The sequence below is a fragment of the Actinomadura sp. GC306 genome (assembly GCF_004348665.1).
GTDB lineage: Bacteria > Actinomycetota > Actinomycetes > Streptosporangiales > Streptosporangiaceae > Spirillospora.
This window is the reverse complement of record NZ_SMKM01000001.1, coordinates 1-57,671: the sequence shown is the minus strand read 5'-3', so window position 1 is coordinate 57,671 and position 57,671 is coordinate 1. Positions and strand designations below refer to the sequence as shown.

The 57,671-nt window shown below is 73.9% G+C and carries 49 protein-coding genes; 21 read left to right on the top strand and 28 right to left on the bottom strand.

The features are described 5' to 3' along the window. Positions 1-30 precede the first annotated feature (30 nt). Together E1200_RS00245 and E1200_RS00240 are read right to left on the bottom strand one after the other, a co-directional pair. Positions 31-474 (bottom strand): DUF1801 domain-containing protein, encoded by a 444-nt coding sequence (locus E1200_RS00245; protein WP_131949682.1) that lies wholly within the window; start codon positions 472-474, stop codon positions 31-33. A 164-nt stretch (positions 475-638) separates the two neighbouring features. After that, positions 639-932: a hypothetical protein gene (locus E1200_RS00240; protein ID WP_131949681.1), complete on the bottom strand. Its 294-nt coding sequence runs from the start codon at positions 930-932 to the stop codon at positions 639-641. A 225-nt stretch (positions 933-1,157) separates the two neighbouring features. Here E1200_RS00240 and E1200_RS00235 point away from each other — a divergent pair, with 225 nt between their 5' ends. The 4 genes from E1200_RS00235 to E1200_RS00220 all read left to right on the top strand — a co-directional run bounded on the left by E1200_RS00235 (position 1,158) and on the right by E1200_RS00220 (position 5,560). Beyond that, a complete protein-coding gene (locus E1200_RS00235; protein ID WP_165950141.1) occupies positions 1,158-2,525 on the top strand; it encodes an NAD(P)/FAD-dependent oxidoreductase in 1,368 nt (455 codons plus the stop codon). Positions 2,526-2,595: 70 nt separating this feature from the next. Next, entirely contained in the window at positions 2,596-3,876 is a 1,281-nt protein-coding gene (locus E1200_RS00230; RefSeq protein ID WP_207932958.1) for a cation:proton antiporter, read from the top strand. A gap of 72 nt (positions 3,877-3,948) precedes the next feature. Then, on the top strand, positions 3,949-4,722 hold the full coding sequence (locus E1200_RS00225; RefSeq protein WP_131949678.1) for an enoyl-CoA hydratase/isomerase family protein: 774 nt from the start codon (positions 3,949-3,951) through the stop codon (positions 4,720-4,722). 79 nt (positions 4,723-4,801) lie between these two features. Further along, positions 4,802-5,560 (top strand): SDR family NAD(P)-dependent oxidoreductase, encoded by a 759-nt coding sequence (locus tag E1200_RS00220; protein WP_131949677.1) that lies wholly within the window; start codon positions 4,802-4,804, stop codon positions 5,558-5,560. Positions 5,561-5,626: 66 nt separating this feature from the next. Here E1200_RS00220 and E1200_RS00215 read toward each other — a convergent pair whose 3' ends face one another. From E1200_RS00215 to E1200_RS00145, 15 genes are read right to left on the bottom strand one after another with little or no spacing between them, the layout of a single operon-like run. Then, a complete protein-coding gene (locus tag E1200_RS00215; RefSeq protein WP_131949676.1) occupies positions 5,627-7,174 on the bottom strand; it encodes an AMP-binding protein in 1,548 nt (515 codons plus the stop codon). Beyond that, entirely contained in the window at positions 7,171-8,187 is a 1,017-nt protein-coding gene (locus tag E1200_RS00210) for a TIGR03617 family F420-dependent LLM class oxidoreductase (RefSeq protein ID WP_131949675.1), read from the bottom strand. The genes E1200_RS00215 and E1200_RS00210 overlap by 4 nt, the downstream gene beginning before the upstream one ends. Positions 8,188-8,223: 36 nt before the next feature. Then, positions 8,224-9,039 carry an enoyl-CoA hydratase-related protein gene (locus tag E1200_RS00205; protein WP_207932956.1) on the bottom strand — a complete coding sequence of 272 codons (816 nt, stop codon included), beginning with the start codon at positions 9,037-9,039 and terminating at the stop codon, positions 8,224-8,226. Between the two features lie 6 nt (positions 9,040-9,045). Continuing rightward, positions 9,046-10,227, bottom strand: coding sequence for an acyl-CoA dehydrogenase family protein (locus E1200_RS00200; protein ID WP_131949674.1), 1,182 nt, complete (start codon positions 10,225-10,227; stop codon positions 9,046-9,048). After that, the gene (locus tag E1200_RS00195) at positions 10,217-11,338 is read right to left on the bottom strand and encodes an acyl-CoA dehydrogenase family protein (protein WP_131949673.1); all 1,122 of its coding nucleotides are present in this window, start codon (positions 11,336-11,338) and stop codon (positions 10,217-10,219) included. Before E1200_RS00195 ends, E1200_RS00200 begins: the two co-directional genes overlap by 11 nt. 44 nt (positions 11,339-11,382) lie before the next feature. Next, positions 11,383-12,201, bottom strand: a complete 819-nt coding sequence (locus E1200_RS00190; protein WP_131949672.1) for an enoyl-CoA hydratase-related protein — start codon at positions 12,199-12,201, stop codon at positions 11,383-11,385. Further along, the gene (locus E1200_RS00185) at positions 12,198-13,484 is read right to left on the bottom strand and encodes a MaoC family dehydratase N-terminal domain-containing protein (RefSeq protein ID WP_131949671.1); all 1,287 of its coding nucleotides are present in this window, start codon (positions 13,482-13,484) and stop codon (positions 12,198-12,200) included. Before E1200_RS00185 ends, E1200_RS00190 begins: the two co-directional genes overlap by 4 nt. After that, positions 13,481-15,010 (bottom strand): AMP-binding protein, encoded by a 1,530-nt coding sequence (locus tag E1200_RS00180; protein WP_131949670.1) that lies wholly within the window; start codon positions 15,008-15,010, stop codon positions 13,481-13,483. Before E1200_RS00180 ends, E1200_RS00185 begins: the two co-directional genes overlap by 4 nt. After that, on the bottom strand, positions 15,007-15,474 hold the full coding sequence (locus E1200_RS00175; protein WP_131949669.1) for an HAD family hydrolase: 468 nt from the start codon (positions 15,472-15,474) through the stop codon (positions 15,007-15,009). Before E1200_RS00175 ends, E1200_RS00180 begins: the two co-directional genes overlap by 4 nt. A gap of 42 nt (positions 15,475-15,516) precedes the next feature. Beyond that, on the bottom strand, positions 15,517-17,109 hold the full coding sequence (locus E1200_RS00170) for an ABC transporter substrate-binding protein (protein WP_131949668.1): 1,593 nt from the start codon (positions 17,107-17,109) through the stop codon (positions 15,517-15,519). Then, positions 17,106-18,176, bottom strand: coding sequence for an oligopeptide/dipeptide ABC transporter ATP-binding protein (locus E1200_RS00165; protein WP_131949667.1), 1,071 nt, complete (start codon positions 18,174-18,176; stop codon positions 17,106-17,108). Before E1200_RS00165 ends, E1200_RS00170 begins: the two co-directional genes overlap by 4 nt. Further along, positions 18,173-20,137, bottom strand: a complete 1,965-nt coding sequence (locus tag E1200_RS00160; RefSeq protein WP_165950140.1) for a dipeptide/oligopeptide/nickel ABC transporter permease/ATP-binding protein — start codon at positions 20,135-20,137, stop codon at positions 18,173-18,175. The genes E1200_RS00165 and E1200_RS00160 overlap by 4 nt, the downstream gene beginning before the upstream one ends. Further along, positions 20,134-21,078, bottom strand: coding sequence for an ABC transporter permease (locus E1200_RS00155; protein WP_131949665.1), 945 nt, complete (start codon positions 21,076-21,078; stop codon positions 20,134-20,136). Before E1200_RS00155 ends, E1200_RS00160 begins: the two co-directional genes overlap by 4 nt. Beyond that, positions 21,072-23,189, bottom strand: coding sequence for an acetate--CoA ligase family protein (locus E1200_RS00150; protein WP_165950139.1), 2,118 nt, complete (start codon positions 23,187-23,189; stop codon positions 21,072-21,074). The genes E1200_RS00155 and E1200_RS00150 overlap by 7 nt, the downstream gene beginning before the upstream one ends. A 14-nt stretch (positions 23,190-23,203) precedes the next feature. After that, a complete protein-coding gene (locus tag E1200_RS00145; protein ID WP_279483222.1) occupies positions 23,204-24,037 on the bottom strand; it encodes an enoyl-CoA hydratase-related protein in 834 nt (277 codons plus the stop codon). Between the two features lie 240 nt (positions 24,038-24,277). Between E1200_RS00145 and E1200_RS00140 the strand changes: the two genes are divergently transcribed. Next, entirely contained in the window at positions 24,278-25,702 is a 1,425-nt protein-coding gene (locus E1200_RS00140) for an FCD domain-containing protein (RefSeq protein ID WP_131949663.1), read from the top strand. 24 nt (positions 25,703-25,726) lie between these two features. On the opposite strand, the gene E1200_RS00135 is transcribed toward E1200_RS00140, so the two are convergent. The 4 genes from E1200_RS00135 to E1200_RS00120 all read right to left on the bottom strand — a co-directional run bounded on the left by E1200_RS00135 (position 25,727) and on the right by E1200_RS00120 (position 30,385). Continuing rightward, a complete protein-coding gene (locus E1200_RS00135; RefSeq protein WP_131949662.1) occupies positions 25,727-27,226 on the bottom strand; it encodes a fatty acid--CoA ligase family protein in 1,500 nt (499 codons plus the stop codon). A 77-nt stretch (positions 27,227-27,303) separates the two neighbouring features. Next, positions 27,304-27,615: a hypothetical protein gene (locus tag E1200_RS00130; protein ID WP_131949661.1), complete on the bottom strand. Its 312-nt coding sequence runs from the start codon at positions 27,613-27,615 to the stop codon at positions 27,304-27,306. A 32-nt stretch (positions 27,616-27,647) separates the two neighbouring features. Next, the gene (locus E1200_RS00125; protein ID WP_131949660.1) at positions 27,648-29,156 is read right to left on the bottom strand and encodes an acyl-CoA synthetase; all 1,509 of its coding nucleotides are present in this window, start codon (positions 29,154-29,156) and stop codon (positions 27,648-27,650) included. 38 nt (positions 29,157-29,194) lie between these two features. Then, a complete protein-coding gene (locus E1200_RS00120) occupies positions 29,195-30,385 on the bottom strand; it encodes an acyl-CoA dehydrogenase family protein (RefSeq protein ID WP_131949659.1) in 1,191 nt (396 codons plus the stop codon). Positions 30,386-30,492: 107 nt separating this feature from the next. Between E1200_RS00120 and E1200_RS00115 the strand changes: the two genes are divergently transcribed. Beyond that, entirely contained in the window at positions 30,493-31,284 is a 792-nt protein-coding gene (locus E1200_RS00115; protein WP_131949658.1) for an FCD domain-containing protein, read from the top strand. A gap of 60 nt (positions 31,285-31,344) precedes the next feature. Here E1200_RS00115 and E1200_RS00110 read toward each other — a convergent pair whose 3' ends face one another. From E1200_RS00110 to E1200_RS00100, 3 genes are read right to left on the bottom strand one after another with little or no spacing between them, the layout of a single operon-like run. Continuing rightward, positions 31,345-32,436: an acyl-CoA dehydrogenase family protein gene (locus E1200_RS00110; RefSeq protein ID WP_131949657.1), complete on the bottom strand. Its 1,092-nt coding sequence runs from the start codon at positions 32,434-32,436 to the stop codon at positions 31,345-31,347. Continuing rightward, positions 32,424-33,935 (bottom strand): AMP-binding protein, encoded by a 1,512-nt coding sequence (locus tag E1200_RS00105; protein ID WP_131949656.1) that lies wholly within the window; start codon positions 33,933-33,935, stop codon positions 32,424-32,426. Before E1200_RS00105 ends, E1200_RS00110 begins: the two co-directional genes overlap by 13 nt. 33 nt (positions 33,936-33,968) lie before the next feature. Beyond that, complete coding sequence (locus tag E1200_RS00100; protein WP_165950138.1) at positions 33,969-35,198, bottom strand: CoA transferase; 1,230 nt, start codon at positions 35,196-35,198, stop codon at positions 33,969-33,971. A gap of 290 nt (positions 35,199-35,488) precedes the next feature. Here E1200_RS00100 and E1200_RS00095 point away from each other — a divergent pair, with 290 nt between their 5' ends. From E1200_RS00095 to E1200_RS00075, 5 genes are read left to right on the top strand one after another with little or no spacing between them, the layout of a single operon-like run. Beyond that, complete coding sequence (locus tag E1200_RS00095; protein WP_131949655.1) at positions 35,489-36,679, top strand: cytochrome P450; 1,191 nt, start codon at positions 35,489-35,491, stop codon at positions 36,677-36,679. Positions 36,680-36,708: 29 nt separating this feature from the next. Next, positions 36,709-38,187 (top strand): aldehyde dehydrogenase family protein, encoded by a 1,479-nt coding sequence (locus E1200_RS00090; RefSeq protein WP_131949654.1) that lies wholly within the window; start codon positions 36,709-36,711, stop codon positions 38,185-38,187. Positions 38,188-38,221: 34 nt separating this feature from the next. Continuing rightward, complete coding sequence (locus E1200_RS00085) at positions 38,222-39,082, top strand: mycofactocin-coupled SDR family oxidoreductase (protein WP_131949653.1); 861 nt, start codon at positions 38,222-38,224, stop codon at positions 39,080-39,082. Positions 39,083-39,105: 23 nt separating this feature from the next. After that, positions 39,106-40,251, top strand: a complete 1,146-nt coding sequence (locus E1200_RS00080; RefSeq protein WP_131949652.1) for an amidohydrolase family protein — start codon at positions 39,106-39,108, stop codon at positions 40,249-40,251. Further along, positions 40,248-40,493, top strand: a complete 246-nt coding sequence (locus tag E1200_RS00075; RefSeq protein ID WP_131949651.1) for a hypothetical protein — start codon at positions 40,248-40,250, stop codon at positions 40,491-40,493. The genes E1200_RS00080 and E1200_RS00075 overlap by 4 nt, the downstream gene beginning before the upstream one ends. A gap of 61 nt (positions 40,494-40,554) precedes the next feature. Here E1200_RS00075 and E1200_RS00070 read toward each other — a convergent pair whose 3' ends face one another. Then, positions 40,555-41,799 carry an ABC transporter substrate-binding protein gene (locus tag E1200_RS00070; RefSeq protein ID WP_131949650.1) on the bottom strand — a complete coding sequence of 415 codons (1,245 nt, stop codon included), beginning with the start codon at positions 41,797-41,799 and terminating at the stop codon, positions 40,555-40,557. Positions 41,800-42,127: 328 nt separating this feature from the next. On the opposite strand from E1200_RS00070, the gene E1200_RS00065 reads away from it, so the two are divergent. From E1200_RS00065 to E1200_RS00030, 8 genes are all read left to right on the top strand, one after another. Then, on the top strand, positions 42,128-44,155 hold the full coding sequence (locus E1200_RS00065; protein WP_207932955.1) for an ABC transporter permease: 2,028 nt from the start codon (positions 42,128-42,130) through the stop codon (positions 44,153-44,155). Further along, complete coding sequence (locus E1200_RS00060; protein WP_131949649.1) at positions 44,152-45,015, top strand: ABC transporter ATP-binding protein; 864 nt, start codon at positions 44,152-44,154, stop codon at positions 45,013-45,015. Before E1200_RS00065 ends, E1200_RS00060 begins: the two co-directional genes overlap by 4 nt. Further along, positions 45,012-45,734: an ABC transporter ATP-binding protein gene (locus E1200_RS00055; protein WP_131949648.1), complete on the top strand. Its 723-nt coding sequence runs from the start codon at positions 45,012-45,014 to the stop codon at positions 45,732-45,734. The genes E1200_RS00060 and E1200_RS00055 overlap by 4 nt, the downstream gene beginning before the upstream one ends. An 83-nt stretch (positions 45,735-45,817) precedes the next feature. Beyond that, positions 45,818-47,299, top strand: coding sequence for an FCD domain-containing protein (locus E1200_RS00050; protein ID WP_131949647.1), 1,482 nt, complete (start codon positions 45,818-45,820; stop codon positions 47,297-47,299). Between the two features lie 58 nt (positions 47,300-47,357). Continuing rightward, complete coding sequence (locus E1200_RS00045; protein ID WP_207932953.1) at positions 47,358-48,908, top strand: FCD domain-containing protein; 1,551 nt, start codon at positions 47,358-47,360, stop codon at positions 48,906-48,908. 97 nt (positions 48,909-49,005) lie between these two features. Next, on the top strand, positions 49,006-50,661 hold the full coding sequence (locus E1200_RS00040; RefSeq protein ID WP_131949646.1) for an OB-fold domain-containing protein: 1,656 nt from the start codon (positions 49,006-49,008) through the stop codon (positions 50,659-50,661). Positions 50,662-50,705: 44 nt separating this feature from the next. Then, complete coding sequence (locus E1200_RS00035) at positions 50,706-51,644, top strand: hypothetical protein (RefSeq protein ID WP_131949645.1); 939 nt, start codon at positions 50,706-50,708, stop codon at positions 51,642-51,644. A 5-nt stretch (positions 51,645-51,649) separates the two neighbouring features. Next, positions 51,650-53,008, top strand: a complete 1,359-nt coding sequence (locus E1200_RS00030; RefSeq protein ID WP_131949644.1) for a phosphotransferase family protein — start codon at positions 51,650-51,652, stop codon at positions 53,006-53,008. Positions 53,009-53,028: 20 nt separating this feature from the next. Here the strand turns inward: E1200_RS00030 and E1200_RS00025 are convergent, their stop codons facing one another. Continuing rightward, positions 53,029-54,198 (bottom strand): M20 family metallopeptidase, encoded by a 1,170-nt coding sequence (locus E1200_RS00025; protein ID WP_131949643.1) that lies wholly within the window; start codon positions 54,196-54,198, stop codon positions 53,029-53,031. Positions 54,199-54,261: 63 nt separating this feature from the next. Next, positions 54,262-55,347, bottom strand: coding sequence for a S1 family peptidase (locus tag E1200_RS00020; RefSeq protein WP_207932951.1), 1,086 nt, complete (start codon positions 55,345-55,347; stop codon positions 54,262-54,264). A 127-nt stretch (positions 55,348-55,474) separates the two neighbouring features. Here E1200_RS00020 and E1200_RS00015 point away from each other — a divergent pair, with 127 nt between their 5' ends. Both E1200_RS00015 and E1200_RS00010 read left to right on the top strand, forming a co-directional pair. Further along, on the top strand, positions 55,475-56,326 hold the full coding sequence (locus tag E1200_RS00015; protein ID WP_131949641.1) for a DUF72 domain-containing protein: 852 nt from the start codon (positions 55,475-55,477) through the stop codon (positions 56,324-56,326). Between the two features lie 119 nt (positions 56,327-56,445). Continuing rightward, positions 56,446-57,042 (top strand): CBS domain-containing protein, encoded by a 597-nt coding sequence (locus E1200_RS00010; RefSeq protein ID WP_131949640.1) that lies wholly within the window; start codon positions 56,446-56,448, stop codon positions 57,040-57,042. Between the two features lie 15 nt (positions 57,043-57,057). Here the strand turns inward: E1200_RS00010 and E1200_RS00005 are convergent, their stop codons facing one another. Next, positions 57,058-57,600, bottom strand: a complete 543-nt coding sequence (locus tag E1200_RS00005; protein ID WP_165950137.1) for an HU family DNA-binding protein — start codon at positions 57,598-57,600, stop codon at positions 57,058-57,060. Between the last annotated feature and the right edge of the window lie 71 nt (positions 57,601-57,671).

The window sequence follows — 57,671 nt, the reverse complement described above, 5'->3', positions numbered from 1 at the left end:
TGATTCGCGGGCCGGGGTCGAAGCCCGTGGCTAGAGCGTCGCGCCGGGCTGCTTGCTCGCCTGCTCGATCCAGGAGACGAGCCGCTTCTCGTCCAGCTCGTCGTCCTCGTGGACGTCGAGGTACCGCATGCCCGGGTGCTTGGACTCCTTGGGCGGCACGGGGTCGAGCGAGGTGCCGTTGAGGAACTGGAGCTGGACGTACTGCGTGTAGCACCGGAACGAGAGGAACCACCCGTCGCCTTCGTTGCCGTAGAACGGCTGGTTCCACTTCACGGCCTTGTGCACGTCGGGGACGGTGCGCGAGACCAGGCGGTCGATCCGCTCGCCCACCTGGCTCTTCCAGCCGGGCATGGCCTTGATGTAGTCCTGCACCGGCTTGTCACCCTCCCCCTTGGGGATCTGCGGGTTCCCGCCGGAGAGCAGCTTCGGCCCGGAGCCGGAGCCCTCGTCGGTCTTCTTCTTGCTCGTCGGCATGGCTACTCCGTCGTTCGTGCTCGTCAACGGCCGAGGCGTCGCGCGAAGGCGTGCTGCCGTGGCTCGCGGCCCTGCCTCATACCGAACGCGGCCACTTGGTGAAGTTGACCGATCTGGCCGATCGAAACATGGGCGCGCCCACCCCGGCGGGCCGAAAGCGCGCCCTACCGCCGCCCGCTTCCCTGCGGGTTCGTGATCCGGAAGACCACGTCGTCCTCGGCTATCTCCGCGTTCAGCGCACGGCCGCCGAGCATGGCGGCGGCGGTGTCCTGCAGGAACACCCGCACCCCGCCGGTCTCGATGACCTCGTCCCCGGCGTCCGGGCCGGGCGCGATCGACAGTTCGAGGCCGCCGGCGGAGTCGTGGTGGACGATGCGAAGCCCGGAATCCCGCGGGACGTCCGGCTTGTCGGTCAGGATGCGGATGGCCTCGACTGCGGTGTCGGTCAACGTGAGCACGATCGAACTCCTCGGGCATGGTGATGAGCCGGCCTGTGCGGGCGGAAAAGGCCACGGTAGAACACGCCGAATGCGTTCAACTGAGAAAGCGGCGCAGTCGAACGCCAATTGGCCGCGTTGACTTTCCGCAAGGCCGTCCGGATGCTGGTTTTGCCACGGACATGGCCCCGGAAATGGCGCGGCGTGCCGTGGCCATTCCTGACGCGCTCTGAAAAGGAGAATGCCGTGTCCGAGGCTCGCAGCAGCGATTACGACGCGATTGTGATCGGCGGGGGGCCCAGCGGGTCCTCGTACGCGATGACGCTCGCCCGCAAAGGCCACTCGGTGCTCCTGCTGGAGCGGGAGGAGATGCCGCGCTTCCACATCGGCGAGTCGCTGCTGACCTACACCACGGACGTGCTGGAGCAGATGGGCCTGCTGGACCGGGTGGCCGGCGGCGGCTTCGTGGTCAAGCGGGGCATCGAGCTGACCGGGACCGAGGGCACGTTCCGGCGGCTCGACCTCGGCAAGGTCGGCGAGGGCCGGCGCGGCTGGACCTTCCACGTGGAGCGGGCCCACTTCGACAAGATCCTGCTGGACGCGGCGGCGGAGACGCCGGGCGTGACCATGCTCCAGAAGGCCAAGGTCCGCAAGCTGCTCTTCGCCGGCGAGCGCATCTCCGGCGTCCGGTACACCCGGGACGGCGAGGAGCACGACGTCACGGCGCGCTTCGTCGTCGACGCGAGCGGCCGGACGGGCGTGATCGCCCGCGGGATGGGCCTGCGCAAGACCGACGACGAGCTGAAGATGGCGGCGATCTTCCGGCACTACGAGGGCCTGGACGAGCGCAACAACCCGGCCACCGAGGGCGACATCCAGCTCGGGCTGTACGAGGACGGCTGGTTCTGGGCCATCCCGATCCGCCCCGGCGTCATCAGCGTCGGCTGCCTGGTCCCGGCGGAGATCCTGCGCACGTCCGTGCCCGAGGACGTGTTCGCGCGCAACCTCAAGCGGATCCCGCGGATCTCCCAGCGCATCGAGGGCACGACGGTCGCCCGCGACCTCACCGGCGAGAACAACTTCGAGTACCACTGCGACACCCTCGCCGGGCCGGGCTTCTTCATCGTCGGCGACGCCGGCTGCTTCACCGACCCGGTGTTCTCCGGCGGCGTGCTGCTCGCCCTCACGACCGGCCGGCGGGCGGCCGAGGAGAGCGCCCGGGTGCTGGCCGGAGAAGCCGGCGAAGGCGAGGTGGCGCTGCGCTACCAGAACTTCTTCAAGACCGGCTACGAGACGTACTACCGGCTCATCCGCGCCGTGTACGACAACCGGTACGTGTCGGAGGGCCGGGAACTGCGGGTGACCCCGCGGCACGGCGGCCAGCGGCTCGCCGGGGCCGGGTGGTGGGGCATCCAGGAGCGGCTCCAGGCCACGTCCGGCGGGCCGTTCGACACCAGCGAGTCCATCGAGCACTTCTGGCTCGTGCGCGCGCTGAACGGAGACTTCTGGTCCGGCGACAACCGGTTCTTCCAGCGGCTGCGCGAGGAGAAGGCGTGGCGGCTGTTCGACGACTTCGAGCCGAGCTACGAGTGCCCGGTCCACCCCGCCGCCTGAGCGCCCGGGTGGGGAGCGGAGCGGGTGCGCGGAGGCTCGGATGCTCCTAGCGGCACCTCCGATCGCCCCGATGAGCGCGGACCAGACCCTGGCCCTGCTGCTGCAGCTCGGCCTGCTGCTGGGCTGCGCGGTCGGGCTGGGGCGGCTGGCGCGGCGGCTGGGCATGCCGGCCATCGTCGGGGAGCTGTCGGCCGGGATCCTGCTCGGGCCGTCCGTGCTCGCCCACGCGGCCCCCGGCCTGTACCGGTGGCTGCTGCCCGACACGCCCGGCGGGATGCACCTCCTCGACTCGGTGGGCCAGTTCGGCGTGCTCCTGCTGGTGGGCGTCACCGGCATGAGCGTCGACATGGGGCTGGTGCGGCGCAAGGGCGCCGCGGCGGCCCAGGTGAGCGCCGGCGGGGCGCTCGTCCCGCTGGCGCTCGGGGTGGCCGCCGGCTTCCTGCTGCCCGCCTCGCTGCTCGCGGAGGGCGCCGACCGCGCGGTCTTCGCCTGGTTCGTCGGCGTGGCGATGTGCGTCAGCGCGGTCCCGGTCATCGCCAAGACGCTGCTCGACATGCGGCTGCTGCACCGGGACATCGGCCAGATGATCATCGCGGCGGCGGCGGTGGACGACGTCGTCGGATGGCTGCTGCTGTCGGTGGTGTCGGCGATGGCCACCACCGGGATCAGGGCCGGCGAGGTGACGCTGGCGGTCGGCTGCCTCGCCGGGATCCTGCTGTTCGCCCGGTTCGTCGGCCGTCCCGTCGTGGGGGCGCTGCTGCGGCTGGCCGCCCGGTCGGCCGAACCGGGCGCCGGCGTCGCGGTGGCGGTCCTGATCGTGCTGCTGGCCGCGGCGGGGACCCAGGCGGCGGGCATGGAGGGGGTGCTCGGCGCGTTCTACGCCGGCATCCTCATCGGCTCCTCGAAGTGGGTGGACCGCGAGCGGCTCGCACCGCTGCGGACGTTCACGCTGTCGGTGCTGGCCCCGCTCTTCTTCGCGACGGCCGGGCTGCGGATGGACCTCACCGCGCTGGCCGACCCGGTGGTGCTGGGCGCGGCGGGCCTGCTGCTGGCGGTCGCCGTCGTGGGCAAGCTGGCGGGCGGGTACGCCGGGGCGCGCGCCGCCCGATGCGACCACTGGGACGCGCTCGCCCTCGGCGCCGGGCTGAACGCCCGCGGCGTCATCCAGATGATCATCGCGATGGTGGGGCTGCGGCTCGGCGTGCTGGGCATGGAGATGTACACGGTCATCGTCCTGGTCGCGGTCGGGACGTCGCTCATGGCGCCGCCGATGCTGCGGTACGCGGTGCGCCGCGGGACGGCGGTGAGCGAGGAGGAGGCGCGGCGCGAGAAGACCCTGGCCGTCGACTGAGCCCCCGCCCTTCCGCCCGCACCGCCCGGCACGCTTGAATCGGCCTACTGTGGATCTTCGCCGGGAGGACCGATGACCTACACCACGGTGACCTACGAGGTCGCCGACCACGTCGCCACGATCACGCTGAACCGGCCCGAGGCCATGAACAGCTTCAACGAGGCGATGCTCAACGAGTTCGCCGGGATCTGGACGCGGGTGCGGGAGGACGACGACGTGCACGCCGTCCTGCTGCGCGCCGCGGGCGACCGGGCCTTCAGCTCCGGCGCGGACGTCAAGCAGGGGTTCGAGCGGCCCGACAACGTCTGGACGGAGGAGGACCCGGGCGCCCGGCTGTCGCCCAAGCTCAACCGGGTCTGGAAGCCCGTCGTGTGCTGCGTGCACGGCATCGCGGCGGGCGGGGCGTTCTACTGGATCAACGAGTCCGACATCGTCATCGCCTCCGACGACGCGACGTTCTTCGACCCGCACGTCAGCTACGGGCTCACCGCGGCGCTGGAGCCGATCGGGCTGGCCCGCAAGATCCCGGTCGGCGAGGTGATGCGGATCGCGCTGCTCGGCCTGGACGAGCGGATGTCCGCGCGGCGGGCGCACGAGATCGGGCTGGTCAGCGAGGTGCTGCCGCGCGAGGAGCTGTGGGCCCGGGGCGCGGAGCTCGCGCGGATCATCGCCGCCAAGCCGCCCGCCGCCGTGCAGGGCACCGTCCGGGCCGTGTGGGAGTCGCTGGACTCCGGCAGGACGGAGGCGCTGCGGACGGGGATGCTGTACACGCACATCGGCAACCCGCTCGGAATCGCGCAGGTCGACCGGTCCGCCGTCCCGACCCGGACGTGGAAGCTCCGGTGACCCCGGGTCGTCCGTGACGCATCATCGACCACTAGATTAACCTGGTTAACTTGGTCGGGGGCAGGTGGAGGGAGAGAGCGTGGAGATCAGCGGCAAGAAGGCGATCGTGGTGGGCGGCGCGTCCGGCATGGGCCGGGCCACCGCGGAGCTGATGGCGGCGCGCGGCGCGTCCGTCGCGATCCTGGACCGGGCCGGCTCGGACGGCGAGGAGGTCGCGAAGGCGCTGGGCGGGACGTTCCACGCGGTGGACGTCACCGACTTCGACGGCACCGGGCAGGCCATCGACGCGGCCGTCGCCGGCCTCGGCGCGCTGCACGTCGTCGTCACCACGGCGGGCGGCGGCATCGCGCAGCGCACCCTGGGCAAGCAGGGCCCGCACGACCTGGACGAGTTCCGCCGCGTCCTCGACCTGAACGCCGTCGCCTCGTTCAACATCTCCCGGCTCGCCGCCCAGCACATGAGCCGCAACGAGCCGGAGGACGAGGAGCGCGGGGTCATCATCAACACCTCGTCCATCGCCGCGTTCGAGGGGCAGATCGGCCAGGTCGCCTACAGCGCGGCCAAGGCCGCGATCGCCGGGATGTGCCTGACCATGGCCCGCGACCTCGGTTCGCTGGGCATCCGCGTCCTGGCGATCGCGCCGAGCCTCTTCGCGACCGGCATCACCCAGGGCATCCCCGACGACTTCGCCAAGGCGCTCACGAAGGACGCCGCGTTCCCCAGGCGCATGGGGCGGCCCGAGGAGTACGCGAAGCTCGCCCTGGCCATCGTCGACAACCCCATGCTGAACGGCCAGTGCCTGCGCCTCGACGCGGGCCAGCGGTTCGCCCCGCGCTGACGCGCGGCGCCCGGTGTCCAGTGCCCGGCGCCCGGTACCCGCCGCGGGTGCCGGGCGCCGGGGCGGTCAGCCCGCTTGCGTGCCGCGCAGCTCGTCGCGGAGCACGCGCTTGAGGAGCTTGCCGGTCTCGGTGCGCGGCAGCGCCGCGCGGAACTCGACCACGCGCGGGCACTTGTGGCCGGCCAGCCGCTCCCGGCAGTACCCGATCAGCTCCGCGGCGAGCTCGTCGGACGGGGCGTGGCCGGGCGCGAGCTGCACGAGCGCCCGGACCTGCTCGCCCCACTCGGGGTCCGGCACGCCGACCACCGCGATGTCGAGGACGGCCGGATGGCCGGCGAGGGCGGCCTCGACCTCGGCCGGGTACACGTTCACCCCGCCCGTGATGATCATGTCCTTGATGCGGTCGACGATGAACAGGAAGCCGTCCTCGTCGAGGTGGCCCGCGTCGCCGAGGGTGAACGCCGTCCCGCGGTAGACCTCGGCGGTCTGGCCGGGGTCCCGGTGGTAGCGGAAGCCGCGCCCGCCGCCGTCCAGGTAGACCGCGCCGACCCGGCCGGGCGGCAGCTCGTTGCCGTCGTCGTCAAGGATCTTGACCGTCATGCCCCGGACGGGGCGGCCCACCGTGCCGGGTTTGGCCAGCCAGTGGTGCGGCTTGGCGATGGTCGCGGCGCCCTCGGTGCCGCCGTAGGTCTCCCAGATCACCGGGCCCCACCAGTCCAGCATCCGCTTCTTCAGCTCCGCCGGGCAGGGCGCCGCCGAGTGGACGATGGACTCCAGGGACGACACGTCGTGGCGGGCCCGCACGTCCTCCGGCAGCTTCAGCAGCCGCGCGAACTGCGTCGGCACCATGTAGCCGGTGGTGATCCGGTGCTCCTCGATCAGCCGCAGCGTCTCGGCGGCGTCGAACGCGCCCATGATGACCAGCGGCTGGCCCACGTGCAGCGCCGCCAGGTAGAAGACCTGGCAGCCGCCGTGGAACATGCCGGCCGACACCAGGTGCGCGCCCTCCAGCGGGCGGAACCGGAACGCGTGCGCGAACGACTTCATCGCGTCGGCCATCGCGTCCGGGGCGATGTCCGGCATGTCCCGCCAGATTCCCTTGGGCCGGCCGGTGGTGCCGGAGGTGTACACGAGCGGTGCCCCGGCGCGGCGGTCCGGCGGCGCGGTGTCCGGGTGCCCGCGCAGCAACTCCTCCTGCGGGACGTATCCGTCGATGCGGCCGCCGACGGACACGCGGACCGGCACGCCGGTCACCGCGCCCGCGCGCCCCGCGTACCCGGCGTGGACGACCAGCGCCTTCATGCCGGCGTGCTCGGCGATCGACGCCACCTCGGCGGCGGGCGAGCCGGTGTTCAGCGTGACGTAGCGCCAGCCCGCCTCCGCGGCGGCCAGCTGCCACACGAGGATGTCCACGTCGTTGGGCAGGGCCATGCCGACCACGTCGCCGTGGCCGACGCCGCGTGCGCGCAGCGCGTGGACCCGCCGGTGCGCCCGCGCCGCCAGCTCCGCGTACGTGAGCGTCTCACCGGCCGGGCAGCGGGCGACCGCCGTAAGGCCGGGGTGGTGCTCGGCGAGGTACCAGACGCCCAGCGGGCGGTCCCACGGGTGGTTCATCGGACGCCGCCGCGGCCGTCGAGGGACTTGGCGAACGACGCGGGGTCCACGCGGTAGGGGGTGTAGAGGGTGACGCGGTCGTAGACGTCGCCCACCCTCGCCTGGAGCGCCGGGGCGATCTCGTCCGGCGCGCCGGTCACCGCGAACTCGCCCAGCACGTCATCGGTGATCATGTCGGTCATCTCCCGCCAGCGGCCCTGCTTGGACAGGGCGGTCAGCTCGGGCTGCAGGTCGCCGAGCCCGTGCAGGTCGAGCACCGGCCGGTAGGCCGGGGTGGACGCGTAGAAGGCGATCTGCCGCTTGATGCCCCGCGTGGCCTTGGCGATCTCCTCCTCGGTGTCCCCGGTGACCACCATCTGCGAGCCGGCCACGGTGAACCCGTCCAGCCCGTCCCGGCCGGCCTTCTCCCGCCCGCGCCGCAGCGCGGGCAGCGTGACCTCGCGGAGGTACCGCCCGGTGGTGAACGGGTGGACGAAGAACCCGTCGCCGACCTCACCGGCGACCCGGGTCATCAGCTCCCCCACCCCGGCGAGGTAGACCGGCGGCGGCCCGTGCGGGTGCGGCTGCTGCGCGAAGAACGGCGTCATCAGGGTGTGGGTGTAGAAGTCGCCTTGGAAGTCGAGCTTCGCGCCGTCCTGCCAGGACGCCCAGATCGCGCGCATCGCCAGCACCAGCTCGCGCATCCGCGCCGCCGGGCGCGACCACGGCATCGAGTACCGCCGCTCGATGTGCGCCTTGACCTGCGATCCGAGGCCGAGCACGAACCGCCCGCCCGAGGCCCGCGCGAGGTCGTTGCCCACCGTCGCCAGCGTCATCGGATTGCGGGCGAACGCGATCGCCACCGAGGTCCCGACGGTCACCGACCCGGTGGCCGTGATCGCCTGCAGGCTCGCCAGGAAGGGGTCGCTCCCCGCCTCGGCGACCCAGACGCCGGCGTACCCGCCCTTCTCCAGCTCCGCGGCCGCGGCCGAGGCCCCGGCCAGGTCGGCGCCCAGGTTGGCATCGATCTTCATCCGCTTCCCTTCCTTCGATGGCGGCGGTCCGCCGGGTCAGCGGCCGCGCTCGGCGAGCCAGCGCCGGACGGCCGCACGGTGCTCCTCGGAACGGCCCGAGCGGACCATCCGCTCGCTCTCGCGCGGCAGCGCCTCGCGCAGGCCGAGCGTCTGCGCGTCCCGCACGTTCTCCTTGATCAGCGCATGCGCGGTGCGCGGACCGGCGGCGATCTCGCGGGCCCAGGCCAGTGCCGCGCCGGGGAGCTCCGCGTCCGGCACGACCCGGTTGACCAGGCCGAGCCGCTCCGCCGCCGCGGCGTCGATGGGGGCGTCGCCGATCAGGAACTCCAGGGCCCGCGCGGGCCCGAGGATCCGGGTCAGCGCCCACGGGCCGCCGAAGTCACCGCTGAACGCCAGCCGCGACCAGCCGTTCACGAAGGTCGCGGAGGACGCGGCGATGCGCAGGTCCGCGGCCAGCGCCAGCCCGATCCCGGCGCCGACCGCCGGGCCGGGCAGCGCGGCCACGGAAATCTTCGGGCTTTCCCGCAGCATGACCGCCATGCGAGCGAGGTGGGTGAGCGTCTCCGCCTCGCCGGCGCCCTCCGGGGCCGGGCCCGCCCCCGCGCGCACGTCCCCGCCCGCGCAGAACACCGTGCCCGCCGCGGTCACCAGCACGCAGCCGACCTCGTCGTCGCCGTCGTAGCGCTCGATGAGCCGGGGGATCGCGTCGTACATCTCGGGGTGCAGGGCGTTGCGGCGCTCGGGCCGGTTCAGCTCGATCACCCCGGCCCCGCCGGTGACCCGGCCGAGGACGGTCGGCGTCCCCGAATCGACCTGCCGGACGGCACCGTCCATGGTCTCCCTCTCCGTCATGGCGGCCTACCTCGGTGGCATCGCCGGGTCGCGGGGCAGGCCCAGCACCTGCTCGGCGATGGTGTTGCGGTGGATCTCGGCGGTGCCGGCGCCGATGGTGGACGCGCGGGTCGCCAGCCAGCCGGTCGTCCACCGGCCGCGCTGGACCGCGTCCGGGTCGCCGCGCCCGAGCAGCCCGAACGGGCCGAGCAGGTCGACCGCGAACTCGTGCAGCTCCTGCTCGAAGACGCTGTTGTAGAGGCGCGACACCGACGACGTGGGCCCGGGCTCGCCGGTCGCGACGATGGACGCGATCGTGCGGGCGGCGTGCACGTTCATCACCCGGACCCGCACGTCGAAGTCCGCCAGCCGCCGCCGGACCCCCGGGTCGGCGACGGCGCCGCGCTCGCGGGCCAGCGCGATCAGCTCGTCCACGATCCGCCGGTAGAACGCGGCCTGGGTGAGGGCGCCCGCCGAGCGCTCGTGGCCGAGCGTGGTGCGCGCGATGCGCCACCCGTCGTTCTCCTCCCCCACCCGGTCGGCCACCGGGACGCGGACCTCGTCGAAGAAGATCTCGCAGAAGTGCTCGCGGCCGGTCATGTCGCGGATGGGCCGCACGGTGACGCCGGGGGCGCGGGCGTCGACCAGCAGGTAGCTGATGCCCTTCTGCCGCGACTCCCGCGTGCCGGTGCGGACGAGGACGAAGAACATGTCGGCCTTGTCGGCGTTGGTGTTCCACACCTTCTGCCCGGTCACCACGTAGTGGTCGCCGTCGCGGCGGGCCGTGGTGCGCAGGCCGGGCAGGTCCGACCCGGCGTCGGGCTCTGAGAATCCCTGGGCCCAGACGATGTCGGCGCGCAGCGTCGGCCGCAGGTAAGCGTCCCGCTGCTCGGGCGTGCCGTACTTGATGATCGTGGGCCCGACCATGTCCCACCCGGTCCCGGGGTGTCCGGGGACCCGCACCCGGGCCATCTCCTGGTTGTAGACGACCTGCCGCGGGAACGGCAGGTCCATGCCGCCGTACTCGCGGGGCCAGGACGGACCCGCGAAGCCGTGGTCGAACTTGGTGGCCGCCCACGCCTTGGCGAAGGCCAGCCGCTCGGCCGCGCCCTTCGGCGGCCTCCCCGGCGCGTGCTCCTGCAGGAACGCGCGCACGGACGCGCGGAACCCGTCGTCGGTGTCAGCGGCGGTGCCGGTGTCAGCGGCCATCGATGCCCTCCTCCGTGATCCCGCTCAGCCGGGCGAGGCGGTCGCGGTGCCGGTCCGGCGTGCCGAACAGCAGCTCGTCGGTCTTGGCGCGCTTGTAGTAGAGGTGCACGTCGTGCTCCCAGGTGAAGCCGATGCCGCCGTGGATCTGGATGGCGCCGGCGGCGGCCTCGGTGTAGGCGCGCGAGCAGCAGATCTGCGCGCTCGCCGCGGCCACCGCGAGGCCGGCCGGGTCCGGGTGCGGGGTCAGCGCGGCGGCGTACGCCGCCGACCGCGCCGCCTCCACGGCGACCATCATGTCGGCGCAGCGATGCTTGATCGCCTGGAAGCCGCCGATGGGCCGGTCGAACTGGTGCCGCGTCTTCGCGTAGCCGACGGCGGCGTCCAGGCACCACTGCGCTCCCCCGGCCTGCTCGGCGGCGAGGGCGATGCGCGCGTGGTCGAGGGCCGCCGCGGTGACGGACGGGTCGCGCGACACGAGCCGCGCCGGGACGGACGCGAAGTCCAGCCGGGCCATCCCCCGGGTCGGGTCGACCGCCTCGTGCGCGCGGCGGGTGAGGCCCGGCGCGGTGCCGGAGACCGCGAACAGCGCCGTCCCCCCGCCGGTGCCGGCGGTGACCAGGACCAGGTCCGCGATGGCCCCGTCCAGGACGAAGTACTTGGAGCCGTCGATGACGAACCCGTCGCCGCCCTCCTTCGCCGTGGTCCGCGACGCCTCCTCGTCCCAGGAGCCGCCGGCCTCCACCAGCGCCAGGGTCGCGATGACGGAGCCGTCCGCGATTCCCGGGAGGTGCTCCGCCCTCAGTTCCTCGTCGCCGCAGGCCAGCAGCGCCGGGACGGCGAGCCCGGCGGTGGCCAGCAGCGCCCCCGCCGCGAGCGTCCGGCCCAGCTCCTCGAACACCACGCACATCTCGGCGGCGCCGAACCCGGCCCCGCCGTACTCCTCGGGGACGGCGAGGCCCTGCACCCCGAGTTCGGCGGCCATCCTGCGCCACAGCTCCGCGTCGTGCGGGGACCCTGAGCCGAGCGTGCGGCGCGGGTCGGCGTGCTCGGCCAGGAAGCCGCGCAGGACCGCGCGCAGCTCCTCCTGCTCGGGGGTGAATGCGATCTCCACGGCGTCCTTCCTCGTCGGTGCGGTGGGGTCGGCGTCCGGTGAAGTCAGCGTCCGGTGAAGGCGGGTGCGCGGCGCCCGAGGAACGCCCGGATGCCCTCCTTGAAGTCCTCGCCGCGCAGGCTGAGCTCGACCGTGCGCGCCTCGGCGTCCAGCGCACGCGGCAGGTCGGCGCTGAGGTGCTCGGAGATCAGCGCCTTGGTGAGGCCGTGCACGAGGGTCGGCCCGGCGGCCAGTTCGGCGGCGAGGTCCCGGGCGGTGCCGGCCAGCTCGTCCGCCGGCACCACCTCGCCGATGAGGCCCCACTCCAGGGCCCGCGCCGCCGGGACGACCGCGCCCCGGATGAGCATCTGCTTGGCCCGCGCGATCCCGACGAGCCGCGGCAGCAGGAACGTGCCGCCGCTGTCGGCGGTGAACCCGCGCCGGGCGAACGGCTCGCTGAACGCGGCCGTGTCGGCGGCCACGACGAAGTCGCAGGCCAGCGCCAGGTGCAGGCCGAGCCCGGCCGCCCGCCCCTGCACGGCGGCCACCGTCGGCACCGGCAGCTCCCACAGCGTCCGGACGAGCCGGTGCGCCGTCGCGGACAGGTTCCGGATCATCGCGCCCAGCGGCGGGCGCTCCCCGCCACCCGGGGCGTTCGCGGCGACCAGGTCGGCGCCACCGCAGAAGTTCCGGCCCTCGCCGCGCAGCAGCACGGCCCGGACGGCGCCGCCCGCGGCGGCGTCCTCCAGCGCGCGCAGCAGGACGCCCATGTCCCCGCCCCGCAGCGCATTGGCCCTGTCCGGGCGGGCGAGGGTCACGTGCAGCACGCCGCCCGCGACCTCGCACCGCACGCCGTCCGCCGGACCGGCCTCCGGAGCGGTCACGGCCGCCCCTCGCGCAGCAGCTCCCCGTGCCGGGACATCATCTCGACCGCCTTGCGCTGCAGCTCGGCCGGGACCCCGGGCAGCAGCGCGGGCCCGTGCTCGCGGCTCGGCAGCGCGACGGCCGCGGTGCCCTTGACGGTGTCCTCACCGCGCTGGTTGGTGCCCCGGAACGCGATGTCGACCAGGCACCGGCCGTCCTCGGCGACCGACTTGCCGGTGACCTCGCCTGACAGGAAGTGCGTGTCGCCCTGGTAGTTGAACTTGCGGATCTCGTCGTGCTGGGAGACGACCCATCCGTCGTCGCCGGCCCAGTCGGTCAGGTAGTGGTGCGCCCAGCACTCGCGCAGCACGCCGTAGTCGTAGGCGCGGGGGGTGCCGATGGCCTGCGCCCAGGCGGAGTCCCAGTGGACGCGCTGCGCCACGTCCGGGACCCCGTACTCGTTCTTGATGTAGAAGGGGGCGATCCGCTGCCGGTTGCGGTGGGCGAGGCGGCCCGTCTTCAGCCCGTACGGGACGAACCCGTACCCGCCCGCGTGGAAGACGATCATGTCGGTGGTGGTCAGCGGGCCCTTCGCCATCGGCGGGAGCTCCTCGCCGGCCTGCACGTCCTCGAAGTAGCGGACCTCGCTCCCGCGCGGCTGCTCCGCCGCGTAGATCTCCTCGATCTTCGCGAGGTCCTCGTCGGTGTAGCTCGGGTCCGCGATGTCCTTGTACTTGCCGCGCTCGCGGGCCTTCTTGCGCTCGGTGTAGATGACCAGCGTGCGGTAGACGCCGACGACCTCGGCGTTCTGGTTCATCTTGACCTGGCGGTTCACCTTCACGACCGAGCGGCCGGCGAACTCCGAGCGCTTCAGCTCGACCGACTCCAGCCCGCCGAAGCTGTAGATGGTGTCGCCGGGGCGGATCGGCCGGTACCAGTCCCAGGTGCCGCCGGACACGAAGGCGTGGATGCCCCGGTAGCTGCCGCCGCGCTCCTGCTTGGACGGGCGCTCGCCGCGCAGCGGGGCGTTCAGGATCGCCGCCATGATCGGCGGCGCGATCTGCCCGCCCCACCGGGTGCCCCGCCCGTAGTCGGGGTCGGTGAACAGCGGGTTGTCGTCCCCGTAGCCGGTGGCGAAGTTGCGGATCGCCTCCGGGGTGGCGGTGCTGAGGAACTCCTGCGAGCGGCTCGCCCAGTCCCGGCCGACGACCGCGCGGTCCTTATCGATGTCGGCCTCGTCCAGCTCGGCGGAGGTCGCCTTCTCGAACTCCTCCTGGGTCGGGGCATCGGTCGTCTCGCTCATGAGGCGGTCCTTTCGGGGACGTCGAAGAGCGCCCGGACGCCCGGGCGGCTGATCTTCATGGACGGGGTGCGCGGCAGCTCGTCCACGACCTTGATCTCGGCCGGCAGGTGGTAGCGGGCCAGCCGGTCGCGCAGCCACGCGGCGAGCTCGGCGGAACCGGCCGGGGAGCGCAGGGTGACCGCGGCGACCGGCACCTCGCCGAGCCGCGGGTCGGGCAGCCCGACGGCGGCGGCGTCGAAGACGGCCGGGTGCTCCTTCAGCGCGTCCTCGATCACGCTCGGAACGATCTTGAAGCCGCCGCGGTTGATGGCGTCGTCGGCGCGGCCGTGGATGTAGAGGAAGCCGTCCTCGTCGAGGGAGGCCAGGTCGGTGGTCCGGGTCCAGGCGCCGCCGCCGGCGGGGAGCTGGTCGCCGCGCGCCTCCAGGATGCCGGTCTCGCCCGGCCCCAGCGGCGCGCCGGTGTCCCGGTCGACGATGCGCAGCTCGATGCCGGGGTGGGCCCGGCCGACGCTGCCCCGCTTCGACTCGCCCCACTCCCGGCGCAGCTTCAGGTGCCAGCCGGCGATGGCCCCGGCGAACTCGGTCGCGCCGTAGTTGGTGAGGATGGGAATGCCGTAGCGGGCCTCGAAGCGCTCGGCGTCGGCGGGGTCGAGCGGCGCGGTGCCCGACAGGACGGCGCGCACGCCGTCGAACACGTCCGCGGGCACCTCGGCGTCCATGACCATGCGCATCGCGGTCGGCGGCAGGCCCACGACCTTCGGCCGGTGCGCGCGGACGAGCGCGGCCCACGCGTCCACCTCGAACCGTTCGAGAAGCGCGGTGGCGCGCCCCTCCAGGACGGTGCTCACCACGAAGTACAGGCCGGCGATGTGCACCAGCGAGGTCCAGAGGATCACGCTGCCGGGGCGGAGCCGGGGCTCGCCGTCCAGCGCCGCCGCCGTCCCGGCGGCGTTGTAGGCGGCGGTGAGCCGCGAGTAGGTCAGCTCCACCCGCTTGGGCTTGCCGGTGGTGCCGCTGGTCAGCATCAGGACGGCGACGTCGGAGGGCTCCGCGGGGCGCGGCGCGGGCGTCCAGTCCACCTCGCGGCGGGCCAGCGCCCGCTCCTGCCCGGTCTGGACGGCCACGGCCCCGGCGGCGCGGGCGGCGTCGGTGACACCGCTCCGGGCCCAGTCCTCCGGGTCGGCGATGACGGCCTGCGGCGCGAGCGCCGCGATGTCCTCGGCCAGCCCGACGTCGCCGTGGAACGGGCTCAGCGTGACGACCTCGCGACCGGTGGCCAGCACGGCGATCACCGCCGACAGCAGCGCGGGCCGGTTGCGCAGCACGATGCCGATCCGGCGGGCCCCGGTCCCCGCCAGGAGGGACTCCAGGTCGTCGATGGTCTCGGCGTGGTAGGCCCAGGGGTAGCTCCGGTCGCCGAAGGTGAGCGCGGTCGCCGCGGGGTCGAGCGCGATCACCCGGCGCAGCCGCGCGGGCAGCGGCCGGTCGGCGGGGCTCGCTCCCGGCTCGGGACGGGCGTGGTTCATCGGGTCCTTCCGGTGTTCAGCGGGTCTTCGTCGTTCGAGTGGGTCTCGTCGCGGGGCCCGGCGCGGGCGGGAAGCCGGCGGAGCAGCGCGGCGAGGGCGGTGTCGTGCGGGTTCGGCCCGACGTAGGGCGGGACGCCGACCACCTCCCCCACGGGCGGCACCTCGTGGGGAAGGTCGTCGACCAGGACGGCGGGGGCGTGCTCGGGCGGCAGGGCGGGCAGGACCCAGTGGCCCCGCCCGTCCCGCTCGGCCTTGACGTGGACGGCCGTGACCAGGTCGGCGATGCCCGCGCTCTCGGCGCGGCGGCGCGCGTAGTCCGCCCCGCCCGCGCTCCACAGCAGCACGGGCACGTCCAGCTCCCGCAGCCCGGCGAGCAGCTCGCGGGCCAGGGGACGCAGCGACGTCCCGGTCACCGAGTCCAGCAGGGTGCCGTCGACGTCGAAGAGCCACGCCCTCGCGGTCATGTCCTCACCTTACGCCGACGTAGCTGACTTCGCGAACATAGTTCACTTAGTCCAGAGGTAGTGCGGCCGGGGGGCGATGTCCTCCGGCGCGAAGACGGGCTGCTGTGTGGCCCGTACCGACGCGGCCAGCGCCGCGGCCCGCGGGTTCTGGCTCAGCGGGAACGCCACGCCGCGCTCGATGGTCTCCCGCTGCAGCCGGTCCATCAGCGGCTTGCGCGCGCCGTCGTCGGACATCTCCAGGGCCTGCTCGTAGGTCTTCTCCAGGTCGTCGAGGTCGTCCAGCTTGAACGGGTTGTAGATGCCCTTGGTGGAGACGGTGCGGCTCCACCACTGGTAGATGTCGATCGAGGTGGGCACGAAGTAGCCGGCCGGGAAGCGGCCCTTGCGCACGTCCGCGGTGTACTGGCCGTTGGCGACGTCCACGATCTTCATCGTGATGCCGCCCTCCTTCAGCAGCTGCGCGATGGTCTCGTTGATCTGCCTGATGACGGGCGCGTTGCCGACCTCGAACGTGAAGCCGTCGGGGTAGCCCGCCTGGGCGAGCAGTTCCTTGGCCTTCGCGGCGTCGGCCTTGTTGACCCCCTCCAGCGACGCGTCGTACCAGGGGGACCCCGGCGCGGCGAACCCGCCGCCCTTCGCGTCGCCCTTGCCCGACAGCAGCGCCTTGTTGTAGGCGTCCCGGTCCAGGAGCAGTCCGATCGCCTGCCGGACCTCCGGCTTGGCGAAGGCGGGCACCTTCTTGCCCTCCCGGTCCATGATCAGGAACGTGCCGGTGGAGGTGAGGTCGGTGAGCACCCGCAGGCCCGCGCTCTGCGCCGCGTCCATCTGGTCCGGCTGCAGCGTGGACATCACCTCGACCTGGCCGCTCTGCGCGGCGTTCAGCCGGGCGTTGCTCTCCTGCATGATCTTGACGTTGATCGTCTCGGCCCGGACGGCGTCCTTGTTCCAGTAGTCCGGGTTGGCCTTGTAGACGTGCTCGGCGCCCTCCCGGTGGGCGTCCTTCTGCCAGATCCAGCCGCCGCTGCCGGCGGCGGTGCGGGTCAGGTCGGTCTCCTCCTTGATCGCCTTCGGGCTGATCATCGCCCCGGCGACGGTGGACATGCTGTAGGGGAAGTTCGGCTGCGGCGTCGAGAACGACACCCTGACCGTGCCCGGGTCGACGGCCTCGACCTTGGAGATCGGTGCGTAGATGTTGGTGTAGGGGCCGCCGGTGACCTTCTTGGCCCGGTCCAGGTTCAGCTTGACGGTCTCGGCGTCGAACTTCGATCCGTCGTGGAAGGCGACGTCGTCGCGGAGCTTGAACTCCCACGTCCCGGGGTCGGGCTGGGTCCACGAGGTCGCCAGCCACGGCTGCGGCTTGAACTCGGCGTCGACGACCGTCAGCGTGTCGTACTCGGGGAAGATCAGCATGCCGTTCTGGGTGGTCGTGCGGACCGGGTCCATGGACGGCGTCTCCTGCCAGGCCGCCATGCGCAGCGTCCCGGCCGGGGCCGAGGGGGCGCCGGCCTTGTCGACGAGCGAGCCGCCGGCGTCGTCGCCGGACGTGCCGCCTCCGCCGCATGCCGTCAGGGCCAGGCCGGTCGCCAGCGCGACCGTCGCGGCGAGCAGCCGCCGTGGTGCCGGGTTACGGGTCATCGAGCGTCCTCCGGGGTGGTGAGGGGGGCGTCGTACAGGTGGCAGGCCACGCGGCCGCCACCGGGCACGGACGTCCGGTCGGGAAACATGTCGGTGCACACCGGCATCCGGTGAGGGCACCGGGGGGCGAACGGGCAGCCGGCGGCCGCCGCGGCGGGCGCGGCGGCGGCGGTCCCGGGCGAGACCGCCAGCTCGCGGCGGCGCCGCCGCTGGAGCCGCTGCCGCGCCGGGTCGGGGTCGGGGACGGCCGCGAGCAGCGCCTCGGTGTAGGGATGGGCGGGCCGCTCGCAGATCCGGTCCGCCGGGCCCTCCTCCACCACGCGGCCGCGGTACATGACCGCGATCCGGTCGCAGGCGTGCCGGACGACGGCCAGGTCGTGGGCGACGAACAGGTACCCGACGCCGGTGCGGTCGCGGACGTCCTCCAGCAGGTTGACGACCTGGCTCTGCACGGACACGTCCAGCGCGCTGACCGGCTCGTCCAGGATGATCAGGCGGGGTTCGGGGGCCAGCGCACGCGCGATCGACACCCGCTGGCGCTGCCCGCCCGACAGCTCGTAGGGGTAGCGGCGGGCGTGGTGGGCGGCGAGGCCGACCCGGTCGAGCAGCTCCGCGACCCGCCCGTCCCGCTCCGGCCCGCGCAGGCCGAAGTGGACGGCGAGCGGCTCGGCCACGATGTCGCCGATCACCTTGGTGGGGTTCAGGGAGCCGAGCGGGTCCTGGAAGACGGCCTGCACCGCGCGGCGGTAGCCGTCCGGGACCCGGCGGCCGAACGCGTCGACGCGGAAGCCCGCCGCCTCGATCGTGCCGCGGTCGGGGCGCAGCAGCCGCAGCACGGCCCGCGCGGTGGTGGACTTGCCGGAGCCCGACTCCCCCACCAGCCCGAGCGTCTCGCCCTGCGCGATGTCGAGGTCCGCGCCGTTGACGGCGACGGTTGTCGCGGGGCGCCGCCAGGGGGCCGGGCGGCGGCCGGCGAAGGTGACGGTCAGGTCCCGCACCCGCAGCAGCGGCCCGGTCCCGCCGGTGCCCTGCCCCGCGCTCCCCGCGTCGGTTGTCGTCGAGGTCATGGCTTCTTCGCAATCTGCACCGCGCCGGTGCCGCCGACCCCGGTCAGGGCCAGCTCGCCCGCGCGGACGCATCGGGTGGCACGGCCGCCGCCCGCGACGGCGGCCAGGTCGATCGGCCCCGCGGTGCACTCGGGCCGGGCGTGCGGGCAGCGGTCCGCGAAATGGCAGCCCGCGGGCCAGGCGTCCGGCGCCGGGACGACGCCGGGGATCGAGGGCAGCCGGCCCGTCCGCCGCACGTTGCGCGGCAGGGACGCGAGCAGCCCCTCGGTGTAGGGGTGGGCCGGTTTCCGGAAGACCTCCTCGGTGGGCCCGCACTCCACCAGCTGCCCGGCGTACATCACCGCGACCCGGTCGGCCACGTCCGCGACGACGCCGAGGTCGTGGGTGATCAGCAGGATGGACATCCCGGTCTGCTCGCGCAGCTCCAGCAGCAGGTCGAGCACCTGCCCCTGGACGGTGACGTCCAGGGCGGTGGTGGGTTCGTCGGCGACGAGCAGCCGGGGCCCGCAGGCCAGCGCCATCGCGATCATCACGCGCTGCGCCATGCCGCCGGAGAACTGGTGCGGGTAGTCGCCGAGCCGGTCGGCGGGGTTCGGGATGTGCACCTGCTCGAACAGCTCGATCACCCGACCGCGCGCCCGCTCCCGGGGCAGCCCGGCGTGCTCGCGCAGGACCTCCGCGACCTGGTCGCCGACCGTGTAGGCCGGGTTCAGGCTGGCGATCGGCTCCTGGAACACCACGCCGATCTCCCGGCCGCGCACCTTGCGGAGCTCGTCGAACGGCAGCCCGGTCAGCTCCCGGCCGTCCAGCCGGACGCTGGCGGCGGCGACCCGCCCGGGGTCGGGGACGAGGCCGAGCAGCGACATCGCGGTGACGCTCTTGCCGCTCCCGGACTCGCCGACCAGCCCGAGGATCTCGCCCTTGCCCACGTCCAGGGACACGCCCTGCACGACGGTCACCCGGCCGCCGGCCGGCTGCGGGAACGACACGGTGAGGTCGCGGACGCTCAGCAGCGGGTCCGGAACCGCCGTCCCGGCGGGCGGCTCCGCCGCGGTCGCGGCCGGGGCGTCGCCCTTCCCGCCGCGGTGCACCGGGTTGACGCCCAGCGTCCCGGCCTTGGCCTCGCGGGCGAAGAGGTCCCGCACCCCGTCGCCGACCTGGTTGAACGCCAGGACGGTGACCAGGATGGCGATGCCGGGCGGCAGCGTGAGGAAGAAGCTCTGCCGGATGCTCTCCTGCGCGTCCGCCAGCATCGAGCCCCAGCTCGCGTGGCCGGCCTGCGCGCCGAGCCCGAGGAACGACAGCGTCGCCTCCGCGATGATCGCACCGGCGATCATGAGCGTGACCTGGACGATCAGCGGCGGCGTGATGTTCGGCAGGATGTGCCGGAACAGGATCCGCGGCGCGCCGGCGCCGACGACCCGTGCCCCGTCGACGTACAGCTCCTCCCGGGCGGCGAGCGTCTCGCCCCGGGTGAGGCGCATCAGCGTCATCGCGAACACCACGCCGACGACGGCCATGGACTTCCACAGCCCCGGGCCCAGCACCGAGATCAGCGCGATGGCCAGCACCAGGAACGGCACCGACATGACGCCCTCGACGATCCGCATCAGGATCCGGTCGGTCCAGCCGCCGGCGTAGCCGGACAGCAGCCCGAGCGGGATGCCGATGGCCGCCGCGATCCCGACGGCCTCGGCGCCCGCGAGGAGCGCGACCTGCGCGCCGTACACGATCCGCGAGAAGACGTCGCGGCCGAGCTTGTCGGTGCCGAGCCAGTGGTCGCCGGACGGGCCGAGCAGCCCCTCCCTGACGTCGCCGTCGAGCGGGTCGTACGGCGCGATGACGGGGGCGAGGACGGCGCAGAGCACGACGGCCCCGACGATCCCGGCCCAGAACAGCGTCGTCCTGGAGCGCAGCAGCCGGGCGGTGAACCGGGCGCCCGCGGCCTGCGCGGCGCTCACAGCGCACGCACCTTCGGGTTGAGCCACGCGTACGAGAGGTCGAGCAGCACGTTGACCAGCACGACGATGATCACCGTGAGCACGACGATGCCCTGGATGACGTCCGGGTCGCGGCGCAGCACCGCGTCGATGGCCAGCTGCCCGAAGCCCGGCATGGCGAACAGCCGCTCGATCACGATCGATCCGCCGAGCAGCGAGGTGACCTGGAACGACACCACCGTCACGATGGGCACCGCGGCGTTCTTCAGCGCGTGCTTGACCACCACGCGCCGCTTGGACAGGCCCTTGCTGAGCGCCGTGCGCACGTACTCCTGCTGCAGGACGCCGATCATGCTGGAGCGGGTCTGCCGCGAGATCGCGGCCGCGGCGACCAGCCCGAGCGAGACCGAGGGCAGCACCAGGCTGCGCAGCCAGCCGGTGAGGCTCTGGTCGATCGCGACGTAGCCGACCGAGGGGAACCAGGGCAGCTGGATCGCGAACGCGAAGATCAGCAGCAGGCCCAGCCAGAAGCCCGGCACGGCCTGGCCGACGGTGGCGAACAGGCTGATCGCCCGGTCCCCCGCGCGGCCCGCCCGCAGCGCGCTCCAGATCCCGGACGGCACCCCGAGCAGCAGCCCGACCAGCAGCCCGCCGAAGGTGAGCGACAGGGTCACCGGCAGCGCCTGCAGCAGCGAGGCCGACACGTCCGCCCTGGTGTAGACCGACTCGCCGAGGTCGCCGCGCACGGCGCCGGACAGCCAGTCGGAGTACTGCTCCATGGCGGGGCGGTCCAGCCCGAGGTCGCGCCGGACGGCGGCGACCTGCTCCTCGGTCGCCTCCGGCCCGACGATGTTCTCCGCGGGGTCGATGTCGGAGAGCTGGCCGAGGAAGAACACCGCGGTCGAGACGAGGAAGACCAGCGGGAGCAGCGCGGCCAGCCGGATGACCACGGTCCTCAGCACGGTCCGTCCCCCGCCACCACGGCCAGGGCGTCGACGGCGACGGCGCCGGACGGCCCGACGATCAGCGGGTTCAGCTCCAGCTCGCGGAGCTCGGGGTGCCGCCGGGCGGCCTCGCCGAGCCCTGCCAGGACGCCGGCGACGGACGCGGCCTGCTCCTCGGTGAGCCCGCGGGCGGCGCCGACGAGGCGTCCGCCGGCCAGTCCCCGGACGAGCCGCCCGGCCTCGGCCGGTCCGGCCGGGGCGAGTGCGAGCCGCCGGTCCCGCACGATCTCGACGAGCGTCCCGCCGAGCCCGACCGTGACGACGGGCCCGAACGTGGGGTCGGTGAACAGCCCGCAGACGAGTTCCAGGCCCGGCTCGGCCATCCGCTGCATGAGGATCTCCGCGGCGGGGGCACCCTCCGGGCGCAGCCGCTCGCCGAGCGCGGCCAGCTCGGCGAGGGCGCTCTCGATCTCGGCGCGCCCGGTGAGCCCGACCCGGACGGCGCCGTGCTCGCTCTTGTGGGAGAGCCAGTCCGCGCTGAGCTTCAGCACGACCGTGCCGCCGAGTTCCGCGGCGGCGGCCGCTGCCCCGGTCGTGCCGGTGACGATGCGCTCGTCCGGCACCGGGATGCCGGCTTCGACCACGTAGCGGCGGGAGACGTGCTCGGCGAGCGGCCGCGGCGGCGCCGCGGCGGCCGGGACGGCGTCGGGCCGCGGGTGGTACGGCTCGCCGAGCAGCCGCTCCCGGTTCTCCCGGTAGCCGGCCATCGCGCCCATCGCGCCGATCAGCAGGTTCGCGTCGTGGCAGGTGGTGACGCCCCGCGCGGTCAGGTCGCGGGCGACGTCCGGCTGCCCGGCCCACACCGCGAACGGCTTGTCGGTGGACTCGGCCCCGGCCTGGAGCGTCTCGCGCAGCGCCGCGCCGAGGCCGCGCGCAGCGCCCGCGACGGCCACCATGTCGTAGTCGGGCGCCGCGGTGACCTTGGTGAGCAGCTCGCGGAGCATCGACTGGTCGTTGACGATCTGCGCGGTCGGGTCGATCGGGTTGGCGGTCGATCCGAAGGACGGCACCAGCCCGCCGAGCTCCTCCGCCAGCGTCCCGGCCGGCGACGGCATCTCCAGCCCCGCGGACTCGGCGATGTCGGCCATGAGCACGCCCGCCCCGCCGCTGGAGGTGACGACGGCGAGCCTGCGCCCGGCCGGCCGCCGCCCGGCCGCGAACATCCGCGCGTACTCCACCAGCTCGGCCGGCCCGTCGACGCGGACGATCCCCGCGCCCTCGAACGCCGCCGACACGACGTCGTCGGCCGACGAGAGCGCGCCGGTGTGGCTGGCGGCGGCGCGGGCCCCCACCTGTGAGCGGCCGGTCCGCACGGCCACGATCGGCTTGCCCAGCTCCAGGGCGCGGCGGGCGGCGGCCAGCAGCGTGCCCGGCTTGCGCACCCCCTCCATGAACAGCGCGATGACCTCCACGTCCGGCTGCTCGACCAGGTGCCCGACCATCTCGCCGCAGGTCACGTCGGCCTCGTTGCCGGTGGCCAGCACGTAGGAGACACCGAGCCCGGACTGCTGGGCGGTCTCGAACATGCCCATGCCGAAGCCGCCGCTCTGGCTGACGATGCCGACGTTGCCCGGCTCCTGCGGGACGTCGGTGAGGGTGGAGAACACCCCGCGCAGCCCGATGGTCAGGTTCATGATCCCGATGCAGTTCGGCCCGCAGATCCGCATCCCGGACGCGGCGCCGATGGCGGCCAGCTCGTCCTGCGCGCGCCGGCCCTCCTCGCCGGCCTCGCCGAAGCCCGCCGACAGGACCAGCAGCGCGCCGACGCCGCGGGCGGCGGCGTCCCGCGCGATCTGCGGGACGGCCGGGCCGGGCGCCGCGACGATCGCCAGGTCGACGGCTTCGGGCAGGGCGGACACGTCGGGGTGGGCGGGCAGGTCCTGGACGGTGGCGCGGGAGCTGTTCACCGGGAAGATGCCGCCCCGGTAGGTCTCCTTGAGCCGGGCGAGGATGCGCCCGCCGATCCGGGCGGGGTGGTCGGACGCGCCGACCACCGCGATGGAACGCGGGGAGACGAGGGGGGTGAGCGTCGCCAGGCCCGCGGCCGGCTCGGTCGCCGTCTCGGTCACGGTGGACAACTCCTTCATGCGCTGCTGGGACGGGACGGGGCGGTGCCGGACCCGGCGGCCCGCACGGCGGAGCGGCGGGCGGCGAGCTCGGCGAACTCGGGGCGGTCGAGGCTCTCGTAGACGAGGTCCTGGGAGTACGCGTAGGCGGTGCGCCAGTCCTGCTCCCAGGCGGCGTGCACCTGCTCGCGCATCCGGGTCAGCGAATGGGCGGAGTTCGCGGCGAGGCCGGCGGCGTAGGCGCGGGCGCGGTCGACGAGCTCGTCCGCTGGAACGATCCACTGGACGAGGCCGATGCGCTCGGCCTCCGCGGCCCCGACCGGGCGGGAGGAGTACAGCAGGTCGAGCGCGCGGGCCGTCCCGACGAGCCGGGACAGCAGCCAGGCGGTGCCGCCCTCGGCGGTCAGCCCGAGCCTGGCGAACGCGGTGGTGAAGGTCGCCTCCGGGGCGGCGAAGCGGACGTCGGCCATGAGCGCGTGCGCCACGCCGATGCCGGCGACGGGCCCGTTCACCGCGGCGATCAGCGGTTTCCGGAGCCGCATGGCGCGGTCGAAGGGGTGCCTCTGCGCGGCCGAGCGCGCCCGCATCGTCTCGGCGTCGAGCCCTTCCAGGGCCTTGAAGTCGGCGCCGGCGCTGAACGCCCGCCCGGCCCCCGTCACCACGATCGCCCGGACCTCCGGGTCGCGGTCGGCCCGGTCGAGCGCCGCCAGGTACAGCTCGCGCATCTCGGCCGTGAATGCGTTGAGGCGCTCGGGCCGGTTCAGGGTGATCAGAGCTATTTCGTTGGATGTTTCGCTGCGAATCGGGCCGTCAGGACGCGATGTCGCCGCGTCGTCCGCCGCAGGGACCACCTGATCTACCTCTTCCTGCCGGACAGCAATCACTCGCCGCAAGCCGAGACGCTGCACCGTCTCCGGAACTCCGCCGGGGGCGGAGTGACCCGGGCGCCTTGGCCCGGGCCATCGGCCCGGACCTGCGACTCGCGCTTCCGTGGGGAAATTAGTAGCATATTTAGGTGTGGCCGCCAAGATGCTCGCTAGGATTCATCCGGTTCGCCCGACCGAGGTACCCGACCCGACCGGAGTGCGCCGTTGACCGCGCCGTCGCAGCCGTCCCCCGCCGCGCCCCGGCGCAAGCTCGCCGAGCACGTGGCCCGGCGCATCGAGGACGAGATCGTCGAGCGCGGCTGGCCGGTCGGTGCGGCGATCGGCTCCGAGGCGCGGCTGATCGAGCGCTACGGTGTCTCCCGCGCCGTGGTGCGCGAGGCGATCAGCATCCTGGAGTACAAGCAGGTCGCGGCGATGCGCCGCGGCCGCGGCGGCGGCCTCGTGGTGCGGGCCCCGGCCGGCGCGGTCGTCGCCGAGGCGGTGGCCGCGTTCTTCCACTTCGCGGACGTGTCGGTCGGCGAGCTGTACGAGGCCCGCAGCACCCTGGAGGTGCTCGCCGCGCGGCTGGCCGCGCGGCGGATCGGCGAGGAGGACATCGCCCACCTGCGCGCGGTCGCCGCCGACGACCGCGTCGACCGCCCGCTGAGCGTCGCGATCGCCCAGGCGACGCACAACCCGGTGCTCTCGATCTTCATCCCGACGCTCACCCGGGTGACCGGCGCCCTCGCCGGCGTCCCCGCCGACGGGTACCGGCTGGGCGAGAAGGCGGCCGGCGCCCGCCGGCGGGCGCTCCCGGCCATCGCGGAGGCGATCGTCTCGGGCGACGAGGTCAAGGCCGAGCGGCGCGTGCGCAGCCAGCTAGACGGCGAGCGCGCCTGGCTGGACCGGGTGCGCGAGGCGCAGGCCGCGGAGCGCGCGCGGCCGCCCGGCGAGCCCGCCGAGTCACTCGCCGAGCAGCTCGCGGGGCCGGTCATCGGGGCCATCGGGGGCAAGCTCCCGGAGAAGGTGGCGCTGCTGGTCCGCCAGGAGATCCGGCGGCGCGGCTGGCCCACCGGCGAGGTGCTCGGCAACGAGGCGAGCCTGTGCGAGGAGCTGGAGGTCAGCCGGGCCGTGTTCCGGGAGGCCGTGCGGATCCTGGAGCACAACGGCGTCGCCCGCATGCGGCAGGGCCCCGGCGGCGGGCTCGTCGTCCAGGCCCCCGACCCGGCCCGGGTCGTCGACGCGCTCGCCCTGTACCTGCGCTACCTGCAGGTCGAGCCCGGTGACGTGTTCGAGGTGCGGACGGCCGTCGAGCTCAAGGCGGTCGAGCTGGCCGCCGCCCTCGCCCCGCACGGCGACACCGCCGACCTCAAGGCCGCCCTCGGCCGCGAGCTCGACCCCGCGGCCCCGCCCGCGGCCGCGGCCGTGGAGGTGCACGCGGCGCTGGCGCGGCTGAGCCGCAACCGGCTGCTGGCGCTGTTCACCGCCGTGCTGGCGGAGCTCAGCCTGATCCGCGTCCCCGGCGAGGCCGGGGCGGAGTCGGCGGCGGAGGCGGCGGTCCACGAGAAGATCGCCGACGCGGTGCTGGCGGGCGACGTGAGTCTGGCCCGGCATCGGATGAGCCGGCACCTCCGGGCGCTGGAGCCCTGACCCCGGACGGCCGGGCGGGACGGGTCAGGGCTGTGCCGCGGTCAGCGCGGTGACGATGTCGCGCTTGACGAGCTTGCCGGTCGGGGTGCGGGGAAGCTCCGGCCAGCAGGCGATGCGGTCGGGCGTCTTGGAGCCGCGCAGCCGCGCCCTGATGTGGCCGCGCAGCTCCTCCGGGTCGAGGACGGCCCCGGCCACGGGCACGACCACCGCCTCGATGCGCTGCCCCCACTCGTCGTCGGGTACGCCGACGACGGCCGCGTCCGCCACGTCGGGGCGGCGGAGCAGGACGTCCTCGATCTCGGCGGGCGCGATGTTCTCCCCGCCCCGGATGATGGTGTCGTCGGCGCGGCCCTCGACGAACAGGTAGCCGCCGTCGAGGCGGCCGTGGTCCCGGGTGTCGAAGAAGCCGCGCTCGTCGACCGAGGGGCCCTGCCCCGCGTACTCGCCGGAGACCTGCTCGCCGCGCACCCAGATCCGGCCGCTCGCCCCGTCCGGCAGCACCCGGCCGTCATCATCGCGGATCTCCAGCTCGACGGACGGGACGGGCCGCCCGGCCGATCCGAGCCTGGCCCGCACGTCCGGGTCGTCCGAGGTGAGGGCGGCGCGGTGGTCGTCGGGGCCGAGGACCGCGATGGTCGAACTGGTCTCGGTCAGGCCGTAGGCGTTGACGAAGTCGACGTGCGGCCATTCGCGCAGCGCCCGCTCGATGACGCGCGGCGGCATCTTCGCGCCGCCGTAGGCGAGGGCGTGCAGGCTCGGGACCGACCGGTCCAGCCCGGGGGCGTCCATGATGCGGGCGAGCATCGTCGGGACCACCATCGCGTTGGTCACGCCCTCGGCCCGCACGAGGGCGAGCCACCCGTCCGGGGTGAACGAGGGCAGCGTGAGGCAGCGCCGCCCCGCGTAGAGGTTGGTGAGCACGTTGGACACCGCGGCGATGTGGTACGGCGGGACGCTCATCAGGGCCGCATCGTCCTCGCCCGCCGCCGCGAACTCCACCGTCCCCAGCACGTACGAGGTCAGGTGGTGGTGGCGCAGCACCACGCCCTTGGGCTCGGACGTGGTTCCGCTGGTGTAGATCAGCACCGCGGTGGCGTCGGGATCGGCCTGTGCCTCCGGGGCATCGGCCCCCGCTGCGGCCTCGCCGGCTTCGTGCAGGAAGTCGGCCGGGGTGCGGACCGGCAGGCCCGCGCCGCGGAGGGCCTCGTGCCGGTCCTCGCCGGCGATGCCGTACGCCTTGGGGTGCCGGGCGAGCAGGCGGCCCAGCTGGTCCTCGCCGAGCCGGTAGTTCACCGGGACCAGCGGGACGCCCGCGTAGGCCGCCGCGAAGAAGGCCACCGGGAACGCGGGGCCGTTCTCGGCGAGGTGGACGACCGCCTCCGCACCGGATTCGCGCACACGTCCGGCGGCGGCTGCGGCGAGCGCCCGCAGCCGGGACGCGGTCAGGCCGCCGCCGCGGGGACCGAGCACGACCCGGTCGCCGAAGCCGTCCGCCGCCATCTCCAGCAGCATCGTCACGTTCATCCGTGCTCCAGTCGGCCGGTCCGCCCGGCGGAGGCCGCCGGGCGGAGTCGTCGGGGGCGAGTCGTCGGGGCGGGCGGTCAGTCGGAGGCGGGCAGCGGCTTGGCGTCCTTGACGGGCAGCGCGGCGCCGTTCACCTCGACGGTTCCCTCACCCGCCTTGGTGCACAGCAGCTCGATCCCGAGGGCCTCGTCGGCGTAGCGCTTGCCGAGCAGGGTCCCGGCCCGCCGCGCCGGGTCGGCGGAGCCGGGGGCCGGGGCCGCCGCCTGCGCGGCGTCGGCCATGGGCGCGCCGCCGCAGGTCACCTCGACCTCTTCGGCCGGTGCGCGGACCACGACCATCCTGGTTCCGTCAACGGCGCTGGCCAGTTGCAGGCCGGGACGCAGCTTCATATCGTCCTCCCAAACAAGGGTGACCGAGTCACCTACAGCAGCCGGCGCAGCAGCTTGCCGGTCGGCGTCCGGGGCAGTTCCCCGGTGAACTCGATGGTGCGCGGGCACTTGTAGCCGGCCAGGCGGTCCCGGCAGTGGGCGATCAGCTCGGCGGCCAGTCGCGGGCCGGCGGCGGCCGGGTCCGCGGGCTGGACGACGGCGCGCACCCGCTGCCCCATCTCCGGGTCCGGCGCCCCGACCACGGCGACGTCGGCGACCGCCGGGTGGACGGTGAGGACGTCCTCGATCTCCCGCGGGTAGACGTTGACGCCGCCGCTGAGGATCAGGTCGGCCCGGCGGTCCACCAGGTAGAGGTAGCCCTCGCCGTCCACGTGGCCGAGGTCGCCGAGCGTGCTCCAGCCCCGGTCGTTGTACGCCCCGGCCGTCTTCTCCGGGTCGTTGTGGTACCGGAAGGCCGGCGCGCCCTCGAACCAGACGGTGCCGACCTCGCCGGCGGGCAGCTCCCGCCCATCGTCGTCGAGGACGTGCACCGCGCCGAACGTGGGACGGCCGACCGAGCCGGGATGGGCGAGCCAGTCGGCGGAGTCGATGAGGAAGAAGCAGTTTCCCTCGCTGCCGGAGTAGTACTCGTACACGACCGGCCCGAACCACTCGATGATCCGGCGCTTCACCTCGACCGGGCAGGGCGCGGCGGCGTGCACGACCGTCCGGAGGCTCGACAGGTCGTACCGGGCGCGGACCTCGTCCGGGAGCTTGAGCATCCGGACGAGCATCGTCGGGACGAACTGGACGTGCGTCACCCGGTGCCGCTCGATGAGCTCCAGCGTCCGCTCGGCGTCGAAGCGGTCCATGAGGACGACCGTGCCGCCGTTGCGCATCGTGCCGAGCGTCCAGCCCGTGGGGGCGGCGTGGTAGAGCGGCGCGGGGCACAGGTAGACGGTGTCGGGCCCGAACCCGAACAGCGCGGGCAGCACCTGGTCGAGCCTGCGCCCGGTGCCGAACGGCTCCCCGGCCGACTCGGGGAGGATGCCCTTGGGCCGCCCGGTCGTGCCGGACGAGTAGAACATGTAGTAGCCCTCGCGCTCGTCCGCCGGCTCCTCGGCGGGGTAGGGCGCGGTGGCCGCGCGCAGGTCCTCGAAGCCTTCGGGCGGGTCGCCGTCCCCGTCGATCAGCCGCACCGCGAGGTCCGGGCAGGCGTCGGCGACCTCCCGCGCGGCGCCGCCCAGCGCGCCGGACGCGATCAGGGCGCGGGCGCCGCAGTCGCGGACGATGTAGGCGGCCTCGCCGGCGGTGAGGTGGTGGTTGACCGGCGTCCAGTACAGCCCGGACCGCTGGCAGGCCCAGGCGGCGGTGAAGTAGCCCGCGCCGTTGTCCATGAGCAGCGCGGCGTGGTCGCCCGGTCCGAACCCGCGCTCGGCGAGCAGCCGGGCGAGGCGCAGGGACGCCTCGTCCAGTTCGCGGTAAGTGGTGACCGCGCCGGTCGCCGCCTCGATCACGGCGGGCTTGGCGGGATGCCGCTCGGCGAGCCTGGACAGGTGCACGGCGTCCTCCTTGGGGGGCGGGACGAGGGACGGGCCGGTCAGCGGGGTTCGCGGGGCAGGCCGAGGGCGCGCTCGGCGATGATGTTGCGCATGATCTCCGAGCTGCCGCCGGCGATCGTGTACGCGCGGGCGTACAGGTAGGCGTCCTGCCAGCGGCCCCCGGCGACGGCGTCCGGATCGTCCTCGGTGAGGACGCCGGCCGCGCCGGGCAGGGACACGGCGTACTCGGCCATGCGCAGGTTCAGCTCGCTGAACGCCAGCTTGGTCGCCGGGGCGTCGATCATCCGCTCCCGGCCCGCCCGCCACCGCGCCATCGACGTGTGGGCGAGCAGCGCGCAGGCGTCCACCTCGGCGCGGAACCTGGCGAGCCGCTGGCGCACGTCGTCGAGTTCCAGGGCCGGGCGGCCGTCCACGACGATCTCGCGGGCGAGGGCGACGAGGTCCTTCCAGGCCATCTGGAGCTGCACGACAGAGACGCCCACGCCGTTGCGCTCCTCGGCGAGGGACGCGTTGGCGATCAGCCAGCCCTGCCCGGGCTCGCCGATGAGGGCGCCGGCGGGCAGCCGGACGTCGTCGAAGAACACCTCGTTGAAGTCGGAGGTGCCGGTCAGCTCCCGCAGCGGGCGGACCTGCACCCCCGGCAGGCTCATGTCGAGGACGAACGCGCTGATGCCCTTGTGCTTGGGCGCGCCTGGGTCGGTGCGCGCCAGCAGGTAGCCGTACCGCGACCAGTGCCCGTTGGTCGTCCAGACCTTCTGCCCGGAGACGACCCAGTCGTCGCCGTCCCGCACCGCCGTGGTCCGCAGCGACGCGAGGTCGCTGCCGGCCTCGGGCTCGCTGAACAGCTGGCACCACACGTCCTCGCCGGACCGGATCCGCGGCAGGTACCGCCGCTTCTGCTCCTGCGTGCCGAACCGGATCAGCGCGTGCGCGGCGAGCGAGCCGCCGCTCGCGGGCATCGGCGCGCGGGCCCGCGCGATCTCCTCCCCCACCACGAACTGCCGCAGCGGGTCGTGGCCGGGCGTCCCGCCGTACTCCGCGGGCCAGTCGGCGCCGATGTAGCCGGCGGCGTACAGCTCGGCCGTCCAGCGCTGCAGCTCCTTCAGCTCGGCGGCGTCCTCCGGGCTGCGCACCCCCGACCTGACCCGGAAACCGGGGGCGTGGGCCGCGACGAACGCGCGGACCTGCGCGCGGAACTCCTCCAGCGGCGTACCGGCACCGAACTCCACGGTGGCATCCTTCTTCCCGACGGAAATTACATGGTTGACTAGGTTATCTACTAATCTTGAACGGCTGGTCAGTCATGATTCACCAACCGCACGGGGAGCGATCGTCGATGGCACTGCCGGACTCGGGGACACGGCACGGCCTGCCCGCGGGCGGCCGGGGCGGCGGGGTCCGCGCCCCCAAGACCGGCGAGCTGGTGGCGCGCCGGCTGCGGCGCCGCATCGTGGAGGGCTCCCTCACCGAGGGCGACTTCCTGCCCAACGAGGCCACGCTCATGGAGCACTTCGGGGTCTCCCGCCCCACGCTCCGCGAGGCGTTCCGGGTGCTGGAGTCCGAGGGGCTGATCGAGCTGCGCCGCGGCTCCCGCACCGGCGCCCGGGTGACCCTGCCCGGCCCGGAGGCGGTCGCCCGGCCCGCCTCGCTCCTGCTCCAGCTCGGCAAGGCCACGCTCGGCGACGTGTACCAGGCGCGCAGCGCGATCGAGCCGCCCGCGGCCCGGCTGCTCGCCCTCAGCGGTGACGACGAGCGGTACGCGGCCCTGGAGGAGGAGCTGGACAACGCGCGCGCCTCGGTCACCGACTACGAGCGGTTCGCGGTCGACAGCGCGCGCTTCCACCTGCGGCTCGTCGAGCTGTCCGGCAACCGGACGCTCGCGCTGATGGCGGGGATGGTGCACGAGATCATCCTGCGGCAGACCCAGGCGTCGGTCCGCGCCCACGAGGCGACCGGTGCGCACGGCGACTACCCCCGCGCCCTCCGCGCCTACGCGAAGCTCGTCACGCTCGTCCGGGCCGGCGACGGGCCCGCCGCCGAACGTTTCTGGCACCGGCACCTCCAGGTGGCCGACGAACTGGTCCTCCGCGGGCGGGAGGCCACCTCCGTGATCGACATCCTCGACTGAGCGGGGGCCGTACGGCCGGGGCCGGCCGGGTCTCGTGGCGCATCGGGACGGGTTCATGGCTCAGGCGACGAGTTCCATCAGGCGGCCGTAGTGGTACCGCGGCGTGCCGCCGAGCAGCTCGCCGGTCTTGACGCGCCGCAGGAACAGGTGCAGGTCGTGCTCCCAGGTGAAGCCCATGCCGCCGTGCAACTGCAGGGCGGTGCCGGCGACCCGCGAGGACGCCTCCCCGGCGACGGCCGCCGCCTCGGCGATCCGCAGCCGCCGGGTCCCGGGGTCCGCGTCGTCGAGCGCGCGGGCGGCGGCGCGGACGGTGACGCGTCCCCGCTCGACGTCCACGGCCATGTCGGCGCAGTGGTGCTTGACCGCCTGGAAACCGCCGATCACCCGCCCGAACTGCTTCCGCTCCTGGACGTACCGGAGCGTCATGGACAGCAGGCGCTGGGCGGCACCGAGCGCGTCGGCGGCGTGGTGCAGCGCCGAGGCGCCGGCCAGGCGCTCGGCGGTCTCGGGCGCGGCATCGGTCCAGGATCCGGCCGCGACGCGGACACCGTCCAACTGCACGGACGCGAAGTCCCGGGTGATGTCCAGCGTCGTGCGGGCCGTGCGGACGACCCCTGGCGCATCGGCCTCGACGAGCGCGAGCACCGGCGCTTCCGCCGGACCGGCGGCGACGAGGAAGCCGTCGGCGTTCGGCGCGCCCGCCGCGATGGCCACCCGGCCGTCCAGGACCAGCGCGCCCTCCGGGCCGGACGACGTCCGGGCGGGCTCCTCCCCCGGTTCGGGCAGTACGGGAACCCACAGCGCGGAGCCCGCCGCGATCCGGTCGCCGGTGTCACCGGCGATTCCCGCCCGGCCGTCCCCGCGCACGTCGTCGAGCGCGCGGCACACCAGCGCGGCCTGCCCCAGCGGCAGCGGGGACCCCGCGCGGCCCAGCTCCTCGACGATCAGCGCGAGGTCGGCGTGGGTGCCGCCTTCGCCGTCGCGCAGCAGTCCCACCAGGCCCAGCTCGGCCGCCTCCCGGAAGTCGCGAGGACGCGCCAGCGGCTCGCCGCCGCGGTCGGCGTGCGCCGCGGCCAGGTCGGTGCAGCCGGCGAGCCACTCGCGCACCGTCTCGGCCAGCGCCTCCTGCTCGTCGCTGGTCAGGAGGTCCATTCGCGTATTTCCTTCCTCAGAACGTGCTTGCGGACCTTGCCGGCGGCCGTCCGCGGCAGCGTGTCCACGACGACCAGCCGCTCGGGCGTCTTCTGCCTGGCCGCCCCGAGGGACGCGAAATGCTCCCGCACCTCGTCTAGGTCGAGTTCCGCCCCGTCCCGCAGTACGGCGAACGCGCAGACCCGCTCGCCGTAGCGCCCGTCCGGCTCGGCGACGGCGACCGCCTCGGCCACGGCCGGGTGCGCGGCCAGCAGGTCCTCGACCTCCTTGGAGGAGATCTTCTCCCCGCCGCGCACGATGATGTCCTTGAGCCGGTCGGTGACGGTCAGGTGGCCGTCGCCGTCCAGCCGCCCCACGTCCCCGGTGCGCAGCCACCCGTCGGGTGTGAACGCCTCCGCGTTCAGCGCCGGGTCGCGGTAGCCGGCGAAGACCTCGGGGCCGCGCGACCAGATCTCGCCCTCCTTCCCGGCCGGCACGTCGCGGCCGTCCAGGTCGACGATGCGCACCCGGGTGCCGGGCTTGAGGCGGCCGTCGGTGGCGGCGCGCTTGCCGGGCGGGTCGTCGGCGCCGCCGGAGCTGATCGTGGGGTGCTCGCTGGACCCGTACGCCCGGTAGGCGGCGATCCCGGCCCGCCCGGCCCGCTCGACCAGTACGGGCGGGACGCTCGCGGCGCCCACCAGGTACTCGCGCAGGGGGCCCGCGCCGCGCCCGTCGCCGTCGGCGGCGTCCAGCAGGGCCGCCAGGTGGAACGGGACGCCCGCCGAGGCGGTCACCCCGTGCTCGTGGACCAGGTCCAGGGCCGTCCGCGCGTCCCACTTCTCCATGAAGACGGTCGCCACCCCGTTCACGAGGGCCCGCAGCAGCACGCAGAGGCCGGCGACATGACCGGGCGGGAACGCGTCGAGGTAGACGTAGCCGTCGCCGTGGTCCGGCATCGTCGCGAGTTCCGCGAGGAGCGACCGGTGGGTGTGCTGGACGCCCTTCGGATCGGCGGTGGTGCCCGAGGTGTAGACGAGCAGGCAGATGTCGTCCGGATCGGAGGGGGCGTGCGCGGCGAGAGGCGGGTGCTCCTCCAGCGCCTTCCAGGTCTCGTCCCCGACGGCGACGACCCGCCGCAGCGCCGGGAGACCGGCGCCCATGCCCCGCACCTCGGCGGCCCGCTCGTCCCAGGTGATCAGGACCGTGGCCGCCGACTCGCCCAGCACGAATCCGAGTTCCCGCAGCCCGTAGATCGGGACGATCGGGAGCACGGTCGCGCCGCGCAGCAGCACCGCGGCGTGGGCCACCGCGCTCTCCACCCGTCCGGTCAGCTGGAGGGCCACCACGTCACCGGGCGCGACGCCCAGGCCGGCGAGCCCGGCGGCGACGCGCAGCGCACGCTCGTGCAAAGCGTCAAGGCGCGTGGTCGTCACGCCGCGGGGGCCGTGGAAGACCAGGGGCGTGGCGCCGTACCGTTCCACCGCGGCGCGCATGCCGGCGCCGAGGTCCGTTCCCTTCATCCCACCTCCAGTGCAGGTGACGGTGCGGGTCCCTCAGGTCACGGCTCCGTCGATCTTGAGCTGGATCAGCTCCTCCTCGCTCCAGCCCAGCTCGCGCAGCACCTCGTCGGTGTGCTCCGCGAACTGCGGGGCGCGGCGGATCTCCACCGGGGTCTCGTCGAACTGGACCGGGCTGGCGACCAGCTCGCGCTGTACGCCGTCGGCGTCCTCCAGCGGGGCGATGAGGCCGTTGGCCCGCAGCGACGGGTCCTGCGCCACGTCCCACGGCTCCTGCACGAGGGCCCACTGGCCGCTGGTCCCCTTGAGGAGCTCGACCCATTCGGCGTAGTCGCGCGCCGCGATGAGCTCCGCCACGATCTCGCTCGCCTCGGCGGCGTTCCGCATGATGTTCTCGACCCCGTCGAAGCGCTCGTCGGAGATCAGGTCCTCGCGTCCGGCGACGGCGCAGAACTCGGGCCAGTACCGGCCGGGCTGCAGCATCGCCAGTTCCAGCCAGCGCCCGTCGGCGGTGCGGTAGGCGCCGATCAGCGGATTGGTCGCCGATCCGTGTTTGGGCTGCGGGAACCGGGGCAGCGGCCCGCCGAGCGCGAGGGCCATGTTGACGGAGAACTGGGTGGCCCAGGCGCCGACGCCGAGCAGCGACACGTCCACCACCGACGGCTCGCCGGTGGCCTTGCGGGAGTACAGGGCGGCCGCGATCCCGCCCGCGATCGTCATGCCGCCGATGGAGTCGCCGTAGGCGCCCGTGGGCTGGCGCATCACCGTGTCCGCGTCCGGCGGGGTGACGCCCGCCGCGCTGCCGCCGCGGGCCCAGAACGCGGTGCTGTCGTACCCGCCCTTGTCCGCCTCGTCGCCGCTCTGGCCGAACCCGCTGCCGCGCACGTAGATGATGTCGGGGTTGATCGCCCGGATGTCCTCGACCTCGATGCCCAGCCGGGCGCGGGCGCCGGGCAGGAAGTTGGTCAGGAACACGTCGCTCTCGCGGACGAGCCGCTCCAGCACCGGCCGGGCCGCCGGGTTCTCCAGGGCCAGGCCGACGCTGCGCTTGCCGCGGTTCGGCCCCTCCATGATCGGGAAGAACGAGCCGCCGCCGCGGGCGTCCAGCCCGAGCACCCGGATGAGGCCGCGCTGCGCGTCACCCCGCTCGGCGTGCTCGATCTTGATGATGTCGGCTCCCCAGTCCGCCAGCACCGCGCCCGCGGCCGGGACGAAGGTGAACTGGGCGACCTCCAGGACGCGCACGCCCTCCATCGGTCGGTGCATGGTTCCCGCCTATTGTGTGCACTCTGTCGATCTACTGCTCGGAGGGTAACAACCAGTCCGGGTCCACGGAAGGCATCGGGCGCCCCCGCCGAAAAATTCGATACAGGAGGGCCTGTAATGCATCAAGGTCGACACTGGGGCGGCCGTGTCCACCCGCGGCCCCCGGTCGCCGGAGCCGGACGGCGGATGCGGAGCCGACTCAACGAGATAGCTAATTGAGACTACCCAAATGGACATCGGAGTCGTACGATCCTGGGCACTGCATCCCATACGCGTGCCGAGGAGCCGAGATGGTCGCAGATCCCACCCCCCAGACCTGCCCTGTCGGTGACTACACGTCGTACGGCACGGGCCCCGCGCTCACCTTCTTCGAGCGCATGGACGCCTACCAGGACGGCGCCCGCCCGGTGATGCGCTCCGAGGAGGCCGGCGGCTACTGGGTCTTCACCGACCACGAGGCCATCCACGACGGGCTCCAGCGGACCGACCTGTGGTCCAGCTCGGCCATCATCCCGACCGACCCGAACCCGCCCTTCCGGCTGATCCCGCTGATGCTGGACCCGCCGGAGCACACCCCGTGGCGGGTGCTGCTGCGCGGCTACTTCTCCCCCAAGCGCGTCCGCAGCATGGCGGACGAGCAGCGGCGGCTCGCCGGAGAGATCATCGACGGCCTCGTGGCGCAGGGCGGGTGCGACTTCGTGGACGCGGTCGCGCGCGTCTTCCCCGCCACGATCTTCCTCCAGATCATGGGGATGCCCCCGTCGAAGCTGCCGGAGTTCCTGGAGTGGGAGGGCATGATCCTGCACTCCGGCACCGACCGGGACCGCGTGGCGGCCGGCACCGGGCTGGTGATCGAGTACTTCGCGGGCCTGATCGCCGAGCGCCGGGCCGCCCCCGACCCGGACGCCACCGACATCGTCAACAACGCGCTGACCTGGGAGATCGACGGCGAGCCCGTCAGCGACGCCGACCTGCTGAACTGCATGCTGCTGCTGTTCATGGCGGGCCTGGACACGGTCAGCAGCCAGTCGTCCTACATGTTCCTGCACCTGGCGACCCACCCCGCGGACCGCAAGCGGGTCACCGACGACCCGGACCTCATCCCCATCGTGGTCGAGGAGATCCTGCGCGCCTACCCGATCGTCCAGACCGCCCGCAAGGCCGTCAAGGACACCGAGTTCCACGGCTGCCCGGTCAAGGCCGGCGACATGGCGGTGTTCCCGCTGGCGGCCGCGGGCCGGGACGAGACCGTCCACCCGGACGCCCGGCGCGTGAACCTCGACCGGGACTCCACCAAGCACATCTCCTTCGGCGGCGGGCCGCACCGCTGCCTGGGCTCGCACCTGGCCCGGCAGGAGCTGGCCGTGCTGCTGGAGGAATGGCACCGGCGCATCCCCGACTACGAGCTCGCCGAGCAGCCGAGCGAGCACTCCGGCGGGGTGTGGGCCCTGGACGACCTGAAGCTGCGCTGGAACGCCTGAGTGCGGCCGGCCCCAACGAGGAGGCACCCATGAGCGAAGTGCCGGCCCACCGGCTCTACATCGACGGCGCCTGGACCGACGCCGCCGGCGACGCGTGGATCGACGTCGTGAACCCGGCGACCGAGGAGGTCATCGGCCGCGTCCCGGAGGCGGCCCGGGAGGACGCGGAGCGGGCGGTCGCGGCCGCGCGGCGCGCGTTCGACGACGGCCCCTGGCCCGCGATGCCCGTGCGGGAGCGGGCCGCGGTCATGCTCCGCATGGCGGAGCTGCTGGAGCGCCGCGCGCCCGAGCTCATCGACCTGAACATCGCCGAGGTCGGCAGCGTCCGGATGCTGGCCGAGATGCTCCAGGTCGGCGTGCCCGTCACCCACTTCCGCGACATGGCCGAGCGGATCATGCCGGGGTTCGCGTGGGAGCGGTCGATACCGCCGACGGCCGTCCCGGGGCTGGGGCTCGGGCAGGGCGTCATACGGCGCGAGCCGTTCGGCGTCGCCGCGCTGATCCCCGCGTACAACTTCCCGCTGTTCCTGAGCGTCATGAAGCTCGCGCCCGCGCTCGCGGCCGGCTGCACCACGGTGCTCAAGCCGGCGCCGGCCGCGCCGCTGGAGGTGCTGGCGCTCGCCGAGATCGCCGAGGAGGCCGGGCTGCCCGCCGGGGTGCTCAACATCGTCACCGGCGGCGTCGAGGCGGGCCGGGTCCTCACCACCGACCCGCGGGTGGACCTGGTCAGCTTCACCGGCTCCGACACCGTCGGCCGGCAGGTGTACGCGCAGGCCGCCGAGGGCGTCAAGAAGGTCGTGCTCGAACTGGGCGGCAAGTCGCCGAGCATCATCTGCGAGGACGCCGACCTGGACAAGGCGCTGGGCGAGATGCTCGCCGGGATCGCCACCAACGCGGGCCAGGGCTGCTCGCTGTTCACCCGCACGCTCGTCCACCGCTCGCGGCACGACGAACTCGTCGAGAAGGCCGTCGCCGCGCTCGGGTACATCACGGTCGGCGACCCGGCCGATCCCGGTACCGCGATGGGCCCGCTGATCAGCCGGGCGCAGCGCGACAAGGTCGAGAAGCTCGTCCGCGCGGGCGAGGAGGAGGGCGCGCGGATCGCGCACGGCGGGCGCCGCCCCGCCGGGCTGGACCGCGGCTTCTTCTTCGAGCCGACGCTGTTCACCGGGGTCGACAACGCGATGACGATCGCGCGGACCGAGTTCTTCGGGCCGGTCGGCTGCGTCATCCCCTTCGACGACGACGACGAGGCCGTGCGGCTCGCCAACGACAACCCCTACGGGCTGGCCGGCTCGGTGTGGGCGGCCGACCCGCTGCGGGCCTACGGGATCGCCGGCCGCGTCCGGGCCGGGATGGTCATGGTCAACGGCGGTGGCGGCGGCGTCACGCCGCACGTGGCGTTCGGCGGCTACAAGCAGAGCGGGCTCGGCCGCGAATGGGGCGAGCACGGCCTGGACGAGTACCTGCAGACGAAGAGCATCACCTGGGGAGCGGCGTCCGGCTGACCGGCCGCACGCCCGGTAACGAGGAGGTGCGGCCATGGGCCGCGTACAGGACAAAGTCGTGTTCATCACCGGCGCCGCCCGGGGGCAGGGCCGCGCCCACGCCCTGCGGCTCGCCGAGGAGGGCGCGGACATCATCGGCGTGGACCTCTGCGCGGACATCGCCACCAACGGCTACGCGCTCGCCACCCGCGAGGACCTCGACGAGACCGTCCGCCAGGTGGAGAAGCTGGGCCGCCGCATGGTCGCCCGGCAGGCCGACGTGCGCGAGCCCGGCGAGCTGAAGGAGGCGGCCGACGCCGGCGCCGCCGAACTCGGCCGGCTGGACGCCGTCATCGCGCAGGCCGGCATCTGCCCCCTGGGCAACCAGGACCCGGCCTCGTTCCTCGACGCGGTCGCCGTCGACTTCAACGGCGTCGTGCACGCCGTCCAGGCGGCGCTGCCGCACCTGCCCGACGGCGGCTCGGTGATCGCGACGGGCTCCGTCGCCGGGCTCCTGCCGGGCGGCACCGACAACCCGGCCAACGGCTTCGGCGGGATGGGCTACTCGTGGGCGAAGCGGGCCCTCGCCTCGTTCGTCCACGACCTGGCCGTGACGCTCGCCCCGCGCAGCATCCGGGCCAACGCGGTGCATCCGACCAACACCAACACCGACATGCTCAACAGCGACCCGATGTACCGGGTGTTCCGCCCGGACCTGGAGAGCCCCACCCGCGAGGACGCGCTCCTCGCGTTCCCGGCGATGAACGCGATGCCGGTCGGGTTCGTGGAACCCGAGGACGTCGCCGCCCTGGTGCTGTTCCTGGTGTCGGACGAGTCCCGGTTCATGACCGGCATGCAGCTGCGGGTCGACGCGGGCAGCTACGTCAAGAACCGTCCCCAGCCGCCCGCCTTCTGAGACCTCGCAGGAAGGAGCCACCGATGCCCCTGCAGCCCCATATGAAGCTGCTGTCCGTCGACGACCACCTGATCGAGCCCCCGCACGTATGGACGGACCGGCTGCCGGCCAAGTACCGCGAGAGCGGGCCGACGATCATCGAGCATCCCCGCGGCGAGGGCCGGGCGCCCGCGGAGGTGTGGCGGTACGAGGGGCGGCTCTACCCCAACATCGGCCTCAACGCCGTCGCGGGGAAGACGCCCCAGGAGTACGGGATCGAGCCGACCCGCTACGACGACATGATCCCCGGCTGCTACGACCCGCGGGCCCGGCTGGCGGACATGGACATCGACGGCGTCTGGGGCGCGATGTGCTTCCCGTCCTTCCCGCGCTTCGCGGGCACCGTCTTCCTTGAGGGCGAGGACCGCGAGCTGGCGCACCTGTGCGTGCGGGCGTGGAACGACTACGTGCTCGACGAGTGGTGCGCCGCCGCGCCCGACCGCTTCATCCCGCTGATCATCCTGCCGCTGTGGGACGTGGACCTGTGCGTGGCGGAGATCCAGCGCTGCGCCGCCAAGGGCGCCAAGGCGATCGCGTTCCCGGAGAACCCCGTCCCGCTGGGCCTGCCGTCCTTCCACACCGACCACTGGGACCCGGTGCTGTCGGCCGCGGAGGAGGCGGACATGCCGCTGGCCATGCACTTCGGCACCTCGGGGCAGGCCCCGATCACCGCGCCCGAGGCGCCGATGGCCGTGATGATCGCCCTGTTCGGCTGCAACTCGATGTACGCCACCGCCGACCTGCTGTTCTCCCCGGTGTTCCACCGGCACCCCCGGCTGAAGGTCGGCCTGTCGGAGGGCGGCATCGGCTGGATCCCGTGGTTGCTGGAGCGCATCGACGGCACCTGGGAGCGGCACCGCCACTACCAGAACATCAACCAGGACGTCCGGCCCTCGGAGCTGTTCGCCCGGCACATCCACGGGTGCTTCATCGACGACGAGTTCGGCATCCAGGCGCGGCACGCGATCGGGATCGACAACATCACGTGGGAGTGCGACTACCCGCATTCCGACTCGTACTGGCCCAAGAGCCGGGCCATCGCCGCCGAGCGGCTGGCGGAGGTCCCGGACGACGAGGCGCACAAGATCGTGGAGCTGAACACCCGCCGGCTCTACAACTTCGGCGCATGACGGCCGGGCCGGCGGGGGACCCGGCGGGCGGGCGGCCGGAGTCGGAGCGTTCCGACTGGACCGACCAGGACCTGCTCACCCGCGGCGAGGCGGGCGACCGGATCCGGGCCGAGATCGCCGAGACCCTGGCGCGCCTGGACCGGACCGACCCGGCGCGGGCGCAAGAGCGGGCCGCGCTGGAGCGGCGCCTCGCGGCGCTGCGCTCCCATGCCGCCGCGTCGCCGGGCCCGCCCGGCGGCTGAGGACGCCGGACGGGCCCGGCGGGGCCGCACCGCCCCGCCGGGCCGCCGGGCCGCCGCACCGTCAGCGCTTGACCGGCTCGTCGAGCAGGGTCCCGCAGACGGGCTTGGCCTTCGGGTCCGGGACGAACTCCTTGCCCTTCAGGATCGAGACGAAGAAGCAGTTGCCGGACGCGTGGCTGCCCGCGATGGCGCCGTAGTCGGAGAAGTCGATCGGCTTGGGCACCATGCCGCCCGCGTCCCAGTCGGTGCTCTTGCGGAGCGCGTCGATGAACTCCTCCTGGGTGGCGTCGCAGCCCGCCTTCTTGAACCCGTGCAGCAGCAGGTCGGCGCTCACCCACCCGATGCTCTCCGAGAAGCTCGGCAGGTCGGTGGTCCCACCGGTGTGCTTCTTGACGCCGTCCCGCATCGCCGTGCCGCCCGGCGTCGGCACCCCGATCGGGGCGGTGTTGGTGATGAAGCCGAGCCCCTGGGCCGCCTGCACGGCGGGCTCGGACTTCAGCAGGTCGGCGCCGTACCCGGTGGCCAGGAGGACGGACTTCAGCTCGACGCCCGCCTGCTTGAGGCCGCCCACGATGGCGAAGGCCGTCTCGGGCGTGACCGGGAGGTACAGCACGTCGGCGCCGGAGTTCTTGATGCCGAGGACGAGCGGGCCGACGTCCTTGCTGCCGAAGGGCACCTTGACGTTGACGTAGCCCCGTTCCAGGCCGGCGTGCTCCGCGGACTGGACGCTCGCCAGCGCCGCGCCGGACGAGCTCGCGGTGTCGAAGCTCACCGTGGCCGCCTTGGTGCCGCCGAGGTCCTTCCAGTAGGCGCCCATCGTCGAGGCGACCTTCTCGTAGTCGGTGTTGCCGAGGGTGTTGAACAGGTTGCGGTAGTCCTCGTTCAGCCACTGCTTGCCGCCGTCGAAGCCCGCTCCCACGAACGGCGTCCCCTTCGCCTGGGTGCCGGCGAACTGGCCGGCGCCGAAGAAGAAGGAGCTGTTCGGAAGCACGGCGAAGACGTCGTCCTGGCGGACGAGCTTCTGGGTCGCGGCCAGCGCGCCCTGGGGCGTGGAGGCGTCGTCGGCGGTCACGACCTCGAAGTCGCGCTCGCAGGCGCCGGGCTCGTCCTTGTAGGCGGCGAGGCGGGCCTTCACCCCGGCCTCGACGCCGGTGAAGCCGGCGCTGGCCGAGCCGCTCACCGACGTCAGGACGCCGATCTTCGCGGTGGATCCGCCGGTCGCGGAGTCTTCGCCGCCGCATGCCGTCGCGGACAGCAGGAGGGCGCAGGCGGCGCCCGCGGCGGCGAGAGGTCTGGTCCTTGGCATGGGTCTTCCCTTTCGGACGGGACGCCGGCCGGCGGCCGCGGGGCCCGCGTTTCCGGGACCGGGCGGGGCTAGCCGGGTGGACCTAGCTAGCTAAGTAAACTTAATGCGCACAATTAAAGCGAGAGGCCGCAACACAAGCGTTACCTGGACCTTCCATGATCACCTTCGGCTCTGGGCAGGAGCAGGAGATCTCGCGGCACCACCCGAGCCGAATCGGATTCCTCTCTTGACGGACATGGGTAACTAAGTGCACGGTATATGAGGCCATGGTGATGGTGGTCACATCGCCGTGACCCCGTTCGCCGCATCCGGTCGCAGCCCATGGACGGTGCCCGTGCTGCAATACGTCCTCGCCGGTCTGGCGCTGGGCGCGATCTACGCGATCGCCTCGGCGTCGCTCGTCGTCACCTACGCCTCCTCCGGCGTCTTCAACTTCGCCTTCGGGGCGATGGCCTTCTCGGTCGCCCGGTTCTACTACTTCCTGCACACCGAGAACGGGTGGCCGATCGCGGCCGCCGCGGCGGCGTCGCTCGGGGTCTTCGCGCCCGCGCTCGGCGCGCTGCTCTACTGGCTGCTGTTCCGCCACCTGCTGCTGCGCCCGCCACTGATCAAGATCGTCGCCACCATCGGCGTGTCGGTGGCGCTGCCGCCGGCCGTCGACCTCGTCTTCGGCAAGCTGCCCAACACGACCGCGCCGGGGCTGGCGCCCGTCCCGCTGAAGGTCTTCCACCCCTTCGGGGCCACGGTCACCATGGACCAGGTCGTGAACTACCTCGGGCTCGCGATCGTCCTCGGCGCGGGCGTGGCGGTGCTGAGGTTCACCGACGCCGGGCTCAGAGTCCGCGCGATGGTCGACTCCGCGGCCCTGAGCGGGCTGTCGGGGGTGAACGCCTCGCGGGTCTCGCTCGGGGTCTGGGCCACGACCACCACGCTGGCCGGGCTCGCCGGGATCCTCGTCGCGCCCACCGCGGGTCTGTCGGCCGACGGCATGACCTACCTCATGGCCGCCGCGTTCGCGGCCGTCGTCGCGGCCCGGCTGACGAACCTGCCGGCCGCCGTCCTCACCGCGCTGGCGATGGGGGTGTTCACCACCGTCGTCCAGCGCTACCTCGACCCGGAGAGCGCGCTGTCCGCGCAGATCGTGCCGAGCATCCCGTTCGGGTTCATGCTGGTCTTCCTGCTCTACTACGCGCTGCGCGGGCGGGTCGGCGACGGGCCCTCCGGAGGGGCGCTCGACCGGGCGATCCGGGTCGAGGGCGACGGCGCGGGCCGCACCGGCCCGCGGGCGGGCCGGCGTGCCGGCTCCCGTGCGGGCGGGCTCGCGGGCTCGCGCCCGTCGGCGATGCTGAAGGCCGCCGGGCTGGTCGCCGTCGCGGCGCTGCCGCTCGTCCTGGACGAGTACTGGGCCGGTCTCGCCGTGTCCGGGCTGGCGCTGAGCCTGGTCCTGCTGTCGTACACGCTCGCCACCGGTGAGGGCGGGATGATCTGGCTCTGCCAGATCACCTTCGCGGGCCTCGGGGCGCTCGGCGCCGCCGAGCTGGCGACCACCCACGGCTGGCATCCGCTGGCCGCGGTCGTCCTCGGCGCGCTGCCGGTCGTGGTGCTGGGCGTGGTGATCGGGCTGCTCACCCTCCGCCTCGGCGACCTGTACGTGGCGCTGGTGACGCTGACGTTCGGGCTGCTCGTCCAGACCCTCGTGTTCACCCGCGACCGCTTCCACAACTACGGGCAGGGCGTCGCGATGCCCCGGCCCGGCTTCGCCGAGGACGACCGCGCGTTCGCCTACCTGACGCTGGCCGCGTTCGCGGTCATCGCGCTGGCCATCGTCAACTTCCGGCGCTCGACCGCCGGGCTGGCCATGGCCGCGGTGCGCTGGAGCGAGGACGGCGCGCGCACCGTGGGCCTCAGCATCGTGCGGACCAAGCTGCTGGTGTCGGCGATCGCGACCTACATCGCCGCCGTCGGCGGCGGCTTCCTCGCCATGGGCGCGCAGGCCGCCATGCTCGACTCCTACAACGTCTTCGGCGGGCTGGTCTGGCTCGCCGTCCTGGTCACGATCGGCTCGCGCTCCCCCGTCGCGGCGCTCGTGGCGGGCCTGGGCTTCCATCTCCTGCCGGGGGTGTTCCAGACCTACCTGCCCACCGGGCTGGCCGACGTGCCGGTGCTGCTGTTCGGCCTCGGCGCGATCATGGTCGCGAAGGACCCGGACGGGGTCCTCGCGATGCACGCGCGGCAGCTGCGCGGCGTCGCGGACCGCTGGGCGCGCGGCCGCGCGGCCCCTCCCCTCCCGCCGGCGCCGCTCGCGGCCACGGCGTCCGCATCCGCATCCGAGCCGACCGGCGGTGAGCGCACATGACCACGGTGGCCCCCGGCTCCCCCGCGTCCGCCGGTCCCCCCGGGGCGGCCGCCCGGCTGGAGGCGTCCGGGGTGACGGTGCGCTTCGGCGGGCTCGTCGCCCTGGACGGCGTCGACCTCGCGGTCCCGCCCGGCGCGGTGGTCGGGCTCGTCGGGCCGAACGGCGCGGGCAAGAGCACGCTGTTCGCCGTCCTGTCCGGCCTGCTCAGGCCGGACGCGGGGCGGGTGCGCATGGGCGGCGAGGACGTCACCCGCGCCTCCGCCGCCGCGCGGGCCCGGCGCGGTCTCGCCCGGACCTTCCAGCGCCCCGAGCTGTTCGCCGGCCTGACCGTCCGCGACCACGTCGTGCTGGCCGACCGCGTGCGGCGCCGCGGCGGCGGCATCCTGCGCGACCTGGTGACGGGCGGGGGCTTCCGGCGGCCGAGCGCCGCCGAGGACGAGCGCGTCGCGGCGATCATCGAATCGCTGCACCTGGAGGACCTGCAGGACCGGGAGGTGTCGGGGCTGCCCCTCGGCGCCTGCCGGCTGGTCGAGGTCGCCCGGGCGCTGGCCACCGGCCCGGAGGTCCTCCTCCTGGACGAGCCCACGTCCGGGCTGGACGGCCGCGAGACCGCGGAGCTCGCGGCGACGCTCCGGCGCGTCAACGCCGACCACGGCGTCTCGCTGCTGCTCGTCGAGCACGACGTCGAGCTGGTCCTCGGCATGTGCGAGACGGTCCACGTCCTCGACTTCGGCGCGATGATCCGGACGGGCCCGCCGGCGGAGATCCGCTCCGACCCGGCCGTGCGCGCCGCCTACCTCGGGGCCGAGCCGCCGCCCGACCCCGCCCAGGAGGGCGGCCAGGAGGAGGAGAGCCGGTGAACGCGACCACGCCGCTGCTGTCGGTCCACGACCTGGAGGTCCGCTACGGTCCGGCCCTGGCGCTGTCCGGGGTGTCCTTCGACGTCCCCGAGCACGGCGCGCTGGCGGTGCTCGGCGCGAACGGGGCGGGGAAGAGCACGCTCGCCCGCACGCTCAGCGGCCTGGTCCCGCCGGCCGCGGGACGGGTCGACTTCGCCGGGCGGGACATCACGGCCGCGTCCCCGAGCGCCGTCCGCAGGGCCGGGCTGGTCCACCTGCCCGAGGGGCGCGGGGTCTTCCCCGGCCTGACCGTCCACGAGAACCTGCGGATGGCGCTGACCGCGGCCGGGGCCGAGCGGGAGGGCGCGATCGACCGCGCGTTCGCCCTGTTCCCGGTGCTCGCGCAACGGCGCCGGCAGCGGGCCGGCACGCTGTCCGGCGGCGAGCAGCAGATGCTCGGCCTGGCCCGCGCCCTGATGATCACGCCGCGGCTGGTGATCGCCGACGAGCTGTCGCTCGGCCTCGCGCCCACCATGGTGGACGTGGTGTTCGAAAGCCTGGAGCGGGCGCGGGCGGCGGGTGTGGCGATCATCATGATCGAGCAGTTCGCGCACCGGGCGCTGGAGTTCGCCGACCGCTGCCTCGTCCTGCAGCGCGGAAGCGTCGCCTGGTCCGGGCCCGCGGCCGCCGCCGGGGACGAGGTGCTGCGCCACTACCTCGGGGAGGCCGCGACGGCGTGACGGCCCTGCCGCCGGGCGGGGGGCGAACGGGGGGCTCATTAGAATGGGCGGATTCGGACCACCCGTAGAGGAGCTCCATCTCGATGGCGACGCCCGCTGCGAACGTCCCGCCGGCCGGCGACGCCACCACCCTCCCGCGCCTCCCCGTCGCCCTCGCGGAGGGCGGCGGCGTGCGCGCGGGGACCCTGGGGGCGCGGGTGGCCCAGCAGATCGAGGACCGGATCGTCCGGGACGGCTGGCCGGTCGGCCGCAACCTCGGTTCGGAGCACGACCTGCAGGAGCGGTACGGCGTGAGCAAGTCCGTGCTCCGCGAGGCGGTCCGGCTGGTGGAGCACCACGGGGTGGCGCGGATGCGGCGCGGTCCCGGCGGCGGCCTGTTCGTGACCGCCCCGGACGTGGCGCCCGCGGCCCGCGCGGTGGTCACCTACCTCGACTACGCGGGCACCACGGTCGACGACCTCGTCGACGCCCGGCTGCTCCTGGAGACACGCGCGGTCATGCTCGCCTCCGAACGGCTCACCGAGGAGGGCGTCACGCTGCTGCGGGGCCTGCTGGAGCAGGAGGCCAGGAGGCGCACCGAGCCGGGCCTCTGGTCCCAGGACCTGATCCACACGGCGCTCTGCGAGCTGTCCGGCAACCCGGCGCTGCTCGCCTTCACCGAGGTGCTCACGCGGCTCACCGACCGGTACGCGCACACGGTGCGGCGCACGTCGAAGGCGGAGGCGACGCGCAACAAGGAACTCGCCGGCCGCAGTCACAAGGTCATCGTCGAGGCGGTCATCGCCGGGGACACGGCCCGCGCCTACGCCGAGCTGACCGAGCACCTGTACGGGGCCGCCGAGTGGATGAGGCAGAGCCGTCCCGGCGCCGAGGGGCCGATCGCGTGGCAGTTGCTGGAGGCGCCCGGCGCCAAGCTCAGCGAGATCGTCGCCGCCCGGATCCAGGACACGATCGCGGCGGCGGGCTGGCCGGTCGGGACGTCGCTCGGCTCGGAGGCCGACCTGCTGGACCGCTACGGCATCGGGCGCGCCGTCCTGCGCGAGGCCGTCCGGCTGCTGGAGCACCACGGCGTCGCGCGGATGCGGCGCGGCCCCGGCGGCGGGCTGCTGGTCACCGCACCGGACCCGGCCGCCAGCATCGAGTCCATGGCCCTGTACCTCGGCTACCGGCGCGCCGGGATCGAGGACCTGCGCGCCGTCCGCGAGGCGGTCGAGTTCGGCGCACTGGGCCCGGTCACGGCGCGGCGCGAGGACCCCGGGACGGCCGGCCGGCTGGAGGCGGCGGTGCGGGGCCGCCCGGCGCGGTGGGACGGCGCTCCCCCGGCGACCTTCCACGACGAGCTGGTCCACCTCGCCGGGAACCCCGTGCTGACGCTGTTCGTCCGGATCCTGGCCGAGCTGCGGGGGCGGGGGGACGGTGCCCGGCCCGCGGGCCCGGCCGACGGGGCCGCCGTGGCCGCGCGGGAACGGGCGCACCGGGAGGTGGTCGCCGCGATCCTCGCGGGGGACGAGAGCCTGGCGCGGTACCGGATGCGCCGCGACCTCGCCGCTTGCGAGGCGTGGTGACCCGGGCGCCGCGGCGGAGCCGGATCTCCCGGGCCGGCCGACTCCCTAAGATCGGAGCGTGGACGCCGCGGAAGCCAGGGACGAGCCGCCCGTGACCGGGGCGGGCCCCCGGCCGGCGCCGGGCTCCCCGAACGGCGGCTCCGCGCCCGGCGGCCGGGGCCGGGACGAGACGTCCGGCCCGGCGGACCGGCAGGGCGCCGCGGGTTCGGTGGAGAAGCTCGCCTCGCGGGTCGCGCGGCTGATCGAGGCCGAGGTGATCGCCCGGGGCTGGCCGGTCGGGGAGGTGCTCGACTCCGAGCCGGTGCTCCGCGAGCGGTACGGGGTGAGCCGCGCCGTGCTGCGCGAGGCGGCCCGGCTGCTGGAGCACCACCAGGTCGCCCGGATGCGCCGCGGCCCCGGCGGCGGCCTCGTGATCTGCGCCCCCGACGCCGATCCGACGGTGCGGGCGATGGTCGTCTACATCGAGTACGTCGGCACCGAGCTGCGGGACGTGCTGCTCGCCCGCCGCCTCATCGAACCCGTCCTCGGCAGGCTCGCCGCCGAGCGCATCGACGAGGAGGGCATCACGAGGCTCCGCGCGACCCTCGCGGGGGAACTGTCCCCGCCGGAGGCCGGCGAGTGGGCGGGCGAGCTGTTCCACACCGTCCTGGCCGAGATGACCCGCAACCCGGCGCTCCAGCTGTTCATCGACGTCCTGGAACAGCTCGCCTACCGCTACGTGGCCCTGGCCGGGACCATGACCGAGGACCGGGTACGCCGTTTCAGGGAGACCACCCACCGGCGCCACGCCGGCATCCTCGACGCCACGATCGCGGGGGACGCGCCGCGCGCCCAGCACTGGCTGATCGAGCACCTGGACGAGGTGACCGAGTGGTTCCAGGCCGCGCTCGGCGACCGCGAGAGCGGTGCCGGGGCCGGCGGGGGCCCGGCGGTCCGGCTGGCGCCCGTGCCGGTGGGCCTCGCGGCCGGCCGCACGCTCGCCGAGGTGGTCGCGGTGCGGATCCACGAGGACATCCTCGGGGGCGGCCTGGAGGCCGGGGCGGTGCTCGGTTCCGAGGCCGAGCTGATGGAGCGCTACGACACCAGCCGCGCCGTGCTGCGCGCGGCGGTCCGGCTGCTGGAGCACCATTCGGTCGCCACGTCCCGGCGCGGTCCCGGCGGCGGCCTCGTCGTGACCCGGCAGGAGCCGCGGGCCGCCATCGACGCCACCGCGCTCTACCTGGCCTACCGGGACGCCACCGCCGACGACCTCCGGGTCGTGCGCGAGGCGATCGAGGTCGGCATCGTCGCGCGGCTGGCCGCGCGGCGCGCGGAACCGGCGGTCGCGGCGAGGCTCGCGGCGCTCGGTGACCCTCCGGCACGGCCGCCGGCGAGCGGTGCCGAGCGGGACTTCCACGCCGTCCTGGCCGAGCTGGTCGGCAATCCCGTCCTGACGCTGTTCCTGCGGATCCTCACCGAGCTGTCCCGCCGGACCGGGCGGGCCGGAGGGTGCGACGGCCACGGCGCCGGGGACCACACCGGCACGGAGCACCGGGAGATCCTCGCCGCCGTCCTGGCGGGCGACGCCAGCCTGGCCCAGTACCGGATGCGACGGCACCTGGCACACTGACCCGGCCCCTTTGAGCGCACTTATTTCCACTGATTACGCAGGTCACTGGTTGCCGGGCCTTGAGTACGGATAATTGTGAACACTATAATTCGGTCTCATGGATGGACCGACGGTGCGGCCGTTGCCCCAGCCGACACTCGCCAGCGCGGACTTCTGGACCGCCGGCGCGGACGGGGAGCTGCGCATCGCCCGCTGCGGTGACTGCTCGGCCTACACCCACCCGCCGCTGCCGCGCTGCCGTTCCTGCCGCAGCCCGGCCATGACGATGACGCCGGTGAGCGGCCGGGCGGTCGTGGCGGGGTTCACCGTGAACGCCCAGCAGTGGCTGCCCGGCTTCCCGCCGCCCTACGTCATCGCGATCGTCATCCTCGACGAGGACGAGGGCGTGCGCCTGACCACGAACATCGTCAACTGCGACCCCGGCGACGTGCACGTGGGGATGCGGGTGCGGGTGCTGTTCGAGAAGGCCGGCGATGTCCACGTCCCGCTGTTCGAGCCCGACCCGGAGCGCCGGGCCGCGCCCGGTCCCGTCCCCGGGCCGCCCGCCCGCCGCCCGGTGCCGCGTCCGATGGCGAGCGCCCGCAAGTTCGAGGACGCGGTCGCCCTGACCGGCGCCGGGCAGTCCGCCGTCGGCCGCCGCCTCATGGTCGATCCCCTCTCGCTCACCGTGGACGCCTGCCTGGCCGCGATCGAGGACGCCGGCCTGGCCCCGGACGACATCGACGGCCTGGCCACCTACCCCGGTCCCGGCGGCGCGGGCATGTCGGAGGGCGGGGTGATGGCCCTGGAGGAGGCGCTGCGCCTGCGTCCGACGTGGGTCAACGGCGGGCCGGACACCCCCGGCCAGATCGGGTCGATCACGTCGGCGATGCTGGCGGTCGCCGCCGGGCTGTGCCGGCACGTGCTGTGCTTCCGGACGGTCTGGGAGTCGTCCCACGCCGCCCTGGTCCGCTCCGGGCGGTGGCACGTCCCGGACGCGCCCGCGACCGGAATGATGGAGTGGCGTCTCCCGTTCGGCGCCGCGTCCGCCGCCAACTGGATCGCCTGCCAGGCGTCGCACTACTTCCACCGGTACGGGGACGACCGCGAGACGCTCGGCTGGATCGCGATCAACGCGCGCCGCAACGCGGCCCGCAACCCCGAGGCCGTCTACCGCGACCCGATGACCATGGACGACTACCTCGGCGCGCGGATGGTCTCATCCCCCTTCGGCCTGTACGACTGCGACGTGCCGGTGGACGGGGCGGTCGCCGTCGTCGTGTCGGCCGTGGAGACCGCGGCGGACCGGCCCCGGCCCGCCGTCCTGGTCGAGGCCGCCGGCACCCAGATCACCGAGCGGCTGAGCTGGGACCAGGACACCCTCACCCACCTGCCGCAGTCGCTCGGCCCCTCGGCGCACCTGTGGAGCCGCACGTCGCTGCGCCCCGCCGACGTCGACGTCGCCGAGCTGTACGACGGCTTCAGCTTCAACGCCCTGTCGTGGCTGGAGGCGCTCGGGTTCTGCGAGTTCGGCGAGGCCCGGGACTTCATCGACGAGGGCCGCGGCATCGCGCTCGGCGGGCGGCTGCCACTCAACACCCACGGCGGCCAGCTGTCGGCGGGCCGGACGCACGGCTACGGCTTCGTCCGCGAGGCGATGCTGCAGCTGCGGGGCGAGGCCGGGGACCGGCAGGTCCCGGACGCCCGCGTCGCCGTCGTCTCCGCCGGGGGCGGCGTCCCGTCGGGGGCCCTGCTGCTGCGCGCCGACCGCTGAGCCTCCCAGCTCCGAACGACCGGTCCCTGACGAAAGGCCCACCCGTGATCGACACCGAGGACCGCTTCACCGCCGCCGACGACGACCTCCACGCCCCCAGCGACGACTTCTACGAGACGGAGACCTTCTGGTACTCCTTCTTCGTCCCCGAACGCGACCTCGGCGGATGGCTGTACGCGTCGGTCCGGGGCGTCCCGGGGACGACGGGCGGCGGCATGTGGATGTGGGACCGCACCGCGACGGAGCCGTGGCGGCTGCCCTTCTGCCAGCAGTTCGGCCACCTCAAGCCGCCCACCCCGCGCGGCCCCGGCGCGCTCGACTTCCCCACCGGCCTGTCGATCCGGACGCTGGAGCCGGGCATGTCCTACGACCTGCGCTACGACGACCGCGACCGGATCAAGGTCCACTTCCGCTTCGACGCCGCCGAGGAGCCGGTGCCGCTGCGCCGCGGCGAGCCGCCCTACCCCAAGGCGTCCCACTACGACCAGACGGGACGGATCACCGGCCACATCCTGCTGGACGGCGACCGCATCGACGTCGACTGCCACGCCATGCGCGACCGCTCCTGGGGGCCCCGGCACGAGCGCGGCTACCGCCGCGTCGGCTACACGTGGGCGGCGTCCCCCGAGCTCTCCCTCCTGACCTACACCGCTCCGACGGGCCCCGGCCCGGAGCACGTCTACAGCGGCTACGTGCGGCGCGACGGCCGTGTGGCGCGCATCGTCGACGGCCACCGCGAGGTCGAACGCCATCCCACCGAGAACTGGGTGACCGCGATCTCCCTGGAGGTCCGCGACGAACTCGGCCGTGTCACGGCGGGACGCGCGGAGGGCACGAGCCGGATGTTCCTGCCGGGCGCGACGTCGCTGTGCCTCTGCACCTGCCTGCGCTGGACCGTGGAAGGCGACGTGCTGACCGGCGAGGACCAGGACGTCTGGCCCACCAAGGAGTGGCCCCGCCCCTCGACGAACCCGGGAGCGTGACGGGCATGTCCGAGAAGACCTCCACCGGGCTCAGCCAGGCCCTGGTCGACTGGATGGCCGAGGCCGTCCGAGGGAAGATCGTCTCCTTCGAGCGGCGGCCCGGCGGCGGGCGCCGCGAAGCCTGGTTCGTCGACGCGGAGACGGCGGACGGGACCCGGCTGGAGCTGTTCCTCCGGTACGACCGCGGCCGGGCACCCGAGTCCTTCGGCCTGCACGACGAGGCGCGCTTCTTCCTCGCGCTGCAGGACACGCCCGTCCCCGTCCCCCGCATCCACGCCGTGCACCCCACCGAGCAGGCGATCCTCGCGGAGCGGGTCCCCGGCCAGACGTGGTTCTCCCTGCTGCGCGACGAGGAGCAGCGTGTCCGCATCGCCCGCGAGTTCATGGGCATCCTCGCCGAGCTGCACAGGGTCGATCCGCGCAGAATCTCCCCGGCCGCGCGGGACGCGGACCTGCGCGACCTGGTGCGCGCCGAGATCGGCCGCTGGGAGGCGCTCTACCGGGCGTCCGCGGCGCCCGCCGACCCGCTGATCGAGATGGGGCTGGCCTGGGTGCGGGGCAACGTGCCGGACGTGTCCGGGCCCGTCGTGATCGTCCAGGGGGACACCGGCCCCGGCAACTTCCTCTACGAGGACGGCCGCGTCACCGCCGTGCTCGACTGGGAACTCGCTCACCTGGGCGACCCGCACGACGACCTTGCCTGGGTGACGCTCCGCGCCGTCCAGGAGGCGTTCACGCACATGCCGGACCGGCTGGCCGACTACGCGGCGGCGTCCGGGCGCCCTGTGGATCTGGACCGCGTCCGCTACTACCGCGTCCTGGCCGGGCTGCGCATCCTGATCCTCGCCCACCAGGGCGCGGGGAAGCCCGATCCCATGGGCGAGGTCGGCAACGGACTGGTGTACACGACCCTGCACCGCCGCCTGTTCACCGAGGCGCTGGCGGACGTCACCGGGACCTCCCTGGGCCGTCCGGAGCCGCTGGTGCCCGTCCACGGCGAGAACGAGCGGCTGTACGACTCCGCGCTCACCCAGATCAAGGAGATCATCGTCCCGCGGAGCGAGGACCCGTTCGTCGTCCTCCGCAGCAAGGGCCTGGCGCGCATCCTGAAGTACCTCCGCGAGCACGAGCGCCTCGCGGACGCCAAGCACCGGGAGGAACTGGACGACCTGGAATCGGTGCTCGGCTCCCGCCCGGCCGATGCCGCGACCGGCCGGGCGCTTCTCGCGGAAGCCCTGCGGTCGGGCGCGCTGTCAGCGGACGCCGCGCTCCCGGTGCTCCACCGATGGGTGCTCCGCGAGACACAGGTCTGCCTCCCTGCCATGGGCCGGCTCGCCGACCAGCACTACGCCCCGCTCACCTGACCCTCCGGCGACGCCCCCCGTCACCCGTCCCGGCCGGGGCCCTTGGCCAAGAGGCGTGCGCGGACCGGTTCGGAGCGCGCGACGTCCGCGATCGTGAGCGCCATCGCCAGCCCGCCGTCGCGCACGAACCGGTCGCCCTCCGCGCCCGAGGCGGCTTCCGCGAAGCCGGGGGTGTGGTTGCCGTCCTCCGGCGGGAGGTCGAACGACAGCATGGGGTGGAGCGCGGGCATCACCTGCGAGACGTTCCCCATGTCCGTCGAGGCGAACTGCGTGTCCGCGTAGTCGGGGAACGTGCGGCCGAGCGCTTCGGCATGGGCCTGGAACGCCGCGGCCAGGTCCGGGTCGTGCCGGAACTCGCGGTAGACGGAGGGCAGCGTGGTGAACTCCACGCCGGTCCCGGCCGCGACCGCGCCGGCCTCGAAGCAGTTGCGCACCCGCTCCCAGACCTCGTCCACCTCGCCGATCGTGTCGCAGCGGATCATGCACTCCATGACGGCGCGGTCCGCGATGACGTTGACCGCCGTCCCGGCCTCCTTCACGACGTGGTGGACGCGGACGCCGTCGGGCAGCTGCTGGCGGAGCAGCCCCACGGCCGTCTGGGCGACGACGGTCGCGTCGGCGGCGTTCCGCGCGCTCCACGGCCGCGACGCGTGCCCGCCCCGGCCGGTGTAGGTGATCCGCCACGACCGCGACGCCCAGAACCGGGCCGCGACGACGTCCTGCAGCGAAGGGTGGACCATCATCGCCGCGTGGGTCCCGGCGAAGACGCCCTCGTTCAGCATGATCTCCTTTCCGGTCCCGTTCTCCTCCGCGGGCGTGCCGAACACCCGCACCGTCAGCCCGAGCTCGCCGGCGAACGGCGCCAGCGCCAGCGCGGCGCCCGCGCCCGCCGCCGCGATGGTGTTGTGGCCGCAGCCGTGGCCGATGCCGGGGAGCGCGTCCATCTCCGCGCAGATGCCGAACACCAGTTCGCCCGACCCCGCCGACGCGGTGAAGGCCGTCGCCAGGCCGGCCACGCCCGTCTCCACCGCGAAGTGCCCGCTGCGCTCCAGCAGCGCCACGATCGACGCCGAGGTCTCGTGCTCCTCGAAGGCGAGCTCGGGCCTGGCACCGATCTCGCGCGAGAGCTCCGTGACCTGGTCCAGGTTGCTCGCGAACTCGCGCTCGATACGGTCGTTGATTCCGGTCATCGCCCAGATCCCTTCGGGAAGGGGCCGCGGAGAGCACTCCGGGCCCCCTCCAGTGTGCGGGGTCTAGGAGATCTGCGCACCGAAGGCCCGCAGGGGTTCGGTGACCGGCTGGAAGAACGTGACGCCGCCGGTCCGGCAGTTGCCCGAACCGCCGGACGTGAGCCCGAGGGCGGTGTTGCCGCTGAAGAGCGGCCCGCCGCTGTCGCCGGGCTCCGCGCAGACGGTCGTCTGGATCAGGCCGCTGACGGTCCCCTCCGGGTAGTTCACCGTGGCGTTGGTGGCGGTGACCCGGCCGGTGGCGAGGCCGGTGGTGCTGCCCGTGCGGACGACCCGCTGGCCGACCACGGCGTCCCCCGCCCGGGTGATCGCCCGCGCCCGGCCGTTGTAGAGGTTGACCGCGCTCGGGCCGGGCTGCGCCGTCCGGACGAGCGCGAAGTCGTCACCGGGGAAACTGCTCGCGACCGTCCGGCCGAGGAACTGGGCGCCCCGCTGGTCGGCGGACCAGTTGCGAACGGAGTTGCCGCAGTGCCCGGCGGTGAGGAAGAACGGCTGGCCGCCCCGCGTGACGTTGAAGCCGAGCGAGCAGCGCGAGCCCCCGCCGAAGATCGCGTCCCCGCCGAACGCCAATGGGCGCAGCCGCCCGTCGATGTGCACCATCCGCACCGCCGCGCCCATCTGCCGGGCCGTCCGCCGGACGGCCGCCAGCCGCGTCCCGGTGACCGAGTCGTCGGTCCACACGGTCACCCGCGAGGTCGCCGGGTCGACGGCCCAGCCGGTGCCCGGCACGTCCGCCATCGACGTGCGGAGCGTCGCGGTGACCCGGTTCAGCGCCGCGGGGCTGCGCCGCGTCATCTTGGGCACGGCGCCCGCCTCGCGGACCATGGCCGCGTCGCCGGCGTTGGTGACCGTCACGACGGGCCGCCCGGCGGAGTCGAGGTAGGCACCGGCCGTGCGGGCGCCGAGCCGGCCCGCCAGCCGCGCGGCGAGCGCACCCGCGGCCCCGTCCCGCGCCTGCGCCGCCTGCTCGCCGGTCAGCGCGGCCCGCTTCTGGTCGCCGGACCCGTCCGGCATCCGCACCACGTACAGCGAGCCGGCCACGAGCCCGGCGGATCCGGCGGCCACCGCGGTCCACGTGACCGCGGTGCGCACACGACTCTTTCTCGCCCTCATGGGGGGTCCTCCAAGGTCCGGCTTCCCGAGCTACGCGTGGAGGTACGCAGTCGCCGTCCGGGGAGTTCAAGGCCCGGCGCGGCGGCGAGGCGATAGCGTCGGGTTCATGCGGCTTCATGTGGGGTGCGCGATGTGGACGCATCCGTCGTGGCAGGGTCGTTTCCTTCCCCATCCGCTGCCGCCCGGTGCGCGGCTGCGCGCCTACGCGGGCTGGTGCAACGCGGTGGAGGGCAACACGACCTTCTACGCGACACCGTCGCGGAGCACCGCGGAGTCCTGGGCGGAGCAGGTCGGGCCGGACTTCCGCTTCGTCCTCAAACTGCCGAGGTCGATCACGCACGAGCGGCGCCTCACCGGCTTCGACGAGGACCTCCGCGCCTTCCTGACCGCGATCGAGCCGCTCGGCCCACGGACGCACGCGCTGTGGGTGCAGCTCCCGGGTTCGTTCGGCCCGGCGGACCTCGGGACGCTGGCCGGTTTCCTGCGCCGCCTGCCCCGCACCCACCGCTACGCCGTCGAGGTGCGCCACCGCGCGTTCTTCGAGGAGCCCGGACGCGCCTGCGACCTCGAAAAGGTCCTTGCGGCCGTCGACGCCGAGTGGGTGCCCTTCGACACCACCGCGTTCTTCCGGAACCGCCCGGGCAGCGACGCGGAGCGGGACGCGTGGACGAAGAAGCCGCGCGTGCCCCGCCGTTCGGTGGCGCTGACCGACCGCCCGATCGTCCGCTACCTCGGCCGGGACGACACCGCGCAGACGGTCGAGGGGTGGAAGTACTGGGCCGGGAAGGCCGCCGAGTGGCTCAAGGAGGGCCGCTCACCGACGATCTTCATCCACACACCCGACAATTCCGACGCGTTGCCGCTCGCTCGCCGATTCCATGATGAGGTGAGGGACCGGGTACCCGCGCTCGACCCCCTGCCGGAGCCGGAGCCCGCGGAACCGCCGACACTGTTCTGACGGTTCCGGGACGAACGGCCCTGGGCCCGGCGGTCCCCGCCGGATGATCCTGGACGCAAGGGTCAGGGCGGTCCTGCCCGGGTAGGTGAACGGCGTCCTCGCCGGAAGGAGAACACGCCATGCTGGTCCGGGAGGCGATGACCTCGCCCGTCGTGACGATCCCGCGGACGGCCACCGTCCGCCAGGCCATCCGCGTCCTGCACGAGCACGACGTCACCGCGCTGCCCGTCGTGGACGAGCCGGGGCGCCTCGTCGGCATCGTCAGCGAGATGGACCTCCTGCAGGGCCTGTTCGAGCACGACCCGCGCGCCTTCGTCCGCCCGGTGGCCACCCCCGAGTCCCCTTCGCCGCGCCTCGTCGAGGAGGTCATGACCCGCGACGTGGAGACGGCCCGGCCCAACACCGACGCGGCCGTGCTCGCCGAGACGATGATGAAGACGCGGATCAAGAGCGTCCCGGTACTGGACGGCTCCACCATCGTCGGCATCGTCAGCCGCCGCGACCTCATCGCGATCCTCGCCCGCGGCGACGCCCGGATCCGCGACGACGTCCTCGCCGCGATCACCGAGTACGGCACGGACGGCGCGCAGTGGGACGTCTCGGTCCGGGAGGGCGCCGTCGAACTCCGCGGCCCCGCGGACGAGGCCGCCCAGCAGATCGCCGACGTCCTGGCCCGGACCGTCCCCGGCGTCACCCGGGTCTCGATCCGCGACTGACACGCGCCCGGCGGCCTACTTGCCGGCCTTGACGCGCCCCTTGCCCTTGGCCTGCTTCTTCTTGCCGTTCTTCGCGCCCTTGCCGTTCTTCGAGGGCGCCGCCACCTTGACCGCCTTGGCCTTCTTCAGCGCCTTCTTGGCGTTGGCACCCTTCTTGGCCTTCTTGGCGGCCTTGGGCTCGGGCGCCTCGGGACTCTCGGGCATTTCGAGGTTTGCGGAGCTTGCGGGGCTTTCGGCCACGACACCGTCCGCCGCCTCGGGGACCTGCTCCTCGACGGCGACTCCTCCGGCGACCCGGGTGCGGAACGTCCGCCCGGACCGGAACCGCGGAACCTCCGCCGCGGCCACCTCGATCGGCGCCCCGGTACGCGGGTTGCGGGCACTGCGGGCCGGCCGGGACAGCCTGTCGAACGTCCCGAACCCGGTGACGGTCACGCGTTCCCCGGCGGACACCCGCTCCATCACGACCTCGAACACGGCGTCCACATGCCGGCGGCCCGCGGCCTCGTCACTCCCCGCCCGTTCCGCCACGGCCCTGACCAGTTCGCTGCGGTTCATCGTGGCCTGCCCTTCACTGTGGCGAAATATGCGGCCAGCCTAGCCGCCCCCACCTCCCCGAACCCGAAAAT

Bases quoted from the DNA above. Each gene is read 5' to 3' on its own strand.
- E1200_RS00245 (WP_131949682.1), bottom strand. From the start codon at position 474: ATGCCGACGAGCAAGAAGAAGACCGACGAGGGCTCCGGCTCCGGGCCG.
- E1200_RS00230 (WP_207932958.1), top strand. From the start codon at position 2,596: ATGAGCGCGGACCAGACCCTGGCCCTGCTGCTGCAGCTCGGCCTGCTG.
- E1200_RS00225 (WP_131949678.1), top strand. From the start codon at position 3,949: ATGACCTACACCACGGTGACCTACGAGGTCGCCGACCACGTCGCCACG.
- E1200_RS00215 (WP_131949676.1), bottom strand. From the start codon at position 7,174: ATGAACCACCCGTGGGACCGCCCGCTGGGCGTCTGGTACCTCGCCGAG.
- E1200_RS00210 (WP_131949675.1), bottom strand. From the start codon at position 8,187: ATGAAGATCGATGCCAACCTGGGCGCCGACCTGGCCGGGGCCTCGGCC.
- E1200_RS00205 (WP_207932956.1), bottom strand. From the start codon at position 9,039: ATGACGGAGAGGGAGACCATGGACGGTGCCGTCCGGCAGGTCGATTCG.
- E1200_RS00200 (WP_131949674.1), bottom strand. From the start codon at position 10,227: ATGGCCGCTGACACCGGCACCGCCGCTGACACCGACGACGGGTTCCGC.
- E1200_RS00185 (WP_131949671.1), bottom strand. From the start codon at position 13,484: ATGAGCGAGACGACCGATGCCCCGACCCAGGAGGAGTTCGAGAAGGCG.
- E1200_RS00180 (WP_131949670.1), bottom strand. From the start codon at position 15,010: ATGAACCACGCCCGTCCCGAGCCGGGAGCGAGCCCCGCCGACCGGCCG.
- E1200_RS00175 (WP_131949669.1), bottom strand. From the start codon at position 15,474: ATGACCGCGAGGGCGTGGCTCTTCGACGTCGACGGCACCCTGCTGGAC.
- E1200_RS00170 (WP_131949668.1), bottom strand. From the start codon at position 17,109: ATGACCCGTAACCCGGCACCACGGCGGCTGCTCGCCGCGACGGTCGCG.
- E1200_RS00165 (WP_131949667.1), bottom strand. From the start codon at position 18,176: ATGACCTCGACGACAACCGACGCGGGGAGCGCGGGGCAGGGCACCGGC.
- E1200_RS00135 (WP_131949662.1), bottom strand. From the start codon at position 27,226: ATGAACGTGACGATGCTGCTGGAGATGGCGGCGGACGGCTTCGGCGAC.
- E1200_RS00130 (WP_131949661.1), bottom strand. From the start codon at position 27,615: ATGAAGCTGCGTCCCGGCCTGCAACTGGCCAGCGCCGTTGACGGAACC.
- E1200_RS00115 (WP_131949658.1), top strand. From the start codon at position 30,493: ATGGCACTGCCGGACTCGGGGACACGGCACGGCCTGCCCGCGGGCGGC.
- E1200_RS00110 (WP_131949657.1), bottom strand. From the start codon at position 32,436: ATGGACCTCCTGACCAGCGACGAGCAGGAGGCGCTGGCCGAGACGGTG.
- E1200_RS00105 (WP_131949656.1), bottom strand. From the start codon at position 33,935: ATGAAGGGAACGGACCTCGGCGCCGGCATGCGCGCCGCGGTGGAACGG.
- E1200_RS00100 (WP_165950138.1), bottom strand. From the start codon at position 35,198: ATGCACCGACCGATGGAGGGCGTGCGCGTCCTGGAGGTCGCCCAGTTC.
- E1200_RS00095 (WP_131949655.1), top strand. From the start codon at position 35,489: ATGGTCGCAGATCCCACCCCCCAGACCTGCCCTGTCGGTGACTACACG.
- E1200_RS00090 (WP_131949654.1), top strand. From the start codon at position 36,709: ATGAGCGAAGTGCCGGCCCACCGGCTCTACATCGACGGCGCCTGGACC.
- E1200_RS00085 (WP_131949653.1), top strand. From the start codon at position 38,222: ATGGGCCGCGTACAGGACAAAGTCGTGTTCATCACCGGCGCCGCCCGG.
- E1200_RS00080 (WP_131949652.1), top strand. From the start codon at position 39,106: ATGCCCCTGCAGCCCCATATGAAGCTGCTGTCCGTCGACGACCACCTG.
- E1200_RS00075 (WP_131949651.1), top strand. From the start codon at position 40,248: ATGACGGCCGGGCCGGCGGGGGACCCGGCGGGCGGGCGGCCGGAGTCG.
- E1200_RS00070 (WP_131949650.1), bottom strand. From the start codon at position 41,799: ATGCCAAGGACCAGACCTCTCGCCGCCGCGGGCGCCGCCTGCGCCCTC.
- E1200_RS00060 (WP_131949649.1), top strand. From the start codon at position 44,152: ATGACCACGGTGGCCCCCGGCTCCCCCGCGTCCGCCGGTCCCCCCGGG.
- E1200_RS00050 (WP_131949647.1), top strand. From the start codon at position 45,818: ATGGCGACGCCCGCTGCGAACGTCCCGCCGGCCGGCGACGCCACCACC.
- E1200_RS00040 (WP_131949646.1), top strand. From the start codon at position 49,006: ATGGATGGACCGACGGTGCGGCCGTTGCCCCAGCCGACACTCGCCAGC.
- E1200_RS00030 (WP_131949644.1), top strand. From the start codon at position 51,650: ATGTCCGAGAAGACCTCCACCGGGCTCAGCCAGGCCCTGGTCGACTGG.
- E1200_RS00025 (WP_131949643.1), bottom strand. From the start codon at position 54,198: ATGACCGGAATCAACGACCGTATCGAGCGCGAGTTCGCGAGCAACCTG.
- E1200_RS00015 (WP_131949641.1), top strand. From the start codon at position 55,475: ATGCGGCTTCATGTGGGGTGCGCGATGTGGACGCATCCGTCGTGGCAG.
- E1200_RS00010 (WP_131949640.1), top strand. From the start codon at position 56,446: ATGCTGGTCCGGGAGGCGATGACCTCGCCCGTCGTGACGATCCCGCGG.
- E1200_RS00005 (WP_165950137.1), bottom strand. From the start codon at position 57,600: ATGAACCGCAGCGAACTGGTCAGGGCCGTGGCGGAACGGGCGGGGAGT.